56 protein-coding genes, 2 tRNA genes and 1 pseudogene (2 of these 59 running past the window's edge) are annotated in these 56728 nt (G+C 56.9%); 36 read left to right on the forward strand and 23 right to left on the reverse strand.

What is annotated here, in order from left to right; all coding sequences use genetic code 11:
• The 4 genes and pseudogenes from epsC to DV711_RS19835 form a co-directional block, all read right to left on the reverse strand.
• A protein-coding gene (gene epsC / locus DV711_RS15560) for a serine O-acetyltransferase EpsC (RefSeq protein ID WP_114696636.1) crosses the window boundary here: on the reverse strand, positions 1 to 354 show its start. The gene continues 444 nt to the left of window position 1, outside the view; only the first 354 of its 798 coding nucleotides appear in the window; it begins with the start codon at positions 352 to 354; its stop codon lies off the left edge, out of view.
• 87 nt (positions 355 to 441) lie between these two features.
• The gene (locus tag DV711_RS15565; protein WP_114696637.1) at positions 442 to 1983 is read right to left on the reverse strand and encodes an aldehyde dehydrogenase family protein; all 1542 of its coding nucleotides are present in this window, start codon (positions 1981 to 1983) and stop codon (positions 442 to 444) included.
• Position 1984: 1 nt separating this feature from the next.
• On the reverse strand, positions 1985 to 2407 hold the full coding sequence (locus DV711_RS19830; RefSeq protein WP_341537599.1) for an NAD-binding protein: 423 nt from the start codon (positions 2405 to 2407) through the stop codon (positions 1985 to 1987).
• Positions 2384 to 2866: pseudogene (locus DV711_RS19835) on the reverse strand (NAD(P)-dependent oxidoreductase); the annotation flags it as partial. The gene DV711_RS19830 and the pseudogene DV711_RS19835, both read right to left, overlap by 24 nt.
• 459 nt (positions 2867 to 3325) lie before the next feature.
• Here DV711_RS19835 and dctP (DV711_RS15575) point away from each other — a divergent pair.
• The 9 genes from dctP (DV711_RS15575) (at position 3326) to DV711_RS15615 (ending at position 10444) form a co-directional block, all read left to right on the forward strand.
• Positions 3326 to 4351 (forward strand): TRAP transporter substrate-binding protein DctP, encoded by a 1026-nt coding sequence (gene dctP / locus DV711_RS15575; protein ID WP_114696639.1) that lies wholly within the window; start codon positions 3326 to 3328, stop codon positions 4349 to 4351.
• 75 nt (positions 4352 to 4426) lie between these two features.
• Complete coding sequence (locus DV711_RS15580) at positions 4427 to 4972, forward strand: TRAP transporter small permease (RefSeq protein ID WP_114696640.1); 546 nt, start codon at positions 4427 to 4429, stop codon at positions 4970 to 4972.
• Complete coding sequence (locus DV711_RS15585) at positions 4969 to 6273, forward strand: TRAP transporter large permease (protein WP_114696641.1); 1305 nt, start codon at positions 4969 to 4971, stop codon at positions 6271 to 6273. Before DV711_RS15580 ends, DV711_RS15585 begins: the two co-directional genes overlap by 4 nt.
• Positions 6274 to 6481: 208 nt before the next feature.
• Positions 6482 to 7138 carry a cytochrome c oxidase subunit 3 family protein gene (locus tag DV711_RS15590; RefSeq protein ID WP_207802655.1) on the forward strand — a complete coding sequence of 219 codons (657 nt, stop codon included), beginning with the start codon at positions 6482 to 6484 and terminating at the stop codon, positions 7136 to 7138.
• A 6-nt stretch (positions 7139 to 7144) separates the two neighbouring features.
• The gene (locus DV711_RS15595) at positions 7145 to 7435 is read left to right on the forward strand and encodes a cytochrome C oxidase subunit IV family protein (protein ID WP_114696642.1); all 291 of its coding nucleotides are present in this window, start codon (positions 7145 to 7147) and stop codon (positions 7433 to 7435) included.
• Positions 7436 to 7803: 368 nt separating this feature from the next.
• Positions 7804 to 8484 carry a cytochrome c oxidase subunit 3 family protein gene (locus DV711_RS15600; protein ID WP_207802656.1) on the forward strand — a complete coding sequence of 227 codons (681 nt, stop codon included), beginning with the start codon at positions 7804 to 7806 and terminating at the stop codon, positions 8482 to 8484.
• A gap of 7 nt (positions 8485 to 8491) precedes the next feature.
• Positions 8492 to 8782 carry a cytochrome C oxidase subunit IV family protein gene (locus DV711_RS15605; RefSeq protein ID WP_114696643.1) on the forward strand — a complete coding sequence of 97 codons (291 nt, stop codon included), beginning with the start codon at positions 8492 to 8494 and terminating at the stop codon, positions 8780 to 8782.
• A 111-nt stretch (positions 8783 to 8893) separates the two neighbouring features.
• A complete protein-coding gene (locus DV711_RS15610) occupies positions 8894 to 9571 on the forward strand; it encodes a YkgJ family cysteine cluster protein (protein ID WP_114696644.1) in 678 nt (225 codons plus the stop codon).
• 177 nt (positions 9572 to 9748) lie between these two features.
• Positions 9749 to 10444 carry a substrate-binding periplasmic protein gene (locus tag DV711_RS15615; RefSeq protein WP_165840135.1) on the forward strand — a complete coding sequence of 232 codons (696 nt, stop codon included), beginning with the start codon at positions 9749 to 9751 and terminating at the stop codon, positions 10442 to 10444.
• A gap of 17 nt (positions 10445 to 10461) precedes the next feature.
• On the opposite strand, the gene DV711_RS15620 is transcribed toward DV711_RS15615, so the two are convergent.
• The gene (locus DV711_RS15620) at positions 10462 to 11391 is read right to left on the reverse strand and encodes a DMT family transporter (RefSeq protein WP_114696646.1); all 930 of its coding nucleotides are present in this window, start codon (positions 11389 to 11391) and stop codon (positions 10462 to 10464) included.
• 153 nt (positions 11392 to 11544) lie between these two features.
• Positions 11545 to 12180 carry a LysE/ArgO family amino acid transporter gene (locus tag DV711_RS15625; RefSeq protein ID WP_114696647.1) on the reverse strand — a complete coding sequence of 212 codons (636 nt, stop codon included), beginning with the start codon at positions 12178 to 12180 and terminating at the stop codon, positions 11545 to 11547.
• Between the two features lie 139 nt (positions 12181 to 12319).
• Here DV711_RS15625 and DV711_RS15630 point away from each other — a divergent pair, with 139 nt between their 5' ends.
• The 6 genes from DV711_RS15630 to DV711_RS15655 all read left to right on the forward strand — a co-directional run bounded on the left by DV711_RS15630 (position 12320) and on the right by DV711_RS15655 (position 20333).
• Positions 12320 to 13222, forward strand: a complete 903-nt coding sequence (locus tag DV711_RS15630) for a LysR family transcriptional regulator ArgP (RefSeq protein WP_114696648.1) — start codon at positions 12320 to 12322, stop codon at positions 13220 to 13222.
• A gap of 88 nt (positions 13223 to 13310) precedes the next feature.
• A complete protein-coding gene (locus DV711_RS15635) occupies positions 13311 to 14063 on the forward strand; it encodes a TetR/AcrR family transcriptional regulator (protein ID WP_114696649.1) in 753 nt (250 codons plus the stop codon).
• Between the two features lie 243 nt (positions 14064 to 14306).
• Complete coding sequence (locus DV711_RS15640) at positions 14307 to 16667, forward strand: efflux RND transporter permease subunit (RefSeq protein WP_114696650.1); 2361 nt, start codon at positions 14307 to 14309, stop codon at positions 16665 to 16667.
• A gap of 58 nt (positions 16668 to 16725) precedes the next feature.
• Positions 16726 to 17502 (forward strand): outer membrane lipoprotein-sorting protein, encoded by a 777-nt coding sequence (locus DV711_RS15645; RefSeq protein WP_114696804.1) that lies wholly within the window; start codon positions 16726 to 16728, stop codon positions 17500 to 17502.
• Complete coding sequence (locus DV711_RS15650; protein ID WP_243633846.1) at positions 17502 to 18704, forward strand: hypothetical protein; 1203 nt, start codon at positions 17502 to 17504, stop codon at positions 18702 to 18704. The genes DV711_RS15645 and DV711_RS15650 overlap by 1 nt, the downstream gene beginning before the upstream one ends.
• Positions 18705 to 19067: 363 nt before the next feature.
• Positions 19068 to 20333 (forward strand): hypothetical protein, encoded by a 1266-nt coding sequence (locus DV711_RS15655; RefSeq protein ID WP_114696651.1) that lies wholly within the window; start codon positions 19068 to 19070, stop codon positions 20331 to 20333.
• A 205-nt stretch (positions 20334 to 20538) separates the two neighbouring features.
• On the opposite strand, the gene DV711_RS15660 is transcribed toward DV711_RS15655, so the two are convergent.
• On the reverse strand, positions 20539 to 20994 hold the full coding sequence (locus DV711_RS15660; protein WP_114696652.1) for a potassium channel family protein: 456 nt from the start codon (positions 20992 to 20994) through the stop codon (positions 20539 to 20541).
• A gap of 127 nt (positions 20995 to 21121) precedes the next feature.
• Here DV711_RS15660 and DV711_RS15665 point away from each other — a divergent pair, with 127 nt between their 5' ends.
• From DV711_RS15665 to DV711_RS15715, 11 genes are all read left to right on the forward strand, one after another.
• Complete coding sequence (locus DV711_RS15665; RefSeq protein WP_207802657.1) at positions 21122 to 21469, forward strand: ArsR/SmtB family transcription factor; 348 nt, start codon at positions 21122 to 21124, stop codon at positions 21467 to 21469.
• Positions 21470 to 21484: 15 nt separating this feature from the next.
• Complete coding sequence (gene arsB / locus DV711_RS15670; RefSeq protein WP_114696654.1) at positions 21485 to 22588, forward strand: ACR3 family arsenite efflux transporter; 1104 nt, start codon at positions 21485 to 21487, stop codon at positions 22586 to 22588.
• A complete protein-coding gene (locus DV711_RS15675; protein WP_114696655.1) occupies positions 22585 to 23592 on the forward strand; it encodes an ArsJ-associated glyceraldehyde-3-phosphate dehydrogenase in 1008 nt (335 codons plus the stop codon). The genes arsB and DV711_RS15675 overlap by 4 nt, the downstream gene beginning before the upstream one ends.
• 2 nt (positions 23593 to 23594) lie before the next feature.
• The gene (arsJ, locus tag DV711_RS15680; RefSeq protein ID WP_114696656.1) at positions 23595 to 24881 is read left to right on the forward strand and encodes an organoarsenical effux MFS transporter ArsJ; all 1287 of its coding nucleotides are present in this window, start codon (positions 23595 to 23597) and stop codon (positions 24879 to 24881) included.
• Between the two features lie 64 nt (positions 24882 to 24945).
• Positions 24946 to 25605 (forward strand): alpha/beta hydrolase, encoded by a 660-nt coding sequence (locus DV711_RS15685; RefSeq protein ID WP_114696657.1) that lies wholly within the window; start codon positions 24946 to 24948, stop codon positions 25603 to 25605.
• Positions 25606 to 25685: 80 nt separating this feature from the next.
• On the forward strand, positions 25686 to 26021 hold the full coding sequence (locus DV711_RS15690) for a hypothetical protein (protein ID WP_133297471.1): 336 nt from the start codon (positions 25686 to 25688) through the stop codon (positions 26019 to 26021).
• A 43-nt stretch (positions 26022 to 26064) separates the two neighbouring features.
• The gene (locus DV711_RS15695) at positions 26065 to 26796 is read left to right on the forward strand and encodes a HupE/UreJ family protein (protein ID WP_114696659.1); all 732 of its coding nucleotides are present in this window, start codon (positions 26065 to 26067) and stop codon (positions 26794 to 26796) included.
• Between the two features lie 11 nt (positions 26797 to 26807).
• On the forward strand, positions 26808 to 27479 hold the full coding sequence (locus tag DV711_RS15700; RefSeq protein ID WP_114696660.1) for a transmembrane anchor protein: 672 nt from the start codon (positions 26808 to 26810) through the stop codon (positions 27477 to 27479).
• A 150-nt stretch (positions 27480 to 27629) separates the two neighbouring features.
• Entirely contained in the window at positions 27630 to 28190 is a 561-nt protein-coding gene (locus tag DV711_RS15705; RefSeq protein WP_114696661.1) for a cytochrome b, read from the forward strand.
• 48 nt (positions 28191 to 28238) lie between these two features.
• Entirely contained in the window at positions 28239 to 28934 is a 696-nt protein-coding gene (locus DV711_RS15710) for a response regulator transcription factor (protein ID WP_114696662.1), read from the forward strand.
• Positions 28931 to 30214, forward strand: coding sequence for a sensor histidine kinase (locus DV711_RS15715; protein WP_114696663.1), 1284 nt, complete (start codon positions 28931 to 28933; stop codon positions 30212 to 30214). Before DV711_RS15710 ends, DV711_RS15715 begins: the two co-directional genes overlap by 4 nt.
• Here DV711_RS15715 and pdxR (DV711_RS15720) read toward each other — a convergent pair.
• Positions 30211 to 31644, reverse strand: a complete 1434-nt coding sequence (pdxR, locus tag DV711_RS15720) for a MocR-like pyridoxine biosynthesis transcription factor PdxR (RefSeq protein WP_114696664.1) — start codon at positions 31642 to 31644, stop codon at positions 30211 to 30213. The genes DV711_RS15715 and pdxR (DV711_RS15720) overlap by 4 nt on opposite strands.
• 101 nt (positions 31645 to 31745) lie before the next feature.
• Here pdxR (DV711_RS15720) and DV711_RS15725 point away from each other — a divergent pair, with 101 nt between their 5' ends.
• The 5 genes from DV711_RS15725 (at position 31746) to panC (ending at position 35432) form a co-directional block, all read left to right on the forward strand.
• A complete protein-coding gene (locus DV711_RS15725) occupies positions 31746 to 32516 on the forward strand; it encodes a GNAT family N-acetyltransferase (RefSeq protein ID WP_165840136.1) in 771 nt (256 codons plus the stop codon).
• Positions 32513 to 33238 carry a GNAT family N-acetyltransferase gene (locus DV711_RS15730; RefSeq protein WP_114696666.1) on the forward strand — a complete coding sequence of 242 codons (726 nt, stop codon included), beginning with the start codon at positions 32513 to 32515 and terminating at the stop codon, positions 33236 to 33238. Before DV711_RS15725 ends, DV711_RS15730 begins: the two co-directional genes overlap by 4 nt.
• 10 nt (positions 33239 to 33248) lie before the next feature.
• Positions 33249 to 33698: a GNAT family N-acetyltransferase gene (locus tag DV711_RS15735; protein ID WP_114696667.1), complete on the forward strand. Its 450-nt coding sequence runs from the start codon at positions 33249 to 33251 to the stop codon at positions 33696 to 33698.
• A 41-nt stretch (positions 33699 to 33739) separates the two neighbouring features.
• A complete protein-coding gene (locus tag DV711_RS15740; RefSeq protein ID WP_114696668.1) occupies positions 33740 to 34360 on the forward strand; it encodes a LysE family translocator in 621 nt (206 codons plus the stop codon).
• A gap of 211 nt (positions 34361 to 34571) precedes the next feature.
• Positions 34572 to 35432 carry a pantoate--beta-alanine ligase gene (gene panC, locus DV711_RS15745; RefSeq protein ID WP_114696669.1) on the forward strand — a complete coding sequence of 287 codons (861 nt, stop codon included), beginning with the start codon at positions 34572 to 34574 and terminating at the stop codon, positions 35430 to 35432.
• Positions 35433 to 35511: 79 nt separating this feature from the next.
• Here the strand turns inward: panC and mmsA are convergent, their stop codons facing one another.
• The 5 genes from mmsA to pdxR (DV711_RS15770) all read right to left on the reverse strand — a co-directional run bounded on the left by mmsA (position 35512) and on the right by pdxR (DV711_RS15770) (position 42368).
• The gene (gene mmsA, locus DV711_RS15750) at positions 35512 to 37041 is read right to left on the reverse strand and encodes a CoA-acylating methylmalonate-semialdehyde dehydrogenase (protein ID WP_114696670.1); all 1530 of its coding nucleotides are present in this window, start codon (positions 37039 to 37041) and stop codon (positions 35512 to 35514) included.
• Between the two features lie 311 nt (positions 37042 to 37352).
• Entirely contained in the window at positions 37353 to 38654 is a 1302-nt protein-coding gene (locus DV711_RS15755; protein WP_114696671.1) for a TRAP transporter large permease, read from the reverse strand.
• Positions 38655 to 38657: 3 nt separating this feature from the next.
• Positions 38658 to 39353: a TRAP transporter small permease gene (locus tag DV711_RS15760; protein WP_114696672.1), complete on the reverse strand. Its 696-nt coding sequence runs from the start codon at positions 39351 to 39353 to the stop codon at positions 38658 to 38660.
• 124 nt (positions 39354 to 39477) lie between these two features.
• On the reverse strand, positions 39478 to 40497 hold the full coding sequence (gene dctP, locus DV711_RS15765; protein WP_114696673.1) for a TRAP transporter substrate-binding protein DctP: 1020 nt from the start codon (positions 40495 to 40497) through the stop codon (positions 39478 to 39480).
• Between the two features lie 407 nt (positions 40498 to 40904).
• Positions 40905 to 42368, reverse strand: coding sequence for a MocR-like pyridoxine biosynthesis transcription factor PdxR (gene pdxR, locus DV711_RS15770; protein WP_114696674.1), 1464 nt, complete (start codon positions 42366 to 42368; stop codon positions 40905 to 40907).
• 272 nt (positions 42369 to 42640) lie between these two features.
• On the opposite strand from pdxR (DV711_RS15770), the gene DV711_RS15775 reads away from it, so the two are divergent.
• Positions 42641 to 43159 carry a methylated-DNA--[protein]-cysteine S-methyltransferase gene (locus DV711_RS15775; RefSeq protein ID WP_114696675.1) on the forward strand — a complete coding sequence of 173 codons (519 nt, stop codon included), beginning with the start codon at positions 42641 to 42643 and terminating at the stop codon, positions 43157 to 43159.
• The gene (locus tag DV711_RS15780) at positions 43156 to 43506 is read left to right on the forward strand and encodes an antibiotic biosynthesis monooxygenase family protein (RefSeq protein WP_114696676.1); all 351 of its coding nucleotides are present in this window, start codon (positions 43156 to 43158) and stop codon (positions 43504 to 43506) included. The genes DV711_RS15775 and DV711_RS15780 overlap by 4 nt, the downstream gene beginning before the upstream one ends.
• Before the next feature lie 31 nt (positions 43507 to 43537).
• Here DV711_RS15780 and DV711_RS15785 read toward each other — a convergent pair whose 3' ends face one another.
• From DV711_RS15785 to DV711_RS15800, 4 genes are all read right to left on the reverse strand, one after another.
• Positions 43538 to 44467 (reverse strand): LysR family transcriptional regulator, encoded by a 930-nt coding sequence (locus tag DV711_RS15785; RefSeq protein ID WP_114696677.1) that lies wholly within the window; start codon positions 44465 to 44467, stop codon positions 43538 to 43540.
• Positions 44468 to 44722: 255 nt separating this feature from the next.
• A complete protein-coding gene (locus DV711_RS15790) occupies positions 44723 to 45667 on the reverse strand; it encodes a Bug family tripartite tricarboxylate transporter substrate binding protein (protein WP_114696806.1) in 945 nt (314 codons plus the stop codon).
• A gap of 90 nt (positions 45668 to 45757) precedes the next feature.
• Entirely contained in the window at positions 45758 to 47287 is a 1530-nt protein-coding gene (locus DV711_RS15795; protein ID WP_114696678.1) for a tripartite tricarboxylate transporter permease, read from the reverse strand.
• A gap of 14 nt (positions 47288 to 47301) precedes the next feature.
• Positions 47302 to 47769 (reverse strand): tripartite tricarboxylate transporter TctB family protein, encoded by a 468-nt coding sequence (locus DV711_RS15800; RefSeq protein WP_114696679.1) that lies wholly within the window; start codon positions 47767 to 47769, stop codon positions 47302 to 47304.
• A 558-nt stretch (positions 47770 to 48327) separates the two neighbouring features.
• On the opposite strand from DV711_RS15800, the gene DV711_RS15805 reads away from it, so the two are divergent.
• The 3 genes from DV711_RS15805 to DV711_RS15815 all read left to right on the forward strand — a co-directional run bounded on the left by DV711_RS15805 (position 48328) and on the right by DV711_RS15815 (position 50798).
• Positions 48328 to 48675: a RidA family protein gene (locus DV711_RS15805; protein ID WP_114696680.1), complete on the forward strand. Its 348-nt coding sequence runs from the start codon at positions 48328 to 48330 to the stop codon at positions 48673 to 48675.
• Between the two features lie 35 nt (positions 48676 to 48710).
• Entirely contained in the window at positions 48711 to 49964 is a 1254-nt protein-coding gene (locus DV711_RS15810; RefSeq protein ID WP_114696681.1) for an NAD(P)/FAD-dependent oxidoreductase, read from the forward strand.
• Positions 49965 to 50081: 117 nt separating this feature from the next.
• Positions 50082 to 50798 carry an aspartate/glutamate racemase family protein gene (locus DV711_RS15815; protein WP_114696682.1) on the forward strand — a complete coding sequence of 239 codons (717 nt, stop codon included), beginning with the start codon at positions 50082 to 50084 and terminating at the stop codon, positions 50796 to 50798.
• Positions 50799 to 50884: 86 nt separating this feature from the next.
• Here DV711_RS15815 and DV711_RS15820 read toward each other — a convergent pair whose 3' ends face one another.
• The 6 genes from DV711_RS15820 to DV711_RS15845 form a co-directional block, all read right to left on the reverse strand.
• Positions 50885 to 52378 carry a methyl-accepting chemotaxis protein gene (locus DV711_RS15820; protein ID WP_114696683.1) on the reverse strand — a complete coding sequence of 498 codons (1494 nt, stop codon included), beginning with the start codon at positions 52376 to 52378 and terminating at the stop codon, positions 50885 to 50887.
• A 3-nt stretch (positions 52379 to 52381) separates the two neighbouring features.
• Positions 52382 to 52912, reverse strand: a complete 531-nt coding sequence (locus DV711_RS15825; RefSeq protein WP_114696684.1) for a PAS domain-containing protein — start codon at positions 52910 to 52912, stop codon at positions 52382 to 52384.
• A gap of 266 nt (positions 52913 to 53178) precedes the next feature.
• Positions 53179 to 53255: transfer RNA gene (locus DV711_RS15830), tRNA-Met, on the reverse strand.
• Positions 53256 to 53303: 48 nt separating this feature from the next.
• Positions 53304 to 53380, reverse strand: a tRNA-Met gene (locus DV711_RS15835).
• A gap of 86 nt (positions 53381 to 53466) precedes the next feature.
• Positions 53467 to 56430, reverse strand: coding sequence for an EAL domain-containing protein (locus tag DV711_RS15840; RefSeq protein ID WP_114696685.1), 2964 nt, complete (start codon positions 56428 to 56430; stop codon positions 53467 to 53469).
• A 292-nt stretch (positions 56431 to 56722) separates the two neighbouring features.
• Positions 56723 to 56728, reverse strand: the 3' end of a protein-coding gene (locus tag DV711_RS15845) for a PilZ domain-containing protein (protein WP_114696686.1). 435 nt of this gene lie beyond the right edge of the window; only the last 6 of its 441 coding nucleotides appear in the window; its start codon lies off the right edge, out of view — the gene reads right to left on this strand; it ends in the stop codon at positions 56723 to 56725.

A 56728-nucleotide genomic window follows, 5' to 3' on the forward strand; every position in this document is an offset into this window, starting at 1 on the left:
GTGGGCCTGCAGTGCCTGATAGCCGCCGAAGTGGAGCAGCGGGGTGTAGTGATCCTTGATCGAAGCATTGCTCTGCAACTGGCAGCACAGGTCTTTCAACGCCGCCGCTTCGATCGTCGGGTCCGAATCCATCAACTGGCTGAACTGTGCATGCCAGGCGTCGATCCGGAAGGGATCGTCACTTAGCTTGGTGGCCAGAATATACGCCAGCGAGGCGCCGAAATTATCGTGCTGCAGCAGTTGTTGCTGGTAGAAGTCGGCCAGCAGCGGAAACTGTTGCGCGTCTCGCCGGGCTTCTTCATGAATGGTGCTCCAGAGTCGACCCAGGTCGATCTCACGCCGATAGTCATCCATCGAACAGGTCTCCTAAAAAGCCCGGCCCGAAGGCCGGGAAAGAGCCGTTTGTAAAAACGGATAGGGCTGTCATCTTGTGCTTGCGGATTATTCGATCGAGTAGCCGAACTGCACTGCGGCTTGCCGGGCCGTTTCGACCCAGACGCTCTTGGTACGGGTGTACTCCAGCAAACCTTCATAACCGCTGGAGCGTCCATAGCCGCTCTCGCCAAAGCCGCCGAACGGCGACATCACATTGATCGCCTTGTAGCTGTTGACCCAGAAGGTGCCGGCGTTGACCTGCGCCGCCAGTCGGTGGGCGCGACCCACATCGGTGGTCCAGACCGCACCGCCGAGTCCAAAGCGACTGTCGTTGGCGATCGCCACCGCCTGATCCTCGTCGTCGAACGGGATCACCGATAGCACCGGTCCGAAGATCTCCTCCTGGGCGACCCGCATCTGGTTATCGACACCCGCCAGTACGGTGGGCTGATAGAAATAGCCCTGCTCGCCCTGACCTACCTCGGCCCGCTGACCGCCAGCGGCGACCTGGGCGCCTTCGGCGATGCCATCGGTGACCAGGTTGCGGACATGATCGAACTGTTTGGCGTTGTTGATCGGCCCAATCATGGTCTGCTCCATCCAGGGCAAGCCGACCGGCAACTTGGCGCACGCCCCGGCGACCCGCTCGACCACCTGGTCGTAACAGCTGCGCTGCACCAACAGTCTTGAGCCGGATACGCAGCTCTGACCGGCGGCGGCGAACACCGCGGCCTGAGCTCCGACCACGGCGCGGTCGAGATCGGCATCGTCAAACACGATATTGGCCGACTTGCCGCCCAGCTCCAGCACGCAGGGGATGACGCGCTGGGCGGCGGCAGCCGCGATCCGGCCACCGGTCTGTGGCGAACCGACGAACACCACCTTGGCGGTGGCTGGATTGGCAATCGCCGCGGCACCGGTGGTGTGTCCCAGGCCATTGATCACATTGACCAACCCCTTGGGGACACCGGCTTGCTCGATCAGTTTGACCAGCACCGTGGTGCTCAGCGGGGTCAGCTCCGAGGGCTTGAGCAGCACGCCGTTCCCGGCACAGATGGCCGGTGCGATCTGCCAGCCGCCGGTGAAGACCGGCGCATTCCAGGGGGTGATCTGGGTGACCACACCGTAGGGTTCGTGGCGGGTGTAGTTCATGTGGCTAGTGGGGACCGGTATCACCTGACCGGTCAGCTTGTCGCACCAGCCGGCGTAGTACTCGAACATCTCAGCGACCTTGGCCACTTCGACCCGGCAATCACGGATCGGCTTGCCGGCAGAGACGGACTCGAGGCGGGCCAGTGGTTCGGCAGCCTGGCTCACCTGATGGCTGCATTGCCACAGGACTCGGGCCCGGGCGCTGGCACTCATCGCCCACCACTTGGCTTGTGCCAGCTTGGCGGCATCGGCGGCCATCGCGACGCGGGCTTCGCCGGCATCGCGGTAGCTCATAAAGGCCTGGCCGGTGGCCGGGTTGATCAACTCGATCGTCTCGCCTTCACCGGCGACCAGTTCGCCGTTGATCCAGCTGCCGAATTCGGTGTCGCAGCCGAGCAGTTCATTGAGTAGTCCGGCGACCTGCTGCTCGCCGTTATGGGTCACGGTAAAAGTCATCTCAGGTCTCCAGTCCGGTGGTTTTGACGATGCAGTTAAAGTCGTCTTGATCGGGGATCGTCGGTTCACTGGCGGCCCAGATCTTGGCGACCTGCTCGGACAGCGGCAGCTCCAGTTCCAGATCGCGACACAGCTTTTCGGCCAGGCGTACATCTTTGCGCATCAGCTGCATCGTAAAGCCCGAATCGAAGCCGTTATTGAGGATCCAGCGGGGGAAGTTCACTTCGCTGACCGCGCTGCGGCCGGAGCCGGCGTTCAGGCCTTCCAGCAGTTTGGCCGGATCCAGCCCGGCTTTTTGTCCCAGTGCGACGGCTTCGGCGGTGGTGACCAGATGGGCGGCGCACAGCAGGTTGTTGATCAGCTTGGCGGCATGGCCGCTGCCGGAGGGGCCAAGGTGAACGGCCTTGGCGCTCAGGGCCTCGATAAACGGCATCGCTCTCTGCAGGTCCGCTTCCTTACCGCCGATCACCATCACCATGGTGCCGGCGGCTGCCCCGGACGGGCCGCCGCTGACCGGCGCATCCAGCAGGGCGTGCCCCTGACTGGCCAGTTGCTCGGCCAGCCCTCGGGTGACGTCCGGCTCGGAAGTGGAGGTGTCGATCACCAGGGTCGATGGTTGGGCGGACTGCAAAATGCCATCGTCACCGACAATCACTTGCTTGACGTGCTGGGCGGTGGGCAGCGACAGCAGAATGATCTCGGTCTGCTGACACAGCTGCGCGATGCTGTCGACCAGGGTGACACCGATCGCTTCGGCCGCCTGTCGCTGGGGGACACCTAGATCGGTGCCGAATACCTCAAAACCGCCCCGCAGCAGGGATTGGCACATGCCATTACCCATACTTCCCAGGCCGATAACGCCAATTCTCTGTTTCACCATTTTTCGCCTCTGCGTGTTTGGATCTGTTTATTGTTGAGCACATGGCTTTGAGTCGATTGTTGCCGATCTCTTTGTTCGGAAGAATGTCTTTAAAATTTCTTTGTTGTTCTAATTTAGGCAACAAAAAGAAAGTCAGCAGCTTTTGGGTGCATACACAGCAGACCGAAAACCACGGATGGGTGAGTTACTGATCAGGCTTTAATTGAAGTGAGTTCTGAATTGAACTGAGCTGACTGATTATCGAAATCGGCGTTGCGAAATTGGCAACGCGAAAAAAAATCTTAGCAACAAATATCTTAGTACTCTCGATTAGCACCTTTAGGAAAGTGCAGGTTGATCTCCCGCAATATCTGTCTTTGGCAGTAAGTGACTAATCACTATTTTGGTCTGTCGCTGTTGCTTGTCGGAGATTCATCCGTCCTTGAACGCTTCCTACGATAACAACAAATCGGAGTGTTAATCATGCTGAAAACCCTGATCCAAAACCCCGGCGTTAAGCAAATTGCCGGTTCGGTTGCGCTGGCTGCGACCTTGATGGTCCCGACCTATTCCCATGCGGCAGACGAAGTTGTTCTGGCCCATGCGATGTCAAACGATCATATCTTCAATCCGATCGCCGACCATTTCATGGCTTCGTTGGCGAAGAACGCTCCCGATGCGTTTGAGATCAAATACCACCCGGGGGGTGACCTGGGCGACTGGACGTCTCAGTTTGAGCAAACCATCGCCGGCGAGATCGGCATGACGATGACCTTTCCCGCCACCGATTTCGACCCGCGATTGAACATTTCGATCATGGGGATGGTGGCCGACAGCTGGGACGATGCGGTCAAAATCTATGGCCCCGGCGGCTCGATGGTGGGGACCTATAACGAGATCTACGCCGGACTGAATATGAAATTGCTGGCGATCCTACCGGTGGATTTCGGCGGTATCGCGATCCGCAAGGGGATGGGCAAGGTGCCGGTCAACTTTCCGGAAGACGGTGCCGGCCTGAAGGTGCGGGTGCCGCCGATGCAGACCGCCATCAAACGTTTTGAATACCTGGGCTTCAATCCGGTGCCGATGCCGTTCTCGGAGCTCTACACCGCGCTGCAGCTGGGTTCAGTCGATGGGCGGACGTTCGGTCCGCCCTCTGAGATCTGGCAGATGCGCGATGTGCTGGAGACCTATGTCTTTTCACGGGATTACTTCGAGCAGGGTGCCTTTCTGGTCAACCTGGATTGGTGGAATGACCTGAATCCGGAGCAGCAGCAGGCCCTGCAGGCCGCCGCGGATGACGCCGCCAGCTGGGCCTGGCAGGAAGCGGAGCAGATCAGCGAAAAACTGATCGCCGACATCAAGGACTACGGCATCAACGTGGTTGAGTTGGATGCCGCCCAGCAGAGCAAGCTGCGCCAGATCATTCAGGACAAGGAGTGGACCTGGATGGAAGCGACCGTCGGTAAGCATCTGGTCGAACAGATTCGCGCCACCACCGCTGAGTAATTGCTCAGTCCCGTCAAAGGCCGGCAGCCTGTCGGCCTTTCGATTCTTTTCAGAGCCCGACCGGAGGCTTTGCCCATGATTTCTCTATTTGCCCGCGCCGATCGCTATCTGGCGCAGTTTTCCCGTCTCTGCCTGGTGGGTTTGACGCTGTTGCTGGCCGGTTTGATGGCGGTGGCGGTGTTTCTTCGCTATGTGATGGATCAAGCCTTTCCCGCCATCGAAGAGATCAGCATCCTGGCCGGTTTATGGCTGTATTTTATCTCGATGGTGGTGGTGACCCGCGAACGCAGCCACCTGACCGGCGGCATTCTCGACCTGCTCAATCTGAGTCCCCGAACTCGAGTGCTGATCAAGGGGTTCAATGACCTGGTCGGCTTGCTGGTGATCGGCTTTTTCGGTTTCTACGCCTTCAAGTACCTGCTGTTTGTCATGAAGATCAACCGAGTCAGCACCAACCTGGGTTGGCCGACCGCGTTCTGGGTCGGCGCCGCGATTGCCGGTTTTACCCTGATGGCGCTGTACAAGGTGCGCGACCTGTTTATCCACAAAAATTCCTACACCGAATTCGACAACAAATCGCCTCACCCAGCCGATGCGACGCTGGAGGAGATCAGCCGATGACAACCCTATCGATCACCCTGTTTCTGATTGTGACCCTGCTGTTGGTGGGGATGCCGGTCGCCTATGTCTTCGGCGTGGGGGCGGTCAGCTTTGTGTTGCTGACCGGGAAAAGCATGAGCTATCTGGTGCCCCACGCGTTCTGGCAACTGGGCAGTTTTGCGCTGCTGTCACTACCGCTGTTTATCATCGCCGGCGCGTTGATGGGGGCCAGTGGCATCTCCGATCGGCTGGTCCGCTTTGTTAATGCCTTTGTCGGGCCGATACGTGGCGGACTGGGATCTGTCACTATTGTCACCTGTGCGCTCTTTGGCGCCATTGCTGGTTCCGGCGCCTCGGCGATTGCGGCGATCGGTTCGATCATGATTCCGAAGATGGTCGACCAGGGCTATCCGCGCGGTTATGCCACCGCACTGGTGGGCTGCTCGTCGGTGTTGGCACTGCTGATTCCACCCAGTGTGCCGATGATCATCTTCGCCTTGACCAGTGGGGTGTCGGTGGCGGCGGCCTTCCTGTCGACCATTCTGCCCGGCGTGACCATCGCGTTGATCTACTGCCTGATCAACTATCTGTTTGTGCGTAACCGTCAAGGGATGAGGGTTGAAGAGAAGATCTCGTTGCCCGAGCGTCGCCGTGTCATTGCCGGTGCCAGCAAAGAAGCCAGCTGGGCGTTGCTGATGCCGGTGATCATGTTGGGCGGCATCTACGGCGGTATCTTTACCCCCACCGAGGCTGCGGCCGTGGCGCTGGTTTATACCCTGCCGGTCGGCTTCCTGATCTATAAGGGGCTGACGTTCCAGAGTGCCGCGACGGCGATTATCAAGGGGGCGGTCAGCACCGGCTCGATCATCGCGATGATCTTCTTCCTGTTCGTGATGAGTCGGGTGATGATCATGGAACAGGTGCCCCAGCAGTTGTCGGATTTCCTGATCGGGCTGTCGGATAACCCCGTCGTGATCCTGTTGCTGATCAATCTGATTCTGATCGGCATCGGGATGCTGGTGGACGATGTCTCCGGCAGCATTCTGGCCTCGATTATCCTGATGCCGGTGGCGCTGGATCTGGGTGTCCATCCGATCCACTTCGCCGCGATTGTCGGCACTAATCTGGGCTTGGGTAATATCACCCCACCCTGCGCACCGCTGTTGTACATGGCTGGTTCGGTGGGCAAATCCGCCTTCCACGAGTACCTGAAGCCGACCCTGCGCTTTATCCTGCTGGGCCATCTGCCGGTGGTATTGGCGGTCACCTTTATCCCGGATCTGGCACTGTTGTTGCCGCGCTTGGTGATGGGAATCGAGTGATCCGAGAGGTCGCTCCCCGCAGCCCCGACCCTGGGTTGGGGCTGTGAAGGGTACAGTTTGAAAAAAACGAGGGGTACAGTGGGGAAAGGCCGGCGGCTGGGATGACGGTTAAACCTGATTGTGGCTCTCAAATCACTGACGACTAAGGGGTAATCTGGCTCCATTCCAAGGTTTGATTAACGGCACAGCCGTTAAGGAGCTGTATCCCATGAGCGCCGGCCAAGCCGCTGCAACGTTGTCCGTGGGCGAGTCTGTCGCCGTATTAGATAACACGTCCTCTCAAAACCCCTCTGCCTCAAGGATTAGTCTATTGGGCCGGGTGCCCGGTAATGGCGCGATCTGGGTCGGCATCTTTGCCGAGATGACCGAGTTCGCGTTTATGTTCCTGATCTATTTTATCGCCAAGGTGCATTACCTGGAGTTGTTTGATCAGGGGCCGCAGCAGCTCAACACGACGGCGGGTACCCTCAATACCCTGGCGCTATTGACCAGCAGCTACTGCGTCGCCAAGGCGATGGTGGCGGTGCGCCGAAGTGACAATAAGGTGGCGGCTCGCTGGCTGTGGGGCACTATTGGCTGTGCACTGTTCTATCTGGCCGTCAAAGCCTGGGAGTATCAGTGGAATACCGAACAGGGGTTCGCCGCCGATACCAACCTATTCTTCACCGTCTACTACTACATGACCTTCAACCACTTCCTCCATGTAGCCTGGGGTGGTTGTGCGGTGCTCTGGGTGATCTTCCGCCTCAAGCGCGGAGCCTACAGCGCCGAGGATCATGAAGGGATGGAAGCGGTCGCCTGCTACTGGCACATGATCGATCTGGTTTGGATCATTATCTTCCCACTGCTCTATGTCCTGAGGTAAACGGCTATGACTCTTTCTTACACAAGAATGTTGGATGCTGTCTGGCTGCTGCTGATGGCGCTGACGATCGGTAGCGCACTGTTGGCCGAATCGGCCGATCCCAGTCTGCTGGTGACGTTGTTCGTGGCGATTTCGGTGGCCGTTAAAGGTGGATTGGTGGTGGAGCGTTTTATGGAGCTGCGAACGGCGCACCCCTATATCCGTTTCTCGATGGGGCTGTTTTTCATCGTGCTGCCGCTGTTGATGATGCTGGTGTTCCTGTTCCCGGAACAGATCGCGGACCTGACCCGAATCTAGACTAGGCGGGCCTCTCGCCTCAGCCGGCCCTTCGGGGCCGTACCCCTGCCGATCTCGCCGGAATCCCCTCCTGCGGGACTCAATTTGGGACCGAATTTTGGTCCCTGTCACAAGTTTGGCTACAAATTGATCTATTGTTTTGGATGCTGGCCACCGTAGCAGGAGGGCGTGCTTCTGCTGCAAGTGGGTCAGCATTTGAGGAAATCAGAGCTCGGAGTGGCGATCTGAGCCAAGCGGGAGTGTTGCGGGCCGATGGGCCAGCTGATCCGAGTAGGCCGGCTTTAACCGATTTATCGCGGGCCGTCACGGATCTGTTGTGAGCACTTCCGGGGCCATTTAACGGCGGGGCCGTTAAGGAGCTATGTTTTATGCGCGACAACCAAGTCTCCGAGGTGCTTTCCGTGGACCAGGCTGGCGTTGCGCTACCCACTTCGGCCGAGCATTCCGCCTCGGCCAATCCTGACGCTGCGTCAGATGCGATCACCAAGCCGAAACCGGGGCGGGTGCCGGGAAACAAAGCGGTCTGGTTTGCCATCTATACCGAGATGACCGAATTCGGGGTCATGTTCCTGATCTACTTTATCGCCAAGGTTCATTCTCAGGAGATGTTCGATCAGGGGCCGCAGCAGCTCAATACCCTGGCCGGCACGCTCAATACCCTGGCCATGCTGAGCAGCAGCTTCTGCGTCGCACGGGCGATGGTAGCGATCCGGCGCGATGCCGTGCGCGAATCGATTCGTTGGCTCTGGGGCACCATCGGCTGCGTACTGTTCTATCTGGTGGTGAAAATCTGGGAGTACCTGTTGAATGCCGAGCATGGTTTCTCGGTTTATACCAACCTGTTTTTTACCGTCTATTACTACCTGACCTTCAATCACTTTATCCATGTGATCTGGGGTGGCGGCGCGATCCTTTGGGTGATTATCCGGCTCCATTACGGCGCCTACAGTGCCAAGGACCACGAAGGGATGGAAGCGGTGGCTTGCTACTGGCACATGATCGATCTGGTGTGGATCGTGATTTTCCCGCTGGTCTACGTGTTGAGGTAACTGGGTTATGTTCGCTTCCTATTCCAAGTTGCTGAACGGTATCTGGCTGTTGTTGATGGTGTTGACGATCAGTAGCGGTTGGCTGGCTGAGTCGGCCGATCCCAGCCTGTTGGTGACCCTTTTTATTGCGGCAACCGTGTCGTTGAAAGGCATCATGGTGGTGGAACACTTTATGGAGCTGAAATACGCCCATCCTTATATTCGGTTCTCGATGGGGCTGTTCTTTGTGGTGATGCCGGTGCTGATGATCCTAGTTTTCCTGTATCCGGAGCAGATTGCCGATCTGACCCGGCTGTAGTGATTGCGCGCCTGGCGCTGCTGATAGCGTTCTTCATCCCTCAGTGATTGGCTCTAGCGCTTCGCTGGTATAGCCTGAGGGCTTTTACAGTGATGATTGAGGGGCGGTGTGATGGCAGATTCGGACAGCTACTATTCGGCGGATGATGTGGCAGCGGTGGCCGAGATGCTCAAGCAGCAAAGTCTGGCCTACGATCAGCTGTTCGAGAACCTGGCCAAGCAGATGTATGTCGAGCTGCAGCGCAGCGACAGCGAAGGAGTGGGTTTGAGCCAGTGCTATCAACTGGCGGAGCAGGCCCTGAGTGATTTCCAGCAGCATTTCCCCAGCTCCGGAACCCTAGCCTGTCATAAGGGTTGCGCCCATTGCTGCCACCTGCGAGTCGAGACGCCGCCCCAGGTGGTGGCCGATATTGCCGCTTATATCCAAAGCCGCTTTAGCCCCGAGGAGCTGGATCAGTTACGGCAGCGATTGGCGCAATATCCGCAGCACCCCGAGCTGGCCTTTGAAAAACCACCCTGTCCGCTGTTGGACCAGAATCAGCAATGCTCAATCTATCCCCGTCGCCCGCCATCTTGCCGGGCCTTCACCTCACCGGATGTGGAGCTCTGTATTCGTTCGGTTAAGCAGGGCTCCCAGGTACCCCAGCAGCCGATCACGGTGCGGGTCTACCAGGCATTGACCAATGCGTTGATGGCGGTGGCGCAGCAGCAGGGGGCTGCCCAGCAGATCACTGTCCAGCAGGCCGCCTTAGTCCCGGCACTTCGCGCCGCGCTGGGCGTTGAAGCCTGAGCGCCGGAGACTGCGCTCAGCAGTCGTCAGCATGGAACATAGCTATCCGACTAATTGCCACAAGACCTGATGAATACCTTGCCTTAGAGTGACCCGAAGTTCTTTCAGGATATCGGGATGATGGCTGTATCTGCATCCAGACTATTAGCACTGATCATATTGCTGCTGGCGACCAGCGTGTCAGCGAAACCAGTATTGAAACTGGCGGCCACCGAATGGGCCCCTTACACCAGCGTGACCCTGGCCAGTGGCGGCGTTGCGAGCGAGCTGGTTACGGCCGCCTTCAATCAGGTTGGCTACGACGTCGAGGTGATGGTCTACCCCTGGCAGCGAGCCCAGCATATGGTCAAGCAGGGGGTGTTGGATGGCATGGCCATCGCTTGGTACACCGAAGAGCGTAATCTGCGCATGCTCTATAGTCGCCCCTATCTGAAAACAGAGATCGTGCTGCTGAAACATCGCAGCGATCTTAATACGTATGGCGACGAAGAGATGGAGGGCAAGCTGTTTGCGGTGATGCGTGGTTATGGCTACTTGGGTTCGATACCGGCCAAACACTACCGCACCAGCGTCTCCGACAGCCTTGAACAGAGCTTGCTGATGTTGGGACGCAAGCGGGTCGACCTGGTCCTCGAGGAACGCCTGCAGGCCCACCATAAGCTGGCGCTACTACCCCGCATCGACCGCGACAAAATACATTTCGGCCGCTCGCTGGAAGTACGGCCGCTGCACCTGACCATTTCGCGCGGTCACCCGCAACATCGTCAGATCATCGATGACTTTAATCGAGGCCTGGCGCTGTTGATCGAGCGGGGCGAGTACGCCAGGATTCTGGCGAATTATGAGCCAGCACCGCTGAGCGTGGCCGATTGAGTCTGACAAGGCCGGCGTTAATTCGATCCCAGCAGGCGCCGGATCAGGCGAGCCAGTAGGCGGTGACCGCTGACCAGGATCATCCCTGCCATTACCAGCATTGCACCGGTGATAAAGCGAGGCTCCAGGGTTTCATCTAGCAGCCAGGCGCCGAGAATGACCCCAAACAACGGGGTCAGGAAGCTGAAAATTCCCAGCTGTGAGGCCGGGTAGCGGCGCAGCAACCAGAACCATCCCAGATAGCTGGCAAAGGCGACCACCACGACTTGGAACAGCAGGCTTCCGACCAGCTCCTGGCTGAGCTGATAATCGGTTTGGCCCAGAAAAAATGCTGCCAGCACCAGTAGCACCAAGCCGGTCAGCAGTTGGTACAGCAGGGTTTGGGTAGCCGGTGCCTGGGACAGTCGGGAGCTGCGGATTACCACCGTGGTGGCGGCCCAGACCACCGCGGCCATCAATGACAGCATATCCCCGAGCCACTGCTTAGGGGGGCTGGACTGATCGGCTTCGCCACCGAGAAAACTGTAAGCGACCCCACTGAAGGCAGCAGCAACCCCGAGCCATTGCAGCGGACTGAGGCGTTCGGTGGGAAAGCGCCAATGCAGCGCCAGGGCGACAAAGATCGGCGCACAGTAGAGGAACACCACCGCCCGCGAGGCGGAGGTATGGCGGATCCCTTCACCCAGAAATAGAAATTCGAGCGTGAACAGCACCCCGGCGATCAGTCCCGGTTTCCAGGTGTCGTGACTTAACAGGGTTTCGCCACGCCACAGCATCAGCAGCGCCACCAGAATCGCGGCGCCACCGGATCGAATCGCGATCTGCAGCACCGGTGCCATGTCCAGTGCCACCCCTTTGAGCAGCACCTGCTGCAAGCCCCAGACCAGGCAGCACAGCAGCATCATCCCCATGGCGAGGCTGTCGATATTGTCTTGGCGGCTATCCATAGCTTGTTCTCAATAGATTGGCAGGGTATTCGGATGAAGCTGACGGGAACAGGTTTGAAAGGGCCTGTATCAGCGGGGGCACAGCATACGCCGATGTGTGCTCTGTTCCCAGTGATTGATGCGAACCTGTTGAGCTAACAGATAGAGAGCGAATCAGGCACCAATTCGACCGCTGATCAGCAGGCCCGCCAGGGTCCACATCATCGCGCACACCAAGCCATCAAGGATCTGCCAGGCCACCGGCTTTTTAAACAGCGGTGCCAGCCAGCGGGCGCCCAAGCTGAGGGCGAAAAACCAGATGCAGGAGAACAGCGCGGCACCGGCACCGAACCAGAACCGCTCGGCTTCCGGGTAGCGGCCGCCGATACTGCCGAGTAGCACCACGGTATCCAGATAGACGTGGGGATTGAGCAGACTCAGCGCCAGGGTGGTCAGCAGCGCCGAGCGCAGCGAGCTCAGGCCCCGCTGTTGGGTTTCCAGGGTCGCCGGTTTCAGCGCCGCCTTCAGGGCGTTGGCGCCGTACCAGAGCAGGAACGCGACTCCGCCCCAGGTCACCAGAGTCAGAATCAGCGGTGACTCGCTGATCAATACGCCCATTCCGGCGATCCCCAGCACGATCAGAATGGTATCGAGCAGGCTGCACACCCCGGCGATCGGCCAGTGGTACTGGCGTCGCACACCCTGGCTCAGCACGAAGGCGTTCTGGGCGCCGATAGCGATGATCAGTCCGGCGCTGGTGGCCAGGCCGGTAAAGAACGGGGTGGAGACGGCGGTCAGGCTAAGGCTCATGGCGGTGGCTCTACTGATTCGGAATTGGAATGAACGTCGAAGCTATGGCGCCAAGGTTAGGGGATCGCTTCTGGTTAGCAAAGCTAATAATATTTAATTTAAATTAATTAAATTAATACTAGCCAGCAATGTAGACCCGATGATCGATTACCGTCAGTTGCAGGCGTTTGCCACGGTGTTGGAGTGCCAGAGCTTCGATAAAGCCGCCCAGCGGCTACACCTGACCCAGTCCGCCGTGTCGCAACGGGTCAAACAGCTGGAAGAGCGGATCGGCCAACTGCTGATCGTCCGCAGCCAGCCGCTTCATCCCACTCCGGCGGGGCAGCAGTTGCTGCGCCACTTCCATCAGATCAAGCTGCTGCAGAGCGAACTGCTGGACGGGCTGGGTGATGCTTACGAGCAGGGCTTTACCCGACTGTCGATCGGTCTCAATGCCGACAGCCTGGAAACCTGGTTTATGGAGGCGATCGATCCGTTGTTGCAGCAAAGTCCCTTGCTGTTGGATCTGCGGGTCGATGATCAGGACCAAACCCATCACTTTCTGCGCCAGGGCGAGGTGATCGGCTGTATCAGCTCCAGCGATCAACCGATTCAGGGGGGCAGCTGTGTCGCGCTGGGGCTGACCCGATATCGAGCCCTGATCAGCACCGAGTTCCGTGATCGCTATTTCGCCAAAGGGGTCGATACAGAATCGCTGCTGCGGGCGCCGGCGGTGGTGTTCAACCAGCGTGATGAGCTGCAGGACCGCTATTTAAAGACCTACTTCGATTTTGAGGGGGATTACTTCCGCCACCTGGTGCCGTCCTCCAACGCTTTTGTTGAACTGATCGCCCGAGGTCACGGTTGGGGGATGGTGCCGGACCAGCAAAGTCAGGCGTTGTTGGAACAGCAACGTCTGGTCGAGCTGATTCCCGGAAATTGCATCGATGTGCCGTTGTACTGGCACTCCTGGAACCTGAGTACCGATACCGGCCGGCGCTTAACAGAGGTGATGATGGCCTACTGCCGGGCCCATCTGCTGCCGCTGTCCGACACGGATTGATCGAAGCCATCGCGGTTTGAAATTGACAGAAAGAATCTTCGGGCGTATATTTCGACGAATCGTCATTTAAGTTTGAGATATTCCGCCCATGAGTCCGCGCGCCCTGGATCAACACAGCCTGAAACAGCGAGAGCTCGAGATCATCGAGGCGGCGCTGCGTCTGCTGGAACAGGTCGACGTATCGCAGCTGACGATGGACAAGGTGGTGGCCCAGGTGCCTTACTCCAAGGGCACGGTCTACAGCCATTTCTCCGGTAAAGAAGACCTGTTGGCGGCTATCGGCAACTATGCGATGCAGACAATGGCCGACCTGTTTGGCCGGGCCGCAGCGTCTGAAGGCAATAGCCGAGAGCGCTACCTGGGGATGTCGTTTGCTTATCTGGTCTATGCGCTGCTCAAGCCGACCCTGTTTCGGGTCGCCCTGTGCAGCAAGAGCCCGTCGGTGATCGGCAAGACCTCGCCGGAGCGGCTTACCGAGCACGAGCGGCTGGAAACCACGCTGATGGGGCTGTTCTTCGAGGTGATCGATGCCGGTATCGCCGAGGGCAGCCTGCAACTACCGCCACATCTGAACAAGCAGCAGATCAGCTTCCTGGGTTGGGCTGGCGGTTACGGCGCCATCATGCTGCTCAACGATGATTTGAATCAGTGCGGTGGGCGCCATGGTTTGTATCTGGAACGCGAGTATTACAACGCCTCGAATATCTTTATGGATGGCCTCGGCTGGCAACCGCTGTCGAGCGAGTACGACTACCGACAGGTGATCAATGCGCTGATGGAAGGGCGCTTTGCGGCGGAGATCGAAGAGATCCGCCAGCGTGGGCGCCAACTGGTGTTCTAGCAGCAACGACTTGACCGTTTTGGGACGGTCGAGTGTGAAGAAACAGGTGCGGTTAAGGCCGCATTTTTAAAGCTCTGATAATGACGAATTGTCAGAATAGAAAGCCCGAAAATTGATCCGATTTTCGGGCCTGAAAGACCGGCAATGTTCGCCGGAGGTTGGCGCTAACTTGCGCTTTTTTAACGGGTTTATTTCGACGAAACGTCGATTACGAGTTCGACGTTGATCAATAAGGAGCGAGCGATGCGCGATAGACTGTTCCGGTGGGTATTGGCCCACCCCGTCTGGGTTCTGCTGCTGGCCGTCGGCTTTGCGGTAGCCGCCACCATGGGGGCGCAGAAGCTGGTGTTCAAAGGTGATTACCGGGTGTTCTTCAGTGAGGAGAATCCACAGCTGACCGCCTATGAATCGATGCAGAAAATCTACAGCAAGAGCGACAATGTCGCCTTTGTGATTGCCCCGGCCGATGGCCAGGTCTTTACCGCTGAGCATCTGGAAGCGATTCGGCAGCTGACCGAAGAGGCCTGGCAGATTCCCTATTCGACCCGGGTTGACTCACTCAGCAACTACCAGCACACGGTCGCCGAAGAGGATGATCTGATCGTCGAGGACCTGGTGCTGGAGGATGCGCCGCTGGGTTTGAGTGATCTGGAGCGGATCCGTCGGGTCGCGACCACCGAACCGCAGTTGGTACACAAGCTGGTCGACCCTGAAGGTCGGGTCTCGGTGGTCAACGTCACCATTCAGCTGCCGGGTAAGGATCCGGTCACCGAAGGGCCGGAAGTGGCCACAAAGGTGCGCCAGCTGGTGGCTGACTTTGAAGCGGCCAACCCCGGTTCCAAGGTCCATCTGTCGGGGATGGTGATGATGAACGTGGCTTTCACCGAAGCTTCGCTGGCCGACAATGCGACCCTGGTACCGTTGATGTTCGGGGTCGTGATTCTGGCCATCGGCTTGCTGTTGCGGACCATCACCGGCACCGTCTCCACGCTGGTGATTATCATCGTCAGCATCACCTCGACCATGGGTTTGGCCGGCTGGAGCGGAATGTACCTGACCGGGCCTTCGGCCTCGGCACCGACGATGATTCTGACCCTGGCGGTGGCCGACTGTATCCATATCCTGACCACCATGTTCTACGACATGCGCCATGGTTCGACCAAGCGTGATGCGTTGATGCACAGCCTGAAGTTGAACTTCCAGCCGATTCTGTTGACCAGCGTGACCACCGCGATCGGTTTCCTGAGCATGAACTTCTCCGACTCTCCGCCGTTCCGAGACCTGGGTAATCTGGTCGCCACCGGGGTGATGCTGGCGTTTATCTTCTCGATTACGCTGTTCCCGGCGCTGCTGATGATGTTGCCGCTGCGGGTACAGGTTCGCACTGAGGAGTCGACCGACCTGATGGATCGGATCGCCAGCTTCGTGGTCAAGCGTCGTCGAGCACTGTTGCCGGGAATGACCGCGGTGATCATCGGCCTGAGCCTGTTCGTGCCCAACAATGAACTGAACGACGAGTTCGTGAAGTACTTCGATCAGAGCGTCCCGTTCCGTGCCGCGACCGATTTCCAGCAGGAGAACCTGTCCGGCATGACGGTGCTGGAGGTGTCGATCGACAGTGGCCGGGCCAGCGGTATCAATGATCCGGCCTACCTGAAGATGATGGACGAGTTTACCCACTGGTTGCGGGCTCAGCCGGAGACCGATCACGTCAACTCGCTCAGTGACACCTTCAAGCGGTTGAACAAAAACATGCATGCCGATGATCAGAGCTGGTATCGGTTGCCCGATAGCCAGGAGCTGGCGGCCCAATACCTGCTGTTGTACGAAATGTCGCTGCCGTACGGACTGGATCTGAACAACCAGCTCAATGTCGACAAGTCGGCGGTGCGCCTGATCGGCACATTCGAGAACGTCAGCTCTACCGCGATCATCGCGCTGGAAAGTCAGATCTACGACTGGTTTGCTCAGAATGCCAACTACTACGATGTCACCGTTACCAGTCCGAGCCTGATGTTCAGCCATATCGGCCAACGCAATGCCTACTCGATGTTGCTAGGCACCGTGGCGGCGCTGCTGCTGATCTCGCTGCTGCTGGGCTTGGCGTTGCGTTCGGTTCGCTACGGGGTGCTGAGTCTGATCCCGAATCTGGCCCCGGCCGCCGTCGGTTTCGGCCTCTGGGCGCTGTGGGATGGCCAGGTTGGACTCGGACTGTCGGTGGTGGTCGGGATGACCCTGGGTATCGTCGTTGACGATACGGTGCACTTCCTGAGCAAGTACCTGCACGCCCGCGACGACAAAGGCCTGGATGCCGAGAAAGCGGTCAAATACGCCTTCGGCAGTGTCGGTCGCGCACTCTGGATCACCACCCTGGTGCTGGTGGCCGGATTTATGGTGCTGGCTCAGTCGAGCTTCAAGATGAATGCGGATATGGGCCTGCTGACGGCCGGTATCATCCTGGTGGCGCTGATCATCGACTTCCTGTTCCTGCCGCCGCTGCTGATCAAACTCGATAACCTGCTTAGCGCCAAGCGCTACTCAACCCCCGGGCAAGCGCCCGAGGCTGTGAAAACCTTACCGGAGGTATCTACCGATGCTGCTTAATCAAACTCTGAAATCCAACGCCTCCCGCTCTTCCCTTGCTGGGGCTGGCAAGCCGTTGATGGCGGCACTGATGTTGTTCGGTGCCAGCGTGCTGGCCAACCCGGTGATGGCGGTGACCGCCGAAGAGCGGGGGCTGGAGATCTCGGTCGAAGCCAAAAACCGGGACCTGGGCTGGGGCGATATGAGTGCTCAGATGGAGATGATTCTGCGCAACAAGGAGGGCCAGATGAGTCACCGTCAGATCCGTCTGAAGTCGCTGGAGCAGGACAACGATGGCGATAAGAGTCTGACCATCTTCGATCAGCCGCTGGACGTTAAAGGCACCGCGTTCCTGAGCTTCTCCCATATCAACAAGGCCGACGACCAGTGGCTTTACCTGCCGGCGCTGAAGCGGGTTAAGCGGATCTCTTCACGGAATAAATCCGGTCCCTTTATGGGATCCGAGTTTGCGTTTGAAGACCTGACCTCGTTCGAAGTGGAGAAGTACAGCTACAAATACCTGCGCGACGAACCCTTCGACGGCCAGGACAGCTTTGTGGTCGAGCAGTACCCCACCGACAAATACTCCGGCTACACCCGCCGGGTGGTATGGCTCGACAAAGAGCACTACCGGGTCTTGAAGGTCGATTTCTACGATCGCAAAGACAGCCTGCTGAAGACGCTGGAGTTCAAGGAGTACAAGCAGTATCTGGATCAATACTGGCGTGCGGACCGATCGCTGATGACCAATCACCAGACCGGTAAGAGTACCGAGCTGGTCTACAGCGACTATCAGTTCCAAGTTGGACTGAAAAAAAGCGACTTCAACAAGAACAGCTTGAAGCGGGCCCGCTGATGCCGTCATTGAAATCAATCGGTTGGAGTCTGGGGCTGCTGCTCGGCGGATTGGCGCCCTTAGGTCAGCAGGCTCAGGCGGTCGAGCCCCAGATCAGCGGCAAGGTTGGCTACGAGCTGCGCTGGTTTACCGATGATCCGTTGTATACCGACCAGTCCGGTCGCACCAGCCAATCGCTGATGTTCGAGCCGGAGATCTACTGGCAGTGGAATAATGGTGACGACAGTCTGGTGTTCAAACCCTTCATCCGCGCCGATCAGCACGATAGCGAACGCTCACACGCTGATATTCGCGAACTGCTCTGGACCCATGTGGCCGACGATTATGAACTGCGAGTGGGTGTCGGCAAGGTGTTCTGGGGGGTGACCGAATTCCAGCACCTGGTCGATGTGGTCAACCAGACCGATGGGGTCGAAGATGTCGATGGTGAGGACAAGCTGGGCCAGACCATGGTGGCGCTGTCGCTGGTACGGGACTGGGGTGTGCTCGACCTGATGCTGTTGCCCGGTTTTCGCGAGCGCAGCTTCGCCGGTGTCGATGGGCGTCTTCGTGGACCGCTGGTGGTCGATACCGACAAGGCCCGCTATGAATCGGGCGCCGAGAACCGGCATATCGATGCGGTGATCCGTTGGAGTCATACCCTCGGGGATTACGACGTCGGGGTCTATCTGTTCAAAGGGACCAACAGGGATCCGCTGCTGATCCAGCAGGGTTCGGTGCTGGTGCCTTTCTACGAGCAGATGACCCAGACCGGGGTTGATCTGCAGGCCACCCTGGGCGACTGGCTGTGGAAGTTCGAGGGGATCTACCGCGACAGTAACAGCGACCACTTCGGCGCTGTTCAGGCCGGTTTCGAATACACCTATATCGGTATCCTGGACTCGGCGGCCGATCTGGGCCTGCTGATGGAATACGGTTGGGACAGCCGCGGGACGGACAGTGCCGCCACGGCACCGGACGATCTATTCCTCGGCTCGCGTCTGACCCTGAACGATGCTCAGAGTACCGAGCTGTTGGCGGGGATCGGCCAGAGTCTGGACGGGCGGGGACACAGCCTGCTTCTCGAGGCCAGCCGACGTCTGGGCAATGCCTGGAAGCTGAGTATCGATGGTCGGGTGTTCTCCAGTTCGGAGCCGTCGGCACCGCTGTATGCGCTGCGAAGCGACGATATGGTGCAGATTACGCTGGAGCGTTATTTCTAACCGATACGACGGTTCTACCCTTTGACAGGATTGTGCAGCCGGCGGTGGACTCTCCCCCTTCTTGGTTTGCCGTTGAGTTGCACAACCTTTCTGGCACTTATTTTCTTAATCCCCCCCCCCCCCCGACTTAGTTTGTAAATCAACATCTATTGATTTTCAGTATCTTCTAAGCGATAGTCCGCTTTACATAAACGGATGTTTGGTAAATTGCAATGGATGCATATTTTCTAGAGAGATTTTTATCTCTGTGCGTAAAAATATCCTTCATTCGAAAAATTATAATTTTCTGAAGTTTTATACTTCAGTCTTTTAACTCTTCTCGGCTAAATAAATTAATCCAGTAATTACGATGGAGCGTGATTGATGTGGTTTTCTTTTGGCATTATTAGCTTGGTTTCTTTTTCTATTTTCTTTACGTATAAGAAAATTAATGCTTCATGGAAGGGAGAGAGTCATAAAATTAAAGATACGCCGTATAAATTTAAGATGCTGCGATCAAAATATAGAAATACAGGAGTCCTGATAGGAATCGATGCAAACAAGCGGTTTGATTATATATTTAAACGTGAGGGATGGGTGGATAGGTTATGCAAGTCGATTGGTTTGATAGTTGAGTATCAAGTAGGTAATAAAGAGTTTGATGACTTAGTTTTTATAGCTTCGGACAGTACTAGCCTTCATGATCAAATGTCGAAAAATGATGAGCTTATATCTGCAGTTTTAAATATATTTTCTGCGGTCAATGGCTACACATTTTTCGTGGACCAAATAAGGCATAATTCCGGTTCTCTATGGGTAAAACTAGGCAGCCATAGTGAGTTTGATCAACAAGATGTAAAGAAACTATCGCTTGAGCTTGTACCATTACTTCGGAAACTATCAGGACAGATAGATTTGATACCGGGCAAAGCTAAACCATTATGGAAAACCCCGCATCTGTATAAGCCGGCCATCCTTCTTGGCATCAGTACAGCATTAGCAATAAACGGCTATATTCAACTACAGCTACTTAGATTTTCTGATCGAGAATTTATAGTAGACGGGCCCTTGCTAACTGATCATACAATTATAGTTGGAGTGGGAGTATTACTATTATTACTTGCCATGACTTTTATTTTGTTAGGTCGCAGCGCTAAGACGCATTTGGTCTTATTTGAAGTGTTGCTCTTGGGAGGAATTGGTAGTCTTATGACTGTCCATGCTGAGCTGAGACATATTAATTTAGAATATGACAGATCACAACCGATAGCTTATGAAGTATCAATCTTAGAAAAGAAGAAGGTTAGCACTAGGAGGCGTACCAGCTATTACCTTTATACTGAAGACTGGACCAACGACAGTATAAAGCGAAAGATTCATGTTCCTTATCGTACATACAGCGAAGCTTCTATTAATGATAGGCTTATTCTATGCCAAAAAGAAGGAGCTCTCGGTTATCGCTGGCTTAGTGAAATTGTAGTCTTTAAAGATAAAAATAATACAGCATTTGCCATGCAGCCCCTTTGTGCGTTTTTTAAAGATACAGAAGAGCTGGAAGTACTTAAAAACCTAGATGAAAAGAGTATACAATCTCTACAACTTCTATATCAAAAAGCGGAGTATCAAAAAAGGATTAATAAAGAAAACTGAATCATGAATTATAGGTTTCGCTAGCCCAAGCTGAGTTAAATTTACAGTTTGGGTTAGATCTTCTCTATGTTTTCTTCTTGCAAGTAGCCGGCTCATTTTTGTATTGAGCAAGCCGGTCTTTGTAGTAGTAGTTGCAATACCTTGGCCCTCCATCCAATACCACCTTCCCTTCAGGTAGATGTTTCCGGGTTGAGCCATTGCATTATCAGGGTTTCATTTCACGTCCCAATCGCTCGATCAACCGATCAAGTTTCTGCTCCAGCAGCTGGTTGTGGGCCAGGATTTCGGCGTTCTGGTGCCGAAGTTCACGGTTCTTGATGCTGGTGTCGGCAAAGCCCAGCACCCGATCGGCGATGATGGCGCCGATAAAACCGACCAGTCCGACGCCGATGTAGAACATCACCGCCACTACCGTACGCCCGCCCAGCGAGACCGGATAGAAATCGCCGAAGCCGATGGTGCTGGCGCTCATCTGCAGGGTCCAGAAGGCGTCGCCGAAGCTGGTGATATTGGCGCCGGGAGCGGCCCGTTCGAACATCAACAGTAGGCCCGACAGCAGGGCGATGATCAGATACAGCAGCCCGACGCTAATCAGGGTTAGAAAGCCGGTGCGGTAATTGCGCACGCCGTAGTGATCAACCTTGTAGATGGCGTTCTTCATAGTCCCTCCTCGATTTGATCTTGTCTGAGTCTAACCGACGGAAAGAGTTCAGACCGGATTAGGGCTTTACAGATGGGGTTTAATATATATGCTTATGCGTATATTTAGATATCCATAGGTAAACATGATGGATGAGCCCTGCGCGATCTTCAAATGCCTGGCCGATCCGACCCGGTTGCGGACGCTGTTGTTGATTCGGGCCGAAGGCGAGCTCTGTGTCTGCGAGCTGGGTGCGGCGCTGGAACTGTCGCAACCGAAAGTTTCCCGTCACCTGGCGCTGCTGCGCAATGCCAAGCTGCTGCTGGACAGTCGCCAGGGGCAGTGGATCTTCTACCGTCTCAATCCCGAGCTCAATGACTGGATCGAGCAGGTGTTGGCGGCAGTGGCGCCGGCCTGCGCTTGCCAGTTGGAGGCGGATCTGGCCAGTCTGCAGGCGATGGGCGATCGTCCTGAACGGCAGTCGATCTGCTGTTAAATTGGAGAATACAACATGGGACTTTTCGAGCGATTTTTATCGGTTTGGGTCGGGCTGTGCATCCTGGTGGGGGTGTCGGTGGGTAATACCTTTCCGCTGATTTTTGAACTGATCGCCAAGCTGGAGATTGCCCACGTCAATCTGGTGGTGGCGCTGTTTATCTGGGTGATGATCTACCCGATGATGCTGCAGATCGACTTTGCTGCGGTGCGCGACGTGGGCAAGCGTCCCAAGGGGTTGGTGCTGACACTGGTGGTCAACTGGCTGATCAAGCCATTCACGATGGCGGCGCTGGGCTGGCTGTTTTTCCGAGTGCTGTTTGCCGACTGGTTCGATGCCCAGACCGCCGGCGAATATATCGCCGGGATGATCCTGCTCGGCGTTGCACCCTGTACCGCGATGGTGTTTGTCTGGAGTCAGCTGACCAAGGGTGACCCCAACTACACCCTGGTGCAGGTGTCGATCAACGATCTGATTATGATCTTCGCGTTCGCACCGATCGCCGCTTTTCTGTTGGGCATCAGTGATGTCGAAGTACCCTGGCAGACGCTGGCACTGTCGACGGTGCTTTATGTGGTGGTGCCACTGCTGGCAGGGATTTTCAGTCGGCGGCGGCTGCTGAAGCGCGGCGGTGAGTCGGCGCTGTCCGGTTTTGTCGCCCAGCTTAAACCCTGGTCGGTGATCGGCCTGTTGGCCACCGTGGTACTGCTGTTCGGGTTCCAGGCCGACACCATCCTGACTCAGCCGCAAACTATACTGCTGATAGCGATCCCGCTGTTGATCCAGACCTACGCCATCTTCGCACTGGCCTATTTCTGGGCCAAACGCTGGCAACTGCCCCATCGGATCGCCGCACCGGCCTGCCTGATCGGCACATCCAACTTTTTTGAACTGGCCGTGGCGGTGGCAATCTCGCTGTTCGGACTGCATTCGGGCGCGGCCTTGGCGACGGTGGTCGGGGTGCTGGTCGAGGTGCCGGTGATGTTGTCGCTGGTGGCGTTCGTCAATCGCACCCGACACTGGTTCCCTGATTCTGGTCTGAACTCGGCAACCAACCAACAGGCGGCATCTGAGAGTGACAGCTTGGCCATTACGATTAAACAGGAGGCAACATCATGAGTATCAAGGTAGGTATCAACGGCTTAGGTCGGATGGGGCGACTGATTATTCGCAGCGCCTGGGACTGGCCGGAACTGGAATTTGTGCAGATCAACGACCCGGGCGGGGATGCGGCGACCATGGCGCACCTGCTTAACTTTGACTCGGTACACGGTACTTGGCGTCACGAGGCCGGCAGCGACGAACGTGGCCTGCTGATCGAGGGTCAATCGGTGGCGCTGAACCGCAATCGCGATATTCAATCGACCGACTGGTCCGGCTGCGACCTGGTAATCGAGGCCAGTGGTATGTACCGCAGCAGTGAGTTGCTGCAGGCTTATCTGGACCAGGGCGTGAAACGGGTGGTGGTGACCTGTCCGGTGAAAGAACCGAGTGTGCTGAATGTGGTGCTGGGGGTCAACGATCACCTCTACGATCCGGCCAAATACCCGATCGTCACCGCCGCGTCCTGCACCACCAACTGCCTGGCGCCGATGGTTAAGGTGGTTCACGAGGCCTTGGGGATCCGCCATGGTGCGTTTACCACCATCCACGATATCACCAACACCCAGAGTATTCTGGATCAGCCCCATAAGGATCTGCGTCGCGCCCGGGCCTGCGGAATGTCGTTGATTCCGACGACCACCGGTTCGGCCACCGCGATCATGGAGATCTATCCGGAGCTGAAAGGGCGCCTGGATGGTCACGCGGTTCGGGTCCCGCTGGCGAACGCGTCGATCACCGATGCCCAGTTTGAGGTCGACAAGCCGACCACTGCCGAAGAGATCAATGGGCTGTTCAAGCAGGCTGCCGAAGGCGAGCTGGCGGGTATTTTCGGCTATGAAGAGCGCCCGCTGGTGTCGATCGACTACCGCAGCGACCCCCGTTCCGGGGTCCTCGATGCCGACTTTACCCGGGTCGTTAACGGCACTCTGGTGAAACTGTACGCTTGGTACGATAACGAAATGGGTTATGCCAACCGCTCTGCAGAACTGGCCCGTAAGCTGGCGGAGATGGGTCTGTAAGGATGTCGGACAGCAGTAACCGCATCGATAGCGCCGAAACTCGGGATACCGAAGCACTGGATAAAAGGCTGTTGCGCCAGTACCTGCTGGTTACCGGAAACTATTGGGGTTTTACCCTGACCGACGGTGCCCTGCGGATGCTGGTGGTGCTGCATTTCCACCAGCTGGGTTACTCGCCGCTGGCGATTGCGATGCTGTTCCTGTTCTACGAGTTCTTCGGCGTGGTCACCAACCTGGTCGGCGGCTGGCTGGGTGCTCGGATCGGCCTGAACCGCACCATGAACATCGGTCTGGCGCTGCAGGTGGTGGCACTGCTGATGCTGGCGGTGCCGTCGGACTGGCTCAGCGTGGCCTATGTGATGGCGGCTCAGGCGCTGTCGGGGATCGCCAAAGATCTGAATAAGATGAGCGCCAAGAGCAGCATCAAGCTGCTGGCGGGTTCTGGCGAAGGTAGTGGCGGCGACAGCCGCTTGTATCGCTGGGTGGCGTTGCTGACCGGTTCGAAGAACACCCTCAAAGGGGTCGGCTTCTTCCTCGGGGGGGCGCTGCTGGCCTGGCTTGGGTTCCAGTCGGCGATGTTGGCGATGGCGTCGGTGCTGGCACTGGTGCTGCTCGGTTCGCTGATTTTGCTCAAGCGGGACCTGGGCAAGGCCAAGAACAAGGCCAAGTTCAGCGATATCTTCTCCAAGAGTCCGGCGGTCAACAATCTGTCGGCCGCCCGGTTGTTCCTGTTTGGTGCCCGGGACGTCTGGTTTGTGGTGGCGTTGCCGGTGTTTCTGGCGGCGCAGTTGGGTTGGGAACACACCCGGGTCGGGGCTTTTCTGGCGCTATGGGTGATCGGCTATGGGGTGGTGCAGGCCTTTGCACCACGTTTGACCGGCCGCCGCCGTGGTCATGTTCCAGACGGCCGTGATGCCTGCGTCTGGGCGCTGGCCTTGGCAGCCTTACCGGCGCTGATTGCGGTTGGTCTGGGGGCCGACTGGTTGGATATTTCGACCCTGCTGGTTGTCGGCTTGCTGCTGTTCGGTCTGCTGTTTGCGGTCAACTCGTCACTGCACAGTTTTCTGATCGTCAGCTATGCCGATGAGGACGGTGTATCGCTGGATGTCGGCTTCTACTACATGGCCAATGCGATGGGGCGCCTGTTGGGCACGGTGCTGTCGGGTTGGCTGTTCCAGGCCTATGGGCTGGAAGTGTGTTTGTGGGTTTCCAGTGGCTTTGTGCTGCTGGCTGCCGTGATCTCGCTGGCGTTGCCGAAACACCGGCCGTCGGTGGCGGAAATAGGGTAGACTGTCGCGGTTTTATTGTTAGCCCCTGGCGACTAAGCCGTCCAGCCAGTTATCGGAGTCCGCTATGCCTTATCTGCCCGCGATCGAGATCGAACCCGCCCAACCCGCGACTGCCGCGGTCATCTGGTTGCATGGGCTGGGCGCCGATGGCAATGACTTCGCCCCGATCGTGCCGGAGCTGCGGCTGCCCGAATCGCTGGCGGTGCGCTTTATCTTCCCCCACGCACCTTCGATCCCGGTCACGATCAACAACGGCTGGGTGATGCCGGCTTGGTACGACATTCTGGAGATGACCCTGGATCGCCGCATCGACGAGACTCAGCTGCGCGCTTCGGCGGCCGAGATCCGCAAGTTGATCGAGCGTGAGATTGAGCGCGGCATCGATAGCCGCCGGATCCTGCTGGCTGGCTTTTCCCAGGGTGGGGCGGTTGCCTATGAAACGGCCCTGAGCTTCGACAAGCCCCTGGGAGGGTTGCTGGCGATGTCGACCTACTACGCCACCGCCGACTCGATCGAGCTAAATGAGGCCAACCGTCAGCTACCGGTGCTGGTGCAGCACGGCACTCTGGACCCGGTGGTGCCGGAGTCGTTGGGGCAGAAAGCCCTGCAGCGATTGCAGGCCGATGAGTTCGAGGTCAGTTACCAAAGTTATCCGATGGAACATGCGGTCTGCCCGCCGCAGATCGAGGCGATCGCCGACTGGATTCGAACGCGGTTGGATTGAACTTCGCCTTCGATTCTTAATCTGAGCTGACAGGATCTTACAACTACGATATAGCGATGACACTGAACCGGACAAAACTGATGGCTTTCTCCTTACTGGCGCTGATGCTGCTGGTCTGGGGTTCCCATCAGTTCAGTCAGACGATCAGGCTTCACTCGCTGACGGTGGTGTCGTCAGCTGACTCAACCGAGATCCATACGGACCATCAGCACCAAACGGCTCAAAGTCATGCTAGCTTGGGTATTGAGCATCGCCACCCGCCGGGTACTCCCGACCATACCCATGAGAATGCCTCGGTGCCGCAACCGGTGATCTCACCCTATCAGCCTGTCCATGCCCGCCCGCTTGTCGTGCAAGCTGGACACCCCATTCCACCTCTGTTTCGATTCGAACGCCCTCCACGTTTCTTTAGCTAACTCTCTGTTTCTACAAATTATTTAGCTTAAGAAGGTTTTCTTCATGAAAATTAACGGCTGTTACGGGCCGGCTGCGCTGCTGCGCGCCAGTCCTATGCGCTCGATGTTGCTGGTGATACTACTGAGCCTGTCTAGCATCGATGTCGCCATAGCCCATGGTGTCACCGAGGGTGACAAGGGCTTTATTCAGGAGAGCAGTGGCATGATGCTGCTGCCTTTTATCTATCTGGGTGCCAAGCATATGGTGACAGGGTACGACCACCTGTTGTTTCTGCTCGGCGTAATTTTCTTCCTCTACCGGCTCAAGGATGTCGGTCTCTACGTGACGCTGTTCGCCGTGGGCCATTCGGTCACTCTGCTGTTCGGTGTGCTCCAGGGTATCGATATCAGTCCCTACCTGATCGATGCGGTGATCGGTTTCTCGGTGGTCTACAAGGCACTAGACAATCTGGGGGCCTATCGGCGCTGGCTTGGTTATCAGCCCGATACCCGAGCGGCGACGCTGCTGTTCGGGTTGATCCATGGCTTCGGCCTGGCAGCAAAAATCCAGGAGTTTGAGATCGCCGCCGATGGCCTGATCCCTAATCTGTTGGCTTTTAATGTCGGCGTGGAGATCGGCCAATTGCTGGCGTTGAGCATGATCCTGATCTTGATGGGGTACTGGCGTCGCACCCGCAGTTTCTGGCGTCATGCCTATGCCGCCAACGTTCTGATGATGTCACTGGGTTTTCTATTGATGGGTTACCAGCTGACCGGATACACACTGAGTTCTTAGAGGAATACACCATGTTTAATTCAGAATTGCCTTCTCAGGCCCAGCTGCCATCTTCGTTGCAGCTGTTACGTTCTACGTTGCTGGCTATGATCGCGGCCGCCGCTATATTGGTTACGGTCGTTCTACCGGCGGAATATGGCATCGATCCAACCGGCATCGGTTGGAAGTTGAATTTGACCCAGATGGGAATCATCAAGGTTCAATTAGCCGAAGAGGCTGCTGCCGACCGCGCCAAGCAAACGATCGATTCTGCCCCTCCTGCTGTACAGGCTCTGGCGGAGTCTCCTGCCGCACCTGTTACGGTGGCTCCTGCCACACCCGTTGCGGCGGCAATCGAGCCGTTGCCCATTACCGAACTACCGGAAAAAAAGCGAGATAGCCTGCGCTTGATCTTGGGTCCGGGTGAACCTGCGGAGATAAAGCTGGAGATGAAGCAGGGCGATACGGTGAAGTTTCGATGGAGTGCCAACGGCGGCTCCTTGAATTACAACACCCATGCCGACAGAACCAAAGGCTCATCACACACCTATGAAAAGGGTCGCTTTCAGCCCGGACAGCAAGGCAGTCTGACGGCGGTGTTTGATGGACAGCACGGCTGGTTCTGGCGTAACCGTACCGACAAAGCGGTGACTCTGACCCTCGAGGTTGAAGGTGACTTTCTGGCGATGAAGCGGGTCATCTAACCCTAACGGCTGCCTCTTATTCGCGAGGGGCAGCCGTTCTTTCCATATCAAACAGCATCTAATTTGTTCACTCCTATTTCACCTCTCTCTCCTTAAGCTGCTTGCCATTCGATGAGTAGAACCGGCCTAAGAGCCTGTCAGGAGAACAACATGACCGATACCAAAGAGCGGCTTTCCGCTGTCACCGTCAAACTGCACTGGATCATCGCGGTGGCGATGATCTTTCTAACCGCACTGGGCATCATCATGGAGGAGTTCGAACTGCATCAGCTGTTCGATCTGCATATCTCGCTGGGGGTGTTGCTGTTGCTGTTGGTCATTCCCCGACTGGTCTGGCGCTACCGCAACGGTTGGCCTGAGCCCGCTGGCAACTACACTCGATTTGAGCATCTGAGCGGCAAGCTGGTCCATTGGTTGCTGTTGCTGGCAACGCTGTTGATGCCGCTGTCGGGTATTCTGATGGCAATCGCGGTAGGTCATGGCCTGCATGTGTTCGGCTTGATGCTGTACCCGGAGTCGCTGGATCCGGCCAACCCCGGCGAAGTGATCATGCTGTCCGAGCCGCTGCAGCAGTTGGGCGAGGGGATTCATGAACTGGGGGCGGATGTTCTGCCGTTGGCGATCGGATTGCATATCGTTGGCGCCCTGAAGCATCATTTTGTCGATAAGGACGAAACCTTGCGCCGGATGCTAGGGTTGGCACCGCGTTGATCGATGACGGTTGCGCTACCAACACCGATACCGCAGCGGGGAGGAGCGATGAAGATCCTGATTGTTGAAGACAATGCCTCGCTGGCGGGCAACCTGGTCGATTACTGTGAGCTGTTGGGCCACCAGGTCGACTATGCCGGGTCCGGCAAGCAGTGTCTGAGCCTGCTGGAGCAGGATCAATTCGATGTGATCGTGCTCGATGTGATCGTGCTCGATGTGATGCTGCCGGGTATCGATGGCTATGAAACCTGCCGACGCTTGCGGGCCGAACTGCTCTGTCCAACCCCGGTGATCTTTTTGACCGCCAAGGTGGAGCTGACCCATAAACTGGAAGGCTTTCGTGCCGGCGGCGACGATTATCTGACCAAACCGTTCGATATCGAGGAGCTGTTCTGTCGGATCGAGGTGTTGGCATTGCGAGGCAGCCGTCGGGATCTGGGGCAACTGAAGTTTGGCGAGCTGTGCCTGGATACCGAACAGGGCTGCCTGACCCGGCAGGATCAGACCATCCGTTTGAATAAGATCCAAACCAAGATCCTTCAGTATTTGATCAGCCAGGCACCGTCGGTGGTTAGCCGTCACCAGCTGGAGAGTGAGATCTGGGGGGAGGAGCTGCCCGACAGCGATGCGCTCAAGACTCATATCTATCAGCTGCGTCGGATGATCGATAAACCCTTTGATCACCCCTGCCTGGAGACGGTTCACGGTCGAGGCTACCGGCTCCGAGGCACGGAGGGGCTATGAAACTGCTGAACTATTTCCACCATCGGGTGGCGGTTGTATTCGCGGCTTTCAGCTTGTTTCTCAGCGTCGCCTTTGGGATGTTTCTTTATGACAGTCTGTACGAGGTCGACGATCAGGTTCGACGGGCGTTGCTGTACAATTTTGAGCAGTCCTTTGTCGACCACTACCGCCAAACCGGTCAGTTCCTGTCCGGCGATGGCGCCTTTCAGATCAGGGTGCTGGTCAGCGGTCGTGATCCGATCGAAGCTCCCTATCGCGCCTTGGAACCCGGCTACCATGAATATTATCTCGACCAGGAGCATGTCATCAGTGGGGTTCTACCGCCACTTCCGGGGCAGGAGTCAGACGCTATCGAGGGTCCGCGCTATCTGTTGATCCACAATGACAGCGATTCCCACGCCATCAATCGGCATCAGGATGAGATTCTGCTGACTATCGAGTTGGCGGTGCTGGGGGTTTCATTACTGGGAATCCTGATTGGCCTGCTGCTGTCCCGTCAGCTCTCCCTGCCGGTACGCACCCTAAAAGCCCGGATCGATGCCACGGATCCGGACAACCCCTCGTTGGTGCCGCTGGCTCGTCAGGATGAGTTTGGCGATATAAGTCGCGCCTATGCCGATACCCTGGAGCGTGTGCGCCGCAGTCTGGATCGCGAACGCCGGTTCTCCGGCTATGCCAGTCACGAACTGCGAACCCCGGTGGCGGTGGTTAAATCGTCGCTGAATCTGTGGCACGCCTGCCGACGTAGTGAGGATGTCGAACGGGCTGAGGCGATTCGTACCAAGGTTATCGGCCGGATTTCAGACGCCAATCAGCAGATGGAGGAGGTGATCCAAACCTTCCTGCTGTTGTCTCGACAGCAGCTGGATTGGGATGAGGTCGAAGCGTTGGACCTCAGCGCGCTGTTGTCCGATCTGTTGGAGAAATACCAGGCGATCGATGGCTATGACCGTATCCGGGTTGAAACCCGGATTGAGCCGAGGGTGGTCCGACAGCTTAACCCCAAGGCGGTAACGTTGATCCTATCGACCTTGCTTCGAAACGGTTTTGGTTACGCCGCCGGTACCCTGAGCATCGCGTTGGATAAACATGGCTTGCAGCTCAGTAACGATATTGATCAGCTGCGGGTCGAGCAGAGTGAGCACTTTGGCTTCGGGCTGGAGATCGCCACCCAGCTGTGTGAACAGATCCGCTGGCGTTGTGATTGCCGACGATCAGAGCAGAATCGGTTTATTGCCCAAATCCGGTTTGACGATTCAACCCCTGGCGCTGGTGCTTAACCCGGTCGCAGAAGCAGCTGCAGCGCATCCAGCTGTGAACCTAAGTCATCGATGTCGAGTCCGCTGTAGCCAAATATCAGCCCCCGCTGTTCGGCCTTGCCGGCGTAGTAACTGGATAGGGCGGTCAGCATCATACCTTGCTGCTGTAACTGCTCGGCCAGTTGTTGGTCGTCAAAGGGCGGGTTCATCACAAACACCAGCTGCATGCCGGCCTGGTGATCCAATACTGTCCCGTAGCAACTGAACTCCGTTGATAGGCGGCCAATCAGGTACTGGCGCCGCTCGTTGTAGATCCGCCGCATCCGTCGTAGGTGACGGTAGAACTCACCGTTATCGATAAACTCAGCCAGCGGTCGCTGCGGCATCAGGCTGGCCTTGCTGCCAAACCGGCTCAGGGTCTGCAGGCAGGGCTCGATCAGTTTATCCGGAACCACCAGATAACCCAGTCGCAGGTTGGAGGAGAGAATCTTCGAGAAGCTGCCGATGTATAGGGTGCGGTGCGGATCGAATCCGGCCAGGGCCGGAATTGGTCGACCGGCAAAGCGGAATTCGCTGTCGTAATCATCTTCGATCAACCAGCCCCGATGGGCCTGAGCCCATTGGATAAAGCGGCTACGGCGCTCCGGTGACATGGTGCCTCCCATTGGATACTGGTGGGAGGGGGTTAGCACGGCGATCCGACTGCGATCCTGGGATTTAGGCAGCGTGGCACCCTGTGTGTCCAACGGCAGATAGCTTGGTGTCAGACCAAGGCTCTGCACGAACTGGCGCAGCGGCAGGTAACCGGGGTTTTCCAGCGCGATCGGATCACCCTGACGGCAGAGTGTTCGTAGGCAAAGCTCCAGCGCGTCGATGGCGCCAGCGGTGATGAAAATTTGGCTTGGGTTGGTCTGGATGCCCCGCCAGTCTGCCAGGTGGCGGGCGATGGCGGCTCGCAGTTCGGGGTTTCCCCGCGGATCGGTATTGATGGTCAGGCTTCGAGGATCCCGGCGGCAGATCTGGGCGACGGTACGGGCCCAGGGTTTGTGGGGGAACAGATCCATATCCGGTAGCGAGGCGCCGTAGGGGGGACGCGGTACGTTGAGGCTTTCGGCAGCTTCTGTATCGAGTGCTGCAGCGGTCTTAGATTTGTGCTGATTATCCTGATGGCTTGGCGGCAACAGCTCCACCCCGCCAGCGCCGGATAGGCTATACCCCGAGCCCGGTAAGCTGGTCAGGTACCCCTCGGCCACCAGCTGTTCGTAGGCATTGATCACGGTGGAGCGGGAGACTCCGAGTTCCACCGCCAGGCTGCGGGTCGGCGGCAGTCGGGTCTGCGGTGGCAGATCGCCGCGGATGGCCTGCTGGCGTAGCGCGTTACAGATCTGCTCGTACAGCGGGAGGTCGTTATCGCGGCTGATTTCAAATCCCAGCCAAGCCTTACTTTTCAAAATTGGTCTGCTTAAATTGTCTGTTTTTGGATATTAAGAATAGACCAAAGCTGGCGCACTATCAGTATCTCGAGCACAACGATCTGTTTGGAGATATGGCTATGTCGTTGCAAACCTCTCAGGAAGCGATCTATCCCCGTCCGCTGTCCGGCAGCGTGGTGAATAATCCACCTCCCGCGTTGCTACCGGCGCGTGCGCCGATAGTCGGTCGCTGGGTCACGCTGGAGCCCCAGGATGCCGAGCGTGATGCCGACGAACTCTTCGAGGCGGGTCACTGCACCCCGGAAGGCCTGGCGATCTGGGATTATCTGGCCTACGGCCCCTGGCCCTCCGTGGAGGCCTACAAGCAAACCTTGAAGGCGCAAGCCGCCAGCTTTGATCCGATCTTCTACAGTATCCGCTGCCATGCAACCGGAAAGCGTTGTGGTCAGATCACGCTGATGGATCTGAATGCGATCAATGGTGTCGCCGAGATTGGCAACATCTGGTTTGGACCGGAGCTGCAACGGACGCGGGGCGCCACCGAAGCCTTGTTTCTGGCGATGGATTATCCGATGTCGCAATTGGGCTATCGGCGGATGCAGTGGCGCTGCAATGCGTTGAACCAACGCTCCCGGTCAGCGGCCCGGCGGCTGGGGTTCCGGTTTGAAGGCATCTTCTACAACCACCTTATCTTTAAAGGCAAGAACCGGGATACGGCCTGGTACTCGATTCTCGATAACGAGTGGCCGGTGGTCAGGGAGCTGATCGATTATTGGTTGGCGGATGATAATTTTGACGAGCAGGGACAGGCGATCGAATCGCTCAGTGCATTGATGCAGCAGCGTGATGGGGATGCCTGGGAGCGCCATCAAACAGGAGATGAGCGATGAGTAGTGAGCAATGGTGTAGTCAGCAACGGATCAACGATCTCAAGCAGCCGATCGGTCCTGCCCTGGACAACTGGAGCCCAAGACCCCGTCCACCCAGAACCACGATGAGTGGGCGCTACTGCCGGGTCGAACCGTTGCAGCCACAGCATGCCGGGGCACTGTTCGAGGCATTCGGTGCGGATAGCGACGGCCGTAACTGGACCTATATGCCCTACGGCCCCTTTGAAGACTTCGACAGTTTTGAGCGGTGGCTGCAGCAGCAATGTCAGGGTGAGGACCCGTTGTTCTACTGCATCATCGATAACGCTACCGATCAGCCGGTGGGAATGGCCAGTTACCTGCGTATCGAGCCTGCCGTCGGTGTGATTGAAGTGGGGCATATCCATTTTTCCCCTCGGCTACAGCGCACCGCACTGGCAACCGAGACGATGTATTTGATGATGCGGCGGGTATTCGACGAGCTGGGTTACCGTCGTTACGAGTGGAAGTGCGACAGCCTCAATGAACCATCTCGCCAGGCGGCGAAGCGGCTCGGTTTTCAGTTCGAAGGGGTGTTCCGTCAGGCCACAATCTACAAGGGGCGCAATCGTGATACCGCCTGGTTCTCGATTTTGGATTCGGAATGGCCGCGTCTGAAGTCAGCGTTCGAGCAATGGTTGGCACCACAGAACTTCGACGCTAACGGTGAGCAGCAACAACGCCTGCAGGCATTCTTGGATTGAGGAGAGCGAGATGACTATCAACGTATCAGCATTGCATCCCGATGATCGTCAGAGCTGGGAGGCACTTTATCAGGGCTATGCCGATTTCTACCGGATGCCGATGGAATCACAGACGCTGGATCTCGTGTGGCAGTGGATCTTTGATCCGACCAGCCGTTTTTTCGCGCTGATCGCCAAAGATGAGCAGGGTCGGGGCGTTGGTCTGATGCATTACCGCGAGATGCCGTCGCCCATCCGGGGAGCGATGGTGGGATTTCTGGATGATCTCTATATCGAGCCATCCTGCCGAGGCCAAGGGGTGGTCGAGCGGTTGTTCGAACGCCTGAATCAGGAAGCACAGGTACAGGGGTGGCCCTTCGTGCGTTGGATCACCGCCGAGGATAACTATCGGGGCCGGGCGGTCTACGACCGTGTTGCAGCTAAGACACCCTGGTTGACCTACCAACTCAATATCGAGTGATGGTCGCTCTAGTTGGATGAGAATCAAACCGAGAGGGTGAAATGTTGGAGCCGATTCTGTTACTGGCCGGGATGTCGATCTTGTTGATTGGCTCACCCGGACCGGCGGCCATGGCGCTGGCGGCTACCGGTGCTCAGCATTCCTGGAAGCAGGGGTTGCCGCTGGTTGCGGGGCTGATCTGCGGAGCGCAGTTGACCGGATTGTTAACCAGTGCCGGGGTGTTGGCGTTGCTCAACCGTTGGCCTGAGGCACGCCTGACGATGCAAGCAGTCGGTGGGGCTTTCGTGTTGTTGATGGCGTTACGGATGCTGTCCAGCGGAAACAACCTGGCTGACAGACAGGAGGATGGTCAGATGAACCAAGCGACGTTCGGTTTTCGTTCGGGGATACTGATGAACATCCTCAATCCCAAAGCCTACGCCGTGTTTATGTTGCTGATCAGCAACTACCTGCCGCCGATGCCGAGTCTGTGGCAGTCGGTGCTCTTGCTCGAGGCGGTAGCATTGCTGGCCTCGCTGTTGGTAACGAGTGGGTGGCTGCTACTGGGTCTGTGGCTGGGACGATTGATCAGCAGCCCGGCTGGTCAGCAAAGACTGCGGGGATTGTTTGCTGGGTTGATGGTGGTCTTTGTGTTGCCGATGCTGCTTTCTATTCCTGACTGAGTGGCGCGCTTTAACTGAGCGCCCTGTTGGGAGCGATGCATTATCGTTGTCTAGGAATCTTACCCTTAATCGAGATAACTCATTTCCCATTATCCATCACCGGATTCTGATGTACCCATCACCGCAGGTATTTAATCCTGCTTACCGTTGGTACTTTGATTCCACCGAAACAGCGCTATGATGGCCGGTTTATCTTGTCGGAACTAGTCAGATGCGTGTTCTCAATACGGTTGAATCGCTGCAATCCGTGCTGCAATCGGCTCGCGAAAGCGGAAAGACGATTGGCTTTGTGCCCACTATGGGCAACCTTCACCAAGGTCACCTCAGCTTGGTCGAGAAGGCGGGCGATAGCTGTGATCTGGTGGTGGTCAGCATCTTTGTTAACCCGCTGCAGTTTGCCGCCGGGGAAGACCTGGATACCTATCCGAGAACGCTGGCCGAAGACAGGGCCAAACTGGAGCAGCAGGGTTGCGATATCCTGTTTGCCCCCACGGTGGCTGAGATGTATCCCGAGGGTCAACGGATCGAGACTCAGGTCGATCTGCCGACGCTATCGCAGATGCACTGTGGTATCACCCGGCCTCACTTCTTCAAAGGCGTGGCGACAGTGGTGGTCAAACTGCTCTGCATGGTGCTGCCGACCCGGGCCTTTTTCGGTGAGAAGGATCGCCAGCAACTGACGATTATTCGCCAGGTGGTGAAAGATCTGTCGTTGCCGGTTGTGATCGAAGGTGTGCCCACCATCCGGGAGCCATCCGGCTTGGCGATGAGTTCGCGAAACGGCTATCTGAGCGATGCCGGTAGAGAAAGGGCGGCTTACCTGTACCGGCTGCTTAGCGAGGTTCGAGAGCAGATCGAGCAGGGGGCGAGAGATTATCCGGCCTTGCAGCAACGGGCCAATCAGGCGTTGGCGGCCGAGGGGTTTGAGCCGGACTATTTTCATATCTGTCAGCAGCAGAGCCTGCAACCAGCCTCTGAAAGCGACCGCGAACTGGCGATTCTTGCTGCTGCCAAACTCGACGGCACCCGCTTGATCGACAATATCGCCTTTCGTATTTCACCCTTGGCCTAGTCGGCTGAGCCGGAAACAAAAAACGCGCCCGAAGGCGCGTTTTAGTTATCCGCTGTTGGCAATGCTGCGTAGCTGAAGCTTAGGAAGCAACGCAGCTGCGAACGTTGGAGTCGCCGGCGGCTGCCGGGGCGGCCTGACCGGCCTTCGGATCGACCACACGCACGGTGGCAACCTTGTTCTGGGTAAAGAAGTCGACCGCATCTTTGCCTTGAACCTTGTTGTTACCGACCAGCGAGCCCTTGATGCCGCCAAACGGCAGGTAGGGATGCGGCGCACAGATACCGACGTTAACACCGACCATGCCGACGTCGGCCTCGTTGATGAACTTCTCGGTGTAGTAGCTGTTCTGGGTGAAGATCACCGCACCGTTGCCCATCTCGTGGTTCTTGATCATCCGCAGTGCACCGTTGATGCAGCCAACCTTCATCACGCTCAGTACCGGGCCGAAGATCTCTTCGCGGGCGATCTGCATGCATGGGGTCACATCGGTGAACACGGTCGGGCCAACGAAGTAGCCGTCTTTGTTGGCAGCGCCGACATTGGGATTACGGCCGTCCAGCGCCAGGGTGGCGCCCTCTTTCTGGCCGATCTCGATGTAGTTCTCGATCCGCTGCTTGGCCTTGGCGGAGATCACCGGACCCATGAATACGTCAGGATTCATCGCATCGCCGACGGTGACGTCCTTGGAGGCTTCCAGCAGGCGCTCGACAAACTCGTCGTAGATCTCGGAAACCACCGCGATGTTGGACACCGCCAGGCAGCGTTGACCGGCAGAACCATAGCCGGACATCAGGATGTTCTCGATCATCAGATCCATCGGCGCATCTTCCATCGCCACCAGGAAGTTCTTGGCGCCACCCAGCAACATGGTCTTCTTGCCGCTGCGGCCACAGCCCTCGGCGATCGCCTTGGCGGTCGGAGTGGAACCCACCAGACAGACGCCGGCGACATTGTCATCGTCGTACCAGGCTTCAACGGACTCACGATCGCCGTGAACGATGTTGACGACACCATCCGGCAGACCGATATCAACCAGCAGCTGCATCATCTTCTGCATAAACAGCGGGGATTCGGTGGACGGCTTGTAAACGAAGGTGTTGCCGGTGCCGATCGCAAACGGAATAAACCAGCCGAACACCAGGGCCGGGAAGTTGAACGGCGCCACGCCGCAGAATACTCCCAGCGGCGCCTTGATCAGGCGGCCGTTGATGTTGTTGGCGATACCCTGAACGGTCTCACCCTGGATCAGGGCCGGAATGGTGCAGGCCATCTGCAGGATCTCGATCACACGACCCACTTCACCACGGGCTTCGGCGATATGCTTGGCCTGGTCCAGCGCGATCGCTTCGGCCAGCATCTCCAGGTTGTCTTTCATCGCCTGCTGCATCTTGAAGATGTAGTCCATCCGCTTCGGCAGCGGGGTGGCGCTCCACTCGGGGAAGGCCTCGGCCGCGGCGGCAACGGCGGCACGGGAGGTCTCAACCGAAGACAGCGGTACTTCACCGATCACGGCGCCGGTGGATGGGTTTTTCAGCGGTTCGTACTGGCCGTTGGTTTCGTCCAGCCACTGACCATTGATGTGATTTTTGATTTTGATGTAAGAGCTCATGGGTTGGGTCCTGTTTGGTTCTTGTTAGTAACAATTAATCGGGTTGTTGGTGGTTTCCTTTGGTGGTTTCCGGTTGGTGGATCACGCGGGGATGTTTACCGTGGGATCACTATAGGGTCGCCAGTAGGCAAGGCCTTAGACCCACGGCGGTTGGTTTTTTAGTTCCAGCTTTTCGGCTTTAAAAAGGCGAACTTGGGCGCAAATAGGCGCTATTTGTCCGCATGTTTATAGTTTGAGGAAGAAAAAGGCCCCTGTTGCCAGGGGCGAAAAGGCCGCCGCCCTGTATCCTTAGCGACCTTGATCTATTGCGCTTAGTAGCCCATCAGCAACTTCGGCAGGAACAGCGACAGTTCGGGGATAAAGGTCACCACGAACACCATCGGTAGATGGCCGAAGCAGAGGAACTTGAGGGTCGGTTTGAGGTAGCGGTCCAGCGACAACTTACTGACCCCGCCGGCCATATAGAGCATCGGTGCGCAGGGCGGTGAGACGTTACCCAGTCCCAGGTTGACACCCACCACAGCAGCGAAGTGGATCGGATCGATCCCCAGCTGGGTAATGATCGGCAGGAAGATGATCGCCGCCAGCACGCTACCGGAGATGTCGTCGACGATCATGCCGATCAACAGCAGCAGCAGGTTGATCAACAGCAGCAGCACGTACTTGTTATCGGAGATCTGCAGCAGCGCCTGGGCCATATCCCGCGGCACCTGCTCCAGGATCATCGCCCGGCTCATGATGAACAGGAAGAACAGCACTGCCATGATCGAGCCGGTCATGGTCACCGCTCGCACCGTGACGCTGCCCAGGCTGCGCAGCGACATGCCTTTGTAGATGAACAGTCCGACCGGAATCGCATAGGCCACCGCAATCGCCGCCGCTTCGGTGGGGGTGGCGATACCGCTGTAGATGGCACCGAGAATGATCAGCGGCATCAGCAGTGCGAAGGCGGCGTTGTAGCCGGTGGTCGCGACCTCTTTGGCGGCTTTCTTGAACGGCAGCGGCTCGTCAACGGTGATGGTGGTGTTGTCGCGCAGGAACCAGATGTTCAGCAGGCAGTACAGAATGGTCAGCAGGATGCCCGGAATGATGGTCGACAGGAATGCCGCACCCACCGACAGGCCGCCGGTGATCGAGAATACGATCATCGGGATACTTGGTGGAATCAGCAGCGCCAACACCGACGAGCAGGCAACCAGCGCGGTGGCGTGGCCTTCCGGGTAACCCTCGCGGATCATCCGCGGAATCATGATCTGGCCAACCGCCGCGATGGCCGCCGACGAGCTGCCGGAGATGGCGCCGAACATGGCGCAGGTCAGTACCGTTACCGCACCCAGACCGCCCTTGATCCGGCCAACGATGGCGTTGACGAAGTTCAGCAGCCGCTCGGAGATACCACCTTCGGCCATCAACAGTCCGGCGAAGATAAACAGCGGCAGCGCTAGCAGGGCGAAACCACTGGCGGTTTTAAAGCCGTGTGGAATCAGGAATGAGATATCGTTACCGGTGGTGAAGGCGAACATCACCGCGCCGATGCCGAACGCAAAGGCGACCGGGATTTCGATCAGAATCAGGACGATTACGACCAGCATTGAGATAAGAAACAGCGTCATCGCTTAGGCCTCCTGACTATCAAGTTGGGACTGAGGTTGAGATTGCGCTGACGGCGTTTCCTTGCCTTCAGGCTGCGCTTTGTTATCACGCAGGTGACGGAATTCGTTGACTGCTTCGAGCAGGAAGTAGCCGACCATCATCGCGAAGCCGACGATCATGCTGGCGCTCCAGATGCCTCGCGGCCAACGCAGGTTGATACTGACTCGGCCTTTGTCGATCTCCTTGAGGGCGTATTTGCAGGCGAAGTAACCGAACAGGCAGGCCGCCAGCATGCAGATGATGGTGCCGACGAAGCGGATAACCGCGACCTTGTAGGGGCTTTTCACCACCAGGCTGACGATACCGCCGTGGATATGCTCGCGTTGGCGGGTGGCATAGCCCATGCCGAGGAAGTAGACCCAGACTGCCAGCAGAATCGAGGCTTCCTCGATGCCGGTAAACGGCGACTCCAGCACGTAGCGCATGATCACCTGGGAGAAGGTCAGTGCTGCCAAGCCTAGGGCCGCCAGCACCATCATGGCGCGAAAAGTCCAGTCGAGAACTCGCTCAAAGCGGATCAGGAAGCCATCCATCGCGTTCTCAGCGTGATCTGGAATCGCATGGAGGTGAGGTGGAATCGGGTGTGAGCTGATCTCCGGATCGTAGTCGTAGATCTTGGTCTTGCCCACGGAGTTTGCAGCAGAGGTTTTGTTGTTCATGGCGCTGATCCTATTGCTGACCCTGAGGATGTTCAGGGAAGGCGGGTTCGCCGCCTTGGGTTGTCGCTGGGACAGCCCTTCGGCGGCGAGCGTTACCGCGCTAGCGCGGTGGAAGGAGCAAGAATCAGTTGATGCCGGCGATATCGCGCATCTTAGCCATGATTTCAGCGCCAACGATGCCTTCCATGTACGGCCACTCGCTGGCGTACAGAATCTCTTTGGCTTTGTTCATGTCGGCCGGGCTCAGCTCGACCACTTTAACGCCGGATTCGCGAACCTTGTTCAGGAAGCCTTCGTCGATCGCCTGGGCTTCATCCCAGACCTTGGCCATGGTGGTGTCGGCAGCGGCGATCAGCTTGTTGCGGTCGGCTTCCGGCAGGTCTTCCAGCCAGCTCTTGTTGACGACCCAGAAGGCGTGCTCGAAGTAATCCTTGGTCAGGATGTAGCTCTCGAGAACGTCGCGCATCTGCCAGATCTCAACCGCAGGAGCGGTACCACGGGCGTCGATGGTGCCCAGTTGCAGCGCGGTGTACAGCTCGGAGAACGGCATCGGAACCGGGGTGAAGCCGAAGCTCTTGTAACGCTCGATACCGATCGGAATAGCCGGTACCCGCATCTTGATGTTCTGACCGTCCTGCGGGAAGCTGGTCGGTACGTGCTCAACGCCCTTACGCATTGCGATGGAGCCGAAGCCGGTCGGGATTACACCCAGAACCACCAGGTCCAGATCGCCCAGGATCTTGTTGTAGATGTCGGTCATCTTGCCGTTGGGGCCGTAAACCTCGCGGGCCTGTTTCCAGTCTTCGACCACGTAGCTCAGCCAGGACAGGTCTAGACGCGGATCGTATTCGGAGGCACCGAAGCTCATGGTCATCGGCACGACGCCGTCCATGCTCTGCTCGAAGATGGACGCCCAGTCACCCAGGGATCCACCGGGCTGGTAGTTAACTTCGATATCGGCACCGCTGTTCTTCAGCTCGTCCATGAAGGTGGTGGACGTCATGTGGAAGATATGGTCCGCCGGGTAAGCGTGGCCCAGCATCAGCTCTTCGGCGGCCTGGGTGGTTTGGGCGGCGGGCAGGGTCAGTGCAGCGGACAGTACACAGGTGGACAGAATGGATTTAGCGCGTGTTGTTATTGTCATAGTAACCTCGGCTCGTTGTTATTGTTTTGCTCAGGTCCGGTCTCTGGGGACCGGTGATAAAATCCTGGCGTTCCTAGCTACGCGGTGGCGACCTTGAGTGCCGGTGCGCTGAGCTGGAGATATCGAATATAAAATTGGTGATTCCGTAACCAATAGACCCAACGTCGACCGAAAATATGGTTCCAACTGGATCAATTGGATCCGCCAAATTGGGTCCAGAGCTGGGGTGATCGAGTCAAATCGTCGCGGCGGGTTTGTGCTCTGCGGCAAATCTCTAACTATTTAATATCGAATGGCTTATTTGGTTTTTATAAGGCTGGTTTGTTGCTAGTTAGATACTGCTCTGAGTCACAACCAAAAACGCAGCCACTGGGGGCTGCGTTGGATCTATCGAGTTGGTATCAATTTCAGCTGATCTGGCGAATGATGTTGGCCAGACGGTCGATGCCGGGCTGAATTCGCTCGGTGGCAATGGAGGAGTAACCCAGCCGGAAGAAGTTCAGCGGTGGGTCTTTTCGCAGGAAATAGAAGTCACCGGATTCGATCACCACACCCCGTTCTCGAGCGCGCCGTTTGAGCTCTCGGGCATCCAGATTGGCAGGTCCCTTTACCCAATAGGAGGAGCCACCAAAGACTGGTGGTTCGGCCGATTCGGGCAGGTATTTGTGCAGCGCTTCGCCAACCTCTTTCCAGCGTTCTTCATAGACTTTGACCAGCGAACGAACCAGTGAATCATGGTAGCCGCGGGCCAGAAACAGACCCACGGCACGCTGATTGTTCATCGGTGGATGGCGCAGGATCAGTCGTCGTAGCCCCCGTATTTCGCGGATCAGCGCCTTCGGGCCCACCATGTAGCCCAACCGCAGGCCCGGTGACAGGGTTTTGGACAGGCTACCGATATAGATCACCCTATCGTTCTTATCCAGGCTCTTGAGGGCCGGGGTCGGGTTGGTGGCGAAGGTGGTTTCGCACTCGTAGTCATCCTCGATAATCAGGAAGTTATCCTTCGAGGCCTGTTCCAGCAGTGTCCGTCGACGCTCCATCGGCATCGTCACCGTGGTCGGGAACTGGTGGCTGGGGGTGGTGAAGATCAGGTCACAGTCGCGCAGCTGTTTGCCGACCTGGAGGCCGTCCTGATCGACGTCCAGGTTTTTGATCTGACTGCCGGTACAGTCGGCCATCTGCACCAGCTCGGGATAGCCCGGATCTTCCAGCCCAAAGCGGGTGTCCTGATTGAGCAGGATCCGCATAATCATATAGAGCGCGTGCTGGGCGCCGACGGTGATCAGGATCTCATCCGGATCGGCCCAAACGCCGCGACGGGGTAGCAGTCGGGTTCGAATTTGTTCGATCAGCAGCGAATCGTCGTCATCGTAGCGATCTCCCGACCATTCGTTTATCGACTGCACCGAGACCGATTCCTTGGAGCATTCGCGCCAGTGGTTGTAGGGAAACAGGTTGGGGTCCAGTTGGCCGTAGATAAACGGGTAGGGGTAGTCCTGCCAGCGGTGAACTTTGTAGAGCTTTCGCTGCGATGGCCGCTCTTTCAGATAGGCGTCCCAGTCCGGTTTGCTACCCGGATCCAGTTCAACCGTATCCTGCTCTTTCACCGAGCTTTTCAGGATCTCATCATTGACGTAGTAGCCGGCCCGTTTCTTCGAGATAAGGTAGCCGTCGTAAACCAGGTGCTCATAGGCCAGGATCACGGTATTGCGGGACACGCCCAGCATCTCGGCCAGTTTGCGGGTCGATGGCAGCGGAATATCCGGTGGCACATGCCCATCGATGATGGCTTTGCTGATCTGTTCGCGAATCTGTTGCTGGAGGCTGGATTCGCTTTCTGTGGAAAGATGAAACAGATGGTTGAGCATAGTCATTCTCCGCCGACGGCATGCAGCGAGGGCATGTCTTTTTATTGTAGGGTCCAGAATACGTTTGCCCAAGAATACAGGGTTAGTTCCAGCAACCAGTTTTGCTTAGTACCATCAAGTAAGGGGCTGTTTTGCCAGACTATCTTTATCTTCGAACCTAAAGCCTGTGCGGGTGTTAAACCGAATATAACGACAAGTTTCGGATAGTTAGTCGCCTGATCGATACGTTAAGCTCTTCCTTATACCCACCTAGCTGTACCAGAGAGGACCGAATGATTCGAGTACGAAGCTACCGATCTAGCTGTGGTGAGCTGTTGCTGGGTGACTTTCAGGATCGACTCTGCCTTTGCGACTGGCGCTATCGGCGTCGACGAGAAGCCGTGGACCGACGCTTGCAGCGTTATCTGCAGGCCGACTTTGAGCCCGGTGACAGCCAACTACTGCAGCAGACCGTCGCTCAGTTGGAGCAGTATTTTGCCGGCGATAGGCAAGTGTTCAGTGTGCCGTTGCGCTTTGCCGGCAGTGAGTTCCAGCAGCGAGTTTGGCAGGCCCTGGTTGAGATTCCTTACGGCGAGCGGGTCAGCTATCTGGAGCTGGCCAAGCGAGTGGGAGACGCGAATGCGGTGCGGGCGGTGGCGGCGGCCAATGGCGCCAATGCGCTGTCGATTCTGGTGCCCTGCCATCGGGTGGTGGCCAGTGATGGCGCCCTGACCGGTTATGCCGGAGGGCTACGAGCAAAACAGTATCTGCTGCAACTGGAGCAGCCGATCAGACAGGAGTCGTTATTTTGATTGCAGTAATCTTTGAGGTCTGGCCCGCCGAAGGGCGTATGGAGGAGTATCTGGACATCGCCGCCGAGTTGCGACCGTTACTCGACGATATCGATGGTTTTATCTCGATCGAGCGATTTTCCAGTCTGGTGGAGGATGGAAAAATCCTGTCGCTGTCGTTCTGGCGTGACGAGGAGGCGGTGCAGCAGTGGCGTAACCTGGCCGAGCACCGGGTCGCCCAGGCCAAGGGACGGGGTGGGGTGTTCAGGGACTATCGCTTACGGGTCGCGCAGGTCGATCGTGACTACGGCATGACCCAGCGAGAGCAGACCCCGAGCGATAGTGTTGCCGCCCACGACAATCGGTGAGTCGCATGCATGCCTTCGGGTGGGTAATCGATCAGCCCCAGTCGAGATAACTCTCCGGGTTGTCTCGGATCTCATTTAAGCGGTTGCGCAGCTTGTCGGAGAACGCCTTGGTGATCCGGGAGCGGGGCGTATCGACCGGGTAGAACATGCCGATCTTCAGCATGATCTGCGGATCAAAGCGGCGGAACACCACCTTGCCCGGTTGGGCGTAATGCTGGTAGCTGAGGATCGAGACCGGGTCCATGACACAGATTCCCAAACCTCGCTCGACAAAGGTCAGTGCCGGAATATAAAAGCGGGTCTGTAGCCGCACATTCATCCGGTGGCCGTTGGTTTCGAACTGGGTCAGCAGGTCGTGGAAGATCATATGATCCGGGTGCAGGGTGATCATCGGCTCGCCATCGAGCAGCTCGGTATTCAGAACTTCGTGCTCGGCCAGCGGATTATCGGCCGGGACGGCGACATAACAGGGTAGGTTGAAGCGGTCTTCCTTGGCCAGCTGGGATTGGTGCTGGGTGATCTCCGCCAGACCCATGTCGTACTGGTTGGAGGCGACCCACTCGGCCACCAGGTCCGAGGTTCGGGTTTGCAGCGACGCCTGGACCTTGGGATGCTCCTCCAGAAAGTCGGCTAGCAGCTCCGGCACAAAGAAGGTGGAGGGGCCGGGCATGCAGCCGATTCGTAGAAAGCCGTACTGCTTGTTCTGGATATCCTGCACCGTCTGGCTGACATCCTGGATCCGGCTGAAGATCGCCTCGATCTCTTTGTAGAGGTAGTCCGCTTCCGGGGTCGGGTGCAGGCGCTTCTTGTAGCGCTCAAACAGCTGAAAACCGATCTCCTCCTCCAGCGAGCTGATCATCATGCTGACCGCCGGTTGAGTCCGAAATAGCTGCTTGGCGGCCTGGGAGACCGAACCCGTCAGCATCACGGCGCGGAAAGCTTCCATCTGTTTCAGGTTCATGGTGTCACCCCAGTTAAATGATCATCATTAGTTTGACTGATAAACAGACAAAAACGTAAGCGATAAATTATGTTACCGATGGAGTGCTGTCCAGCTTCGAGCAGGTACTGACGTGTGATTAGGGTGGGTTGTGGAGCGAGCGGTGGCGCAGATTTTATCGATGGGGCTGAAACTGCCGGACTCCGGTCGGAGTCCGGCGAATCCGGTGATACCTTGGCGCCCCAGCGCAGGTATCACCTTGGATCATTCGAACGCTTACTTCTTGGCCTTGGCAGCCGCGTCCTTCATGATGTTGTAGGTCACTTTCATGTCGGAGACCCACTCCGGACCGTGACGGTAGTCGACCACCGCACCGATGTTCTGGTACTTCTTGATCACTTCCGGATCCTGCATCACCTTGGTGGTGGCAGCAGTCAGTTTCTCGACCACTTCCTGCGGAACACCCTTGGGAGCGAAGACGCCGGACCAACCGCCGAAGCTACCCTGGATGCCGTAGTCACCGAAGGTTGGAACGCCCGGGTAGTCGTCCATCTTCTGGTTGATAACCAGTGCGCGAGCGCGATCGGCCTTCACGTGCGGGCCGAAAGCCGGCGGGAAGGAGACGGCAGAATCGATATGACCACCGACGACGGAAACCATCGAGTCAGCAGCGCCTTTGGCGTGTACGTACTTGACCTTGTAGCCGGCCTGATCGGCAATGATGTTGGCCAGGATGGTGCCGGATGAGGACGCACCCCAGGAGCCTTGAGTCAGGTTGTTGGCCTTAGCACCGGCGATAAACTCGTCGAAGGTCTTGTAGGGGCTGTCTTTCGCTACAACCACGGCCAACGGGACCGAGGTCATCTTCAGGATCGGGGTGAAGGTATCAAAGGTATAGGGCGTTTTGCTGAAGTTCGGAGTCACCAGCATGTTGCTCAGACCCGCGTTGATCAGGGTGTAGCCATCTTTCTTGGCGTTAGCAACGAAAGAGGTGCCAACCACACCGCCACCACCGGCTTTGTTGATTACGACAACTGGAACACCCAGCTCTTTTTCAACGGCATCTGCCCAGATACGGGTAGTCAGATCGGAGTCACCGCCGGCACCCCAGGGTACGATCACGTTGATCGGCTTTTCCGGGTAGCCAGCCATGGCCGCGCTGGACAGGGATACGGCAACGGCGCCAGCAAGAGACAGCAGGGTAGTTTTTGTGTTTTTCATCATTTCATACCTTTACTTGTTTTTTTTATGTGTTTTCAAAAACCTTCGCGTTATGGAACCCAGGGTTCGATACGAAGAAACGGGTAACAGTTAGGTCGATTGGGCGCATTCCTCCTCTGTAGCCGGAGGGTTCTTGGCGGTCTTCTTCCGCATCCGCATACCGGAGTAGATGAAGAAGAAAGACAGCGCGATAAAGACCCAGGAGAACGGAGAGGCAAACAGCAGGTGGTACTCGGTACCCACGATCGCCAGTGCCTGGTCGAGATTCTGTTCAAAGAACGGCGTCAGGATGAAGCCGACGATAAATACGGCCGGATTCAGTCCCACCATCCGCATGCCGTAGCCCATTGCGGTGAAGGCGATCAGTACCAGGATGTCATCCATGTTCTGGCCGGCGGTGAAGGCGCCGGTGAAGGCAAACACGGTCACGCACGGGAAGATGTAGTAGCGACGTAGCGAGGCGACCTTGACGAAGAAGCTGAAGCCGGATTTGGCAATCCCCAGCAGGAACAGATCGGTGATCAGGAAGCCGGCAAAGATCGCGTAGATGGTTTCGGTGTGCTCGAAGAAGATCATCGGGCCGGGGGTCAGGCCGTGGATCAGGAAGGCACCCATCAGCAGGGCTGCGACATCGTCACCGGGGATGCTCAGGGTCAGCATCGGAATCATGCTGGAGCCACAGACCGCGTTGTTGGCGGATTCGGCGGCGGCGATACCCTCGACCGAACCTTTGCCGTATTTCTGCGGATTCTTCGAGGTACGCTTGGCTTCACCGTAGGCGATAAAGGCGGCGGTACTGGAACCCAGCCCCGGCAGGGCGCCGATAAAGGTGCCGATACCGCTGGACTTCAGAATGGTACGGAATACCGAGCGGAATTCGGGAAAGCTGATCCGATTGTCGGCCGGATTGGGCGAGCGGGTGATGGCAAGCTGATGATGAGGCACGCGACGACGGCGAATCACATTCAGCACTTCGGGCATCACCAGAATGCCGATCAGCATCGGGGTAAAGGTGAAGCCGGCCATCAGCTCGGTAAAGCCGAAGGTGAAGCGCGAGGCACCGGTAATCGACGACATACCGACCATCGCAAACAGCATCCCCAGGCAGCAGGACAGTAGACCACGTGGGATCGACTCACCGGCCAGGGTGCCGATCACGGTAAAGGCGAACAGCAGCAGGAAGACCTTCTCGATCGGGCCGGCTTGCAGCGAGATCGCGGAGATCGGGGCGGCCACCAGGATCAGTACCAGCGTGGCCAGCATCTCACCGGAAACCGATGAGAACAGCGAGATATCCAGCGCCTTGCCGGCTTTACCCGCCTTGGTCAGGGCGTGGCCATCCAGGGCGGTCAGGAACGAAGCCGCGGCACCGGGGGTGTTGATCAAGATCGCCGAAATGGAGCCGCCGTAGATACCGGCCTTATAGACCGCCAGCAGCATGGTGATACCGATGATCGGATCGACGTAAAAGGTCATCGGCAGGATGATCGCGATCGCCATGATCGCTGAGATGCCGGGAATGGCGCCGAAGATGATGCCCACCACGACGCCGGTGATGATACCGAGGATCGGGCCGACCGCCAGGATTGCGGAGAAACCGCTGAGAATATTGTCGAACATTGCTTATCTCCCGCTTAGGTCAAGGTCCAGGTGGGTAGGAAAACCCGCAGAAACTCTCTGGAGCCGTAAAAAATCAGCACGGGAGTGATGACCGAAATGGTGATCATCGGGACCCAGTTTCGACCGCCCAGCAGGATGGCGATTGCCAGCATGACGATCGGGGTGGTGATCAGGAATCCGAGGTGGGGAACGGCTAGCCAGTAGCCGATAAAGATGCCGATATAGACAAAGATACCGCCGAAGCCGTCGGTGATGATCTCTTCGCCGCCCTCTGGCTTGGCACCGGACAGCAGCGATTTGAGCGACTGAATTCCGATAGTAGCGGCAAAGGCGATGATTAGACCTGCGACGATGCGCGGCAGAAACATCGATCCGAGATCGGTTTCAGCGCCGCCTTCGACAAGGTTGTCGTTGGTCAGGATGATCACTGCGATGATGATCAGGAACGTTGATAAACCAACGTCGATTTTTCTTCTGTCCATTCTACTACCTGAAACTTTTTTATTTTTATCTGATCTCTGAAAGCCCCGTGATTCGTGGCTTTGGTGGCGCCTTAGGGCTAGTCGCCAGCCGGTAAATCGCGGGTAGAGATCGCTATTTCAATCCAGTGTAATCAAACTGAATATATAAACAATTCGAAAAAATATTTGATTATATAAGCCGAGCTTATGTTTTTTGTTCAGGATTTGAGCAATTGGAGATGGGGGCTGAGGTGTAAGCTATATATAAGCAAAATTGATGAAATCTTAAAAAAATAAGATTTGTAGTTATGTTTGTTCGGGGCAAATAATAATTTCAGCGTCTCGCAGCAGGATCAGAGCCTGAGGCGGCATGCGAAAGATAACAATAAAAGAAGCTCCCCGACCTAAGCACCTTCAGGTGTTGGCTGTCCTGCATCATGGCCTGAACCAGGCTCACTGATCCCTTCCTTTATTCGTTATCGCTACCAATTTAGCCAGGCCCGACACGGATTCTGTTCGTGAACTCAGGCGGCATCTTGCCGTTGATGGGCCGAAAACAACGAGAGCAGCGAGAACAGCATGATCCAACGCCAACACTCCAATCAGCGTATGAGCCAGCTGGTCAGCACCGCCGGACTGGTCTGGACCGCCGGCCAGGTCGCTAAAGACCCCTCCGAGGATATGGCTGGCCAGACCCGCCAGATCCTGGCCCAGATTGATGCCCTGTTGGCCGATGCCGGCAGTGATAAGCAACACCTGATCAGCGCCAATATCTGGGTTTCCGATATCCGCCAGTTTGCCCAGATGAATGAGGTGTGGGATGCCTGGGTCGACAGCGACCATGCACCGGTTCGCGCCTGTGTGGAATCGCGACTGGCTCGACCGGAACTGTTGGTCGAAATCCAGGTCGTGGCGGCCAAGGCTTAAGTATCTGAGGCGTGGTCTCCGACCCCGAAAACACCATGGAAAATCAACATATTGCTATTGTTGGCGCCGGCATCGTCGGGCTCTCCAGTGCGCTCTGGCTGCAGCGGGCCGGTTATCGGGTTACCCTGATCGATCGGGATGAGCCGGGCATGGGGGCTTCGTTTGGTAATGCTGGCCTGTTTGCCGACTATGCGCGGCTGCCGTTCACCAAATTTGCCCTGATGCGCAAGATGCCGGGCATGCTGCTCGACAGCACCAGTCCGTTGTCGATGCAGGGCAGTTACCTGCCCAAATTGCTGCCCTACGGTTGGGGGTTCTTCAAATCCTGTTTCCAGTCCCGTTATGAACATGGCCGGGCGGCGCTGACCGCGTTGCAGCAGCTGGCGCCGGAGGCGGATCGACAACTGCTGCAATGGACCAATGCCGAGTCCCTGATCAAGGCGAATGGCTGCCTGGCGCTGTTCGAATCGCAGCAGAGTGTTGAAGAGGCCCGCAACGGCGACATGGCCGAACGCCTGCAGCAGGGGGTTAAGCTGGAGTTTCTGGGGGCCGGTGAGGTCAATGAGATGGAGCCCGACCTGGCCGATTTCCACGCCGGCGGAGTTTTCTATCCCAACACCCGCTACACCGTCAGTCCGATCGCGTTGACCCAGAGCTACGCTCGCCACTTTGCCGACAATGGTGGGCGGGTGCTTCAGGACAGTGTCGAACAGATCATTGCCGGCAGCAATGGTTCGGGGGCCGGAGTCAGCCTGCGTTTAAGCCAGGGTGTCGAGCAGTTTGACCGGTTGCTTCTCTGTGCCGGTACCGCCTCCAAGGCGCTGCTCAAATCCTTGGGGTCTGACTTCCCGCTGGTCAGCGAACGGGGCTACCACCTGACCTTGGATACCGGCTCGAAAACCCTCAGCCGACCGGTCGGTTGGCTCGATAAGGCGGTCTTCCTGACACCGATGGACGATGGGGTGAGATTGGCCGGCACGGCCGAGTTCGCCCATGCCGATGCGCCGTTGAACCCGACCCGTGCCAGCGTGATGCTCAACCATGCTCGAGTGATGCTGGGGCAGGAGCCGAGCGTCAGCTCCACCTGGGTCGGCAGCCGTCCGTCGACCCCCGATTCGCTGCCGGTGATCGGGGCGTTGAAACGGCATCCACAGGTCAGCGTCGCCTTCGGTCACGGCCATCTGGGGCTGACCTTCGGCGCCGTCACCGGTCAGCTGATCAGCGAATCGATCCAGGGCAAGACGCCGTCGGTGGACCTGAGCCCGTTCTCGCCGGAGCGGTTTAGCTAATAATTCTGGGAATCTCTTGTTCGACCAGAGGTTCCTCATCAACCCATTCAGCGGGCCTGGGATACACTGATTACAGAAGCAGGTCCGGTCGAACCAATCGAATAAGAGAGCAACATTATGCTGATCAAAGGTGGAATCAATATCTGCGGTGTACCGCTCGGTGTTATCTCGCTGGAATCCTACTTTCCCAAGCCGGATGGTCATATCAAACACCCGGCCAGTTTCGATTTTCCGATCCTGTACAAGACCGTCCAGGGAGCGACCATCGATCGCCTGATCCGTGAGCGTGACCCGGAACTGCTCAAGCCCTTTATCGAAGCGGCCAAAGAGCTGGAGCGTGAGGGCGTCAAGGCGATCACCGGCAGCTGTGGCTTCCTGGCGCTGCATCAGAAGGCACTGGCCGATGCGGTCGATATCCCGGTATTTATGTCCAGCCTGATCCAGGTGCCGCTGGTTTCGCGGATGCTGAAATCAGACCAGAAAGTCGGTGTGGTGGTAGCCAACTCGGAAGCGCTGTCGATGGATCATCTGGTCGGTGTCGGTATTGCCGACGAGCCGCTGGTGGTGGCCGGTATGCAGCAGCAACCGCAGTTTGCCGAAGTGATTCTGCGCGGCGACACCAACGACCTGGATATGGACGTGTTCGAACAGGAGCTGAGCTCGGTGGTGGCCCAGATGCTACGCGACAACCCCGACGTGGGGGCGATCGTGCTGGAGTGCACCGACCTGTCCCACTTTGCTCCGAAATTGCAGCAGCGCTTCGGCCTGCCGGTGTTCGACCTGACCAGCCTGACCCGGATGGTCGCGGCGGCGGTGGAGCGCAAGATCGCTTAAGCTCTTGCTCTGCTTGCTGCGTTGTTGAAACAAAAAAGCCGATCAGTGGGTAGCTGATCGGCTTTTGTTGTTTGGATCGGCGCCAGTTAGGGCTCGGTTCGAACCTCTTGGATCATCCGATCGATGTAATTGAGAACATCGTTGCTGGCCTGCTCGGATGCATCCATGTGTGCGATGATCTCCTGGCGTAGCTGCTCATTCTGCTGCCAGTTGCCCTCGGATACCGCCAGTGCCTGCTGGACATGCTGATGGACCAGCTGGTGCGGGGTTTCGAGTTGCTTGTAGGCCTGGGTATGGCCGAAGTTGTCTTTGCCGTGGCCCTGGTAGTACCAGTTACCGAGACGGCACTGGGTGTGATTAACCTGGACGGCGTTGTACTCATCACCCTTATCCTGGGCGCCCAGCGCGATATAGCCGTTCTGCTTGAAGATCACATGATCGACCTTGACCAGCGAGCCGAAGGCCCGGTGTTGTACCTGGTTGACCAGAGTATGTGACTGTTGGGCCGTTTTCGCCTGGACCCTGAACTGATCTTTGAACTCATCGACCAGGACGTTGATCTCGGTGGTGAATTCGCAGGATGACTGGGCTTCCTTGGCCATCTGCTCAACCCGGTCGCTGAATCGAGCCAGGATCTCCGACACATCTTGAGCCGCAGACTTGGTGCGGTTGGCCAGATTTCTGACTTCGTCGGCGACTACGGCAAATCCGCGTCCCTGCTCACCGGCGCGGGCAGCTTCAATGGCGGCGTTGAGGGCCAGTAAATTGGTCTGCTCGGCGATCCCGGTGATCATACCCAGTACCTCGGTTACCTTGGCACTGTCATCACTCAGATCGGTAACCACCTTGAGCACGCTTTCGCTGTTGGTGGTAACCGAGTTGAGTCCACTGCTGATGGTGGCGACCGTCTGTTGGCTCTTCTGCGCCTTTTCGGCATTGGATTGGGCGATCTCTCGGACCTGGGTCAGGTCGTCATTGATAACCAGCAGGTCCTCCTGATTCTGTTTCAGGTTCAAGATCAGGTTGCCGGTATTGAGCTGGTGCAGTCCTGAGGCCAATTCATTCTTTGAGATCAGTTCGGCGTTGGTGCTCATCGCATCCAGCGCCTGGTTGACCATGATCAGCGAATGCTTGAGCTGGCCTTGCAGGCCGCGATGCTGGGCTCGGCGGTTATGGTCGCCTTCGCTGACCCGTTTAAAGCAGGTACCGACCTCTTTAAAGTAGGTCTCAACCCGATCGAGAAAGTCGTTTAGCTCCCAGGCCACCATGCCCAGTTCACCCATCCCTTTGGTGCGGGTGATCCGTTTGTGGATATTGCCTTTGCTGGTGTCGCGCAGGACATCCGCCATCCGCGAAAGAACCAGCAGGGCCCGATTACCGATAAGGACTGCGTAAACCGCCATCGCCAGACTGAGCAGCGGGTAGACCAGGACCGCTAATGAGGCATCGGCGAATACGGTCAAATAGATAGTGAAGACGATGTTAACAAACACGAACGCCCCGATTCCCCAGTCCAGCTGGGTTCGAATCATCGGAATCTTGCGGCTCGAGGAGGTCTGATTAGTTGCTGCGTATCCCATCGGTTATTCCCCCTCGTCCAGGCTTAAGATCAGTTCTTCGTACCCCAGGCCCAGCTCTTCGAGGACGCTGACCAGGTAGGCAAGGGATTTTTCGCAGGCCTCGGATGTGCGGCTGGCTCTCTCGATCTCCAGCATTTTTTTGTAGACCGGAACGATAGTGTCGATCGCTTTCTGGCTGGGACGGCGCCGGACCGAGTAGTAGCCAACCAGCTCGCCGCTGTCGTTGTAATCGCAGGTGATGTTGGCAAACACCCAGTAATAGCTTCCGTCTGAGGTAAGGTTCTTGACGTAGCCGAAGACTTCATGACCCTGCTTGAGTTCATCCCAGATGTACTTGAAGACGCCGCGGGGCATATCCGGGTGGCGGATAATATTGTGCTGGATCCCTAACAGCTGATCCTCAGGATAGCCGGCGATCTGCATGAAAACGCGGTTGGCATAGGTGATTTTTCCCTTGGTGTCGGTCTTGCTGACGATAAACTCATCGGCACCGAGTTTAATCTCTTTGTCCCGGGGCGTTATTTTTGGCTTCATATTCTTACCTTTGACTAAAGCGAAATTCCAAAGGGAAATAGATGCTTTATCGATAGTGCGGTGCGGCTGGCCGCATGTTGTGACGCTAATTTAGCGATTTTGGGGGTTACGGCTGTCTCTACGCAAGCCTAGTACCGGATCCAAGTATCAATCCTTGGTCGTAGGCATAGACGATTGGATTGTAGTAAAGGATCTGATGGGGAATTTTCAGCAGCCAGAAACGAAAAAAGCCGACCAGTTAGTGACTGATCGGCCTTCCTGTAAGTTGGTAGCGGGGGCCAGATTTGAACTGACGACCTTCGGGTTATGAGCCCGACGAGCTACCAGGCTGCTCCACCCCGCACCAGAGATCTTTTCAGTGGTAGCTAAATGATCTGAAAAGAATTTTCGTTGGTAGCGGGGGCCAGATTTGAACTGACGACCTTCGGGTTATGAGCCCGACGAGCTACCAGGCTGCTCCACCCCGCATCAACGAGGTGGCAGATACTAGAGATGTGGGATCGCTTTGTCCAGTCTTTTTTAACTGGATTCGATAAAATCTTATTGATTCAGAGCTATTCGGACGGGCTGGCTGTTTCGGGGGGTAGAAAGCGCTGCTCAAATTCCGAGCACGCCAGCGGGCGGCCAAGTAGGAAGCCTTGGGCCTGATTGCAGCCCAGCTGTTGCAGGTAGTTCAGCTGAACCTGGGTTTCCACCCCTTCGGCGACCACATCCAACTGCATGTTTTTAGCCAGGGCCACGACAGATGAGACGATCGCTTTGTCGTCCTCGTCCTCGGGTAGATCCATGATGAAGGAGCGGTCAATCTTCAAGGTCGAGATCGGGAACTGTTTCAGATAGCTTAACGAGGAGTAGCCGGTACCGAAGTCATCAATCGCCAGAGTTAGCCCCATCTGTTCCAGGTCTTTGAGGACCGATGTGGAGGTTTCGGCATTTTCCATCAGTACGCTTTCGGTGATCTCCAGTTCCAACGCCGCAGGGTCCAGTTGGTTTTCCTTGAGAGTTCGAGCAACCAACTCGGGGAGGTCTCGGTTGAACTGGCGAGCCGAGACATTGACGGCGATCTTCATCTGGGTCAGCCCTCGCTGATGCCATTGTCGGAGCTGCTTGGTCGCCTGACTCAATACCCATTCGCCAATCGGGACGATCAATCCGGTATCTTCGGCCAGCGGAATAAAATCACCCGGTGAGATCATGCCACGTTCCGGGTGGTGCCAGCGGATCAATGCTTCAGCACCGACTAAGCTGCCGTCGATCAGATTGAATTGGGGTTGGAAGTGCAGTAGCAGCTGATCTTTTTCCAAGGCCTGACGCAGATCCGCTTCCAGCATCAGTAACCGATAGCTGTACTCGTTCATATCGGGGGTATAGAACTGGTAGGTATTGCGACCGGCTTCCTTGGCTCGATACATCGCCGAATCTGCACATTTCATCAGTCCCTCGACGGTAGTGGCATCTTCGGGATAGAGGCTGATACCGATACTGACCGACGGGAACAATTCAATTCCCCTTACGGTCATCTTCTCTGACAGGATTTCCAGGCACTTACGCGCCACCACTGCGGCATTTTCGGTATCCGGGATACCTTCCAGGATGATGGTGAACTCGTCGCCGCCCATCCGGGCGACGGTGTCTTCCTTGCGAATACCCGCCGCCAAACGCTTGGCGACCTCCTGGAGCATGCCGTCACCGATATCGTGGCCCAGACTGTCGTTGATGTTCTTGAACCGATCCAGATCCAGGAACAGCACCGCAATCCGATGGCCTTCCCGCTCACTACGATCGATCGCATGCTCAAGACGACTGTTGAACAACGAGCGGTTGGAGAGTTCGGTCAGGTCGTCGTGGCTCGCTTGGTATAGCAGCCGCTCTTCGTTCTCCCGCAGTTGCCGTTCAGTCTCTAGGTGCTCGGTCATGTCCCGAGCGACTTCGATAATACCTTCGAGCTTGCCGTTCTCGCCCCAGAAAGGCGAGGCATCCAGTTCGACCGTGGCAATTCTGTCATCCTTGAGGTGGTGCTCGTGCACCACGGTAACCGGTTTTTCCGACTCCATCACATCTCGCAATGGACAGGGGTGCTCGTCGCCGCTACAGGGAACGTCGGAATGGTGGGATACCTGATGACAATAGAGCACCGATTTCGAAGCCAAGTGTTCAGGGATATTCTGCCTGGCAACGCTGTTGGTCATGATGATGCGGTAATTGGTATCGATCACCATGATCGGATCTACCACACCGTCGATAACGGTCTGCAGAAACTCCTGCTTACGCAGCAGAGCCTGTTCCGCCTGTTTTCGTTCCGAGATGTCTTCCACCACCGCCAGGTAGAAGTGCTCATTATCCAGCGTCAGATCGTTAACGTTGAGCTCTAGCGGAAAGATTTCGCCGTTCTGGCGTTGGCCATTGACCTCGACGCGATTCAAACCTTCGGTAGAATTGGGGCCTGACCGGATAAATCGGATCAGCTTTCGAAGCTGAGAAAAGCGACCTTCCGTGGGCAGCAGATTCAATGCAGAGGTATTGGTCAGCCGCTGTTCCGGGTATCCGAAAATCTGTCCGCTGGTACGGTTAGCCTCGCGAACCCAGCCTTTTTCATCTATCACGACGATACCCTCGCCGCTGGACTCAAAGATGGCCCGGCTGCGCTGTTCGCTATCGCGCAGGGTTTGATCGCGGGATTCCACCGCCTCGGCCATGCTGTCGAAGGCGTTGGCCACCGCCGAGATCTCATCGTTGCCCCGACTGTTGATCCGAACCCGGTATTCCCCTGAGGCCATTCGACTGCTGGCTTGGGTGAGCAGTTTCAAGCGATTGAGGATGTTGTGCTTGAGCAGCCAGAAAACCGCCAGGAAGGTCATCAAAAATGCGGCGAAATAGGTCGCGATCGATCCCCATAGATGCTGATTGATCCGCTCCTCCAGCAGGGTGCTGGGCAGCTTGATGCTGAGAATTCCACGCAGTTCGCCCAGCTGATAGCCGAACGATTGGGTGTAGAGGGTTTGGATGGAAAGCGGTGCGTCCTCGCGTTTACCGTGACACTGGAGGCAGCTTTGGGTTATCCATAGCGGTGAGGCGTAGTGGTAGAAACTGCGACCCTGCTCGTCTTGGAAGTAGCGGATCCGCTGTTTGACTTGCGGATTTTTTCTGAAAAAGGCCATCGCCTCGAGTTCAACGTTATCCGCTTGTTGTTTGGGGTTTCGGGGGCGGTCTGAAACGTTGTTGAAAGAGAGGCCGGATTTGACCCAGTTGTTAAACTCATCCGAGATTCGATTCAGCGCGTGGGCAGGTAGGAAGCCAACGGTTTTGTCGTTGAGCGGAACTCCGCTTGTAATAAACTGGTGACGATAGACCTTTCGGGTGGCGCGCAGCACCCCTTGAATCGTAGTCGCTTCGTTCTTGAGGTTGGCAATAATCTCTTCGCGGGCGTTTTGATAGTCGTAATAGATTACCGCGCCGAAGGAGCAGATAAACACGAGGCCTATCGTGATCAGTAGCTTGGACTTGAGTGTCAGATTCACTCCTGAGCTCCCCGTTTCTCGCCGAACTGGGTCCCTATCTTTTGGCTACGAACAGCTTCCACCACGGCGTCATCGAAGGAAGAAACTACCCGAGTACTGCTTCAAACTGGTTCGGTGCTGTAGCTGCTGAGGCTATCAGGAATCACCGCGCCAACGCCAGTGATTGCCACCCCTTTGAGTGATCTGTTGTGGCCGGTGAGTTGAAGCCTTGAGGGAGCATCCGTTTCGCAGCCGCTACGAATCAGCTTTTTCTGAAGGGCGGCAGTCACTAGACCGCATTGTTATTCTCGGGCTACAC

Source organism: Motiliproteus coralliicola (genome assembly GCF_003345655.1).
In the GTDB taxonomy this organism is placed as follows: Bacteria; Pseudomonadota; Gammaproteobacteria; order Pseudomonadales; family Balneatricaceae; genus Motiliproteus; species Motiliproteus coralliicola.

Coding starts and splice junctions, on each gene's coding strand:
- DV711_RS15565 (WP_114696637.1), bottom strand. CDS start 1,983: ATGACTTTTACCGTGACCCATAACGGCGAGCAGCAGGTCGCCGGACTA.
- dctP (WP_114696639.1), top strand. CDS start 3,326: ATGCTGAAAACCCTGATCCAAAACCCCGGCGTTAAGCAAATTGCCGGT.
- DV711_RS15580 (WP_114696640.1), top strand. CDS start 4,427: ATGATTTCTCTATTTGCCCGCGCCGATCGCTATCTGGCGCAGTTTTCC.
- DV711_RS15585 (WP_114696641.1), top strand. CDS start 4,969: ATGACAACCCTATCGATCACCCTGTTTCTGATTGTGACCCTGCTGTTG.
- DV711_RS15590 (WP_207802655.1), top strand. CDS start 6,482: ATGAGCGCCGGCCAAGCCGCTGCAACGTTGTCCGTGGGCGAGTCTGTC.
- DV711_RS15595 (WP_114696642.1), top strand. CDS start 7,145: ATGACTCTTTCTTACACAAGAATGTTGGATGCTGTCTGGCTGCTGCTG.
- DV711_RS15600 (WP_207802656.1), top strand. CDS start 7,804: ATGCGCGACAACCAAGTCTCCGAGGTGCTTTCCGTGGACCAGGCTGGC.
- DV711_RS15605 (WP_114696643.1), top strand. CDS start 8,492: ATGTTCGCTTCCTATTCCAAGTTGCTGAACGGTATCTGGCTGTTGTTG.
- DV711_RS15610 (WP_114696644.1), top strand. CDS start 8,894: ATGGCAGATTCGGACAGCTACTATTCGGCGGATGATGTGGCAGCGGTG.
- DV711_RS15620 (WP_114696646.1), bottom strand. CDS start 11,391: ATGGATAGCCGCCAAGACAATATCGACAGCCTCGCCATGGGGATGATG.
- DV711_RS15625 (WP_114696647.1), bottom strand. CDS start 12,180: ATGAGCCTTAGCCTGACCGCCGTCTCCACCCCGTTCTTTACCGGCCTG.
- DV711_RS15630 (WP_114696648.1), top strand. CDS start 12,320: ATGATCGATTACCGTCAGTTGCAGGCGTTTGCCACGGTGTTGGAGTGC.
- DV711_RS15635 (WP_114696649.1), top strand. CDS start 13,311: ATGAGTCCGCGCGCCCTGGATCAACACAGCCTGAAACAGCGAGAGCTC.
- DV711_RS15640 (WP_114696650.1), top strand. CDS start 14,307: ATGCGCGATAGACTGTTCCGGTGGGTATTGGCCCACCCCGTCTGGGTT.
- DV711_RS15645 (WP_114696804.1), top strand. CDS start 16,726: ATGGCGGCACTGATGTTGTTCGGTGCCAGCGTGCTGGCCAACCCGGTG.
- DV711_RS15650 (WP_243633846.1), top strand. CDS start 17,502: ATGCCGTCATTGAAATCAATCGGTTGGAGTCTGGGGCTGCTGCTCGGC.
- DV711_RS15655 (WP_114696651.1), top strand. CDS start 19,068: ATGTGGTTTTCTTTTGGCATTATTAGCTTGGTTTCTTTTTCTATTTTC.
- DV711_RS15660 (WP_114696652.1), bottom strand. CDS start 20,994: ATGAAGAACGCCATCTACAAGGTTGATCACTACGGCGTGCGCAATTAC.
- DV711_RS15665 (WP_207802657.1), top strand. CDS start 21,122: ATGGATGAGCCCTGCGCGATCTTCAAATGCCTGGCCGATCCGACCCGG.
- arsB (WP_114696654.1), top strand. CDS start 21,485: ATGGGACTTTTCGAGCGATTTTTATCGGTTTGGGTCGGGCTGTGCATC.
- DV711_RS15675 (WP_114696655.1), top strand. CDS start 22,585: ATGAGTATCAAGGTAGGTATCAACGGCTTAGGTCGGATGGGGCGACTG.
- arsJ (WP_114696656.1), top strand. CDS start 23,595: ATGTCGGACAGCAGTAACCGCATCGATAGCGCCGAAACTCGGGATACC.
- DV711_RS15685 (WP_114696657.1), top strand. CDS start 24,946: ATGCCTTATCTGCCCGCGATCGAGATCGAACCCGCCCAACCCGCGACT.
- DV711_RS15690 (WP_133297471.1), top strand. CDS start 25,686: ATGGCTTTCTCCTTACTGGCGCTGATGCTGCTGGTCTGGGGTTCCCAT.
- DV711_RS15695 (WP_114696659.1), top strand. CDS start 26,065: ATGAAAATTAACGGCTGTTACGGGCCGGCTGCGCTGCTGCGCGCCAGT.
- DV711_RS15700 (WP_114696660.1), top strand. CDS start 26,808: ATGTTTAATTCAGAATTGCCTTCTCAGGCCCAGCTGCCATCTTCGTTG.
- DV711_RS15705 (WP_114696661.1), top strand. CDS start 27,630: ATGACCGATACCAAAGAGCGGCTTTCCGCTGTCACCGTCAAACTGCAC.
- DV711_RS15710 (WP_114696662.1), top strand. CDS start 28,239: ATGAAGATCCTGATTGTTGAAGACAATGCCTCGCTGGCGGGCAACCTG.
- DV711_RS15715 (WP_114696663.1), top strand. CDS start 28,931: ATGAAACTGCTGAACTATTTCCACCATCGGGTGGCGGTTGTATTCGCG.
- DV711_RS15725 (WP_165840136.1), top strand. CDS start 31,746: ATGTCGTTGCAAACCTCTCAGGAAGCGATCTATCCCCGTCCGCTGTCC.
- DV711_RS15730 (WP_114696666.1), top strand. CDS start 32,513: ATGAGTAGTGAGCAATGGTGTAGTCAGCAACGGATCAACGATCTCAAG.
- DV711_RS15735 (WP_114696667.1), top strand. CDS start 33,249: ATGACTATCAACGTATCAGCATTGCATCCCGATGATCGTCAGAGCTGG.
- DV711_RS15740 (WP_114696668.1), top strand. CDS start 33,740: ATGTTGGAGCCGATTCTGTTACTGGCCGGGATGTCGATCTTGTTGATT.
- panC (WP_114696669.1), top strand. CDS start 34,572: ATGCGTGTTCTCAATACGGTTGAATCGCTGCAATCCGTGCTGCAATCG.
- mmsA (WP_114696670.1), bottom strand. CDS start 37,041: ATGAGCTCTTACATCAAAATCAAAAATCACATCAATGGTCAGTGGCTG.
- DV711_RS15755 (WP_114696671.1), bottom strand. CDS start 38,654: ATGACGCTGTTTCTTATCTCAATGCTGGTCGTAATCGTCCTGATTCTG.
- DV711_RS15760 (WP_114696672.1), bottom strand. CDS start 39,353: ATGAACAACAAAACCTCTGCTGCAAACTCCGTGGGCAAGACCAAGATC.
- dctP (WP_114696673.1), bottom strand. CDS start 40,497: ATGACAATAACAACACGCGCTAAATCCATTCTGTCCACCTGTGTACTG.
- pdxR (WP_114696674.1), bottom strand. CDS start 42,368: ATGCTCAACCATCTGTTTCATCTTTCCACAGAAAGCGAATCCAGCCTC.
- DV711_RS15775 (WP_114696675.1), top strand. CDS start 42,641: ATGATTCGAGTACGAAGCTACCGATCTAGCTGTGGTGAGCTGTTGCTG.
- DV711_RS15785 (WP_114696677.1), bottom strand. CDS start 44,467: ATGAACCTGAAACAGATGGAAGCTTTCCGCGCCGTGATGCTGACGGGT.
- DV711_RS15790 (WP_114696806.1), bottom strand. CDS start 45,667: ATGAAAAACACAAAAACTACCCTGCTGTCTCTTGCTGGCGCCGTTGCC.
- DV711_RS15795 (WP_114696678.1), bottom strand. CDS start 47,287: ATGTTCGACAATATTCTCAGCGGTTTCTCCGCAATCCTGGCGGTCGGC.
- DV711_RS15800 (WP_114696679.1), bottom strand. CDS start 47,769: ATGGACAGAAGAAAAATCGACGTTGGTTTATCAACGTTCCTGATCATC.
- DV711_RS15805 (WP_114696680.1), top strand. CDS start 48,328: ATGATCCAACGCCAACACTCCAATCAGCGTATGAGCCAGCTGGTCAGC.
- DV711_RS15810 (WP_114696681.1), top strand. CDS start 48,711: ATGGAAAATCAACATATTGCTATTGTTGGCGCCGGCATCGTCGGGCTC.
- DV711_RS15815 (WP_114696682.1), top strand. CDS start 50,082: ATGCTGATCAAAGGTGGAATCAATATCTGCGGTGTACCGCTCGGTGTT.
- DV711_RS15820 (WP_114696683.1), bottom strand. CDS start 52,378: ATGGGATACGCAGCAACTAATCAGACCTCCTCGAGCCGCAAGATTCCG.
- DV711_RS15825 (WP_114696684.1), bottom strand. CDS start 52,912: ATGAAGCCAAAAATAACGCCCCGGGACAAAGAGATTAAACTCGGTGCC.